Source organism: Streptomyces sp. NPDC001339, assembly GCF_042895955.1.
Classification (GTDB): Bacteria; Actinomycetota; Actinomycetes; order Streptomycetales; family Streptomycetaceae; genus Streptomyces.
On record NZ_JBIAWT010000001.1, the window covers coordinates 348,319 to 404,971 of the forward strand.

The window sequence follows — 56,653 nt, forward strand, 5'->3', positions numbered from 1 at the left end:
GGTCCGTACTGGCCGTGATCGCCGCCATCTCCGCCCGGATACCCTCCACCGGCCGCAGCGCCCGCCGGGTCACCAGCCAGGTCACCGCGGCCACCACCACAAGCAGCAGCGGCAGCCCGATCAGCATCGCGTCGCGGACCGACCCGACGGCCGCGCGCTCCGGCGCCAGCGGCGAACCCGCCCGTACCGTGACCTTCTCCCCCTGGCCGTCCTTCGCCTCGACCAGCGCGAACCGGTAGTCGGCGACCTTGCCGTCGACGTCCGCGGTCCCGTCCCGGTGCCGCACGTCGTCGTCGACCTCGCCGGGCAGCGGCTCACCGCTCCCGTCCCCGTCCTCGTCGTCATCCGACGGCGTCGGCGTCGGCCCGACGGCCCCCGGCGTCGGCTTCGCCGGCTTCGCCGACCGCACCGACTTCGCGTCGACGGCCCGTACGTCCTCGCTCACCGCCAGCACCCGGCCGCCCTCACCGGTGACCACCACCGGATGGTCATCGCCGTCCGGCAGATCCAGCCGGTCGTACGCCGTTCCCGTGGCGATCTGCGTGGCGACCTCGCGGGCCCTGACCTCCGCCTGGAGCCCGGCCTGGCCCTGGAGATTGCTGCGCAGCACCAGCAGCACCGCGGTGCCCGCCGCGATCAGCGCCAGCGCCACCACCACGGTCGCCCCGGCGGCCGCCCTGGCCCGTACCGAACCCGGCATTCCGCGGCGTGCCCTACCCACCGGCCACCAGCCGGTATCCCGCGCCGCGCACCGTCACGATGTGGCCCGCGCCGAGCTTGCGCCGCAGCGCGCTCACATAGACCTCGATGATGTTGACGTCGCCCTCGTAGGCGAAGTCCCAGACGTGCTCCAGGATCTCCGCCTTGGAGACCACCTCGCCCGGCCGCACCGCCAACTGCTCCAGCACGGCGAACTCCTTGGCGGTCAGCGGCACTTCGGTGCCGTCCTTCTCCACCCGCCGCGCCCCCTGGTCGACGGCCAGCGGCCCCACCCGCAGCACCGGCTGTGCGCTCCGCCCACGCCGCCGGAGCAGCGCCTTCACCCGCGCCACCAGCACCACGTACGAGAACGGTTTGGTCAGATAGTCGTCGGCGCCGGTGTCCAGCCCCTCGGCCTCGTCGTACTCGCCGTCCTTGGCGGTCAGCATCAGGACCGGTACGTCGCTGCCGGCCGCCCGCAGCGCGGCGCAGACGTGGTAGCCGTTCATGCCCGGCAGCATGATGTCCAGCACGATCAGGTCGTACGCGCCCTCGGTCGCCCGGTGCAGCCCTTCCCGGCCGTCGTGCACCACGTCGACCGCGTACCCCTCGGCCGTCAGGCCCTTGGCCAGCGACAGGGCCAGCCGCTTCTCGTCCTCCACGATCAACAGGCGCATGCGGTAAGGGTGCCACTGCGAAGCTGAAGCGCTCTTCAGGTGGCTTCAGGTTCCCTTCAGCTTCGGTCGGCCACTGTGGCGGCACAGCGTACGAACCGCGCTGTCACCGCCGATCAGGGGAGAGCATCATGAAGCGCCACATCGTCATCGCCACCGCCGCCGCTGCCGCGTTGATCGTGGGCGGTACGGTCACCGCCGTCGCGGTCAGCGGCGACGGCAGCGCGGGGGCCGGCGTGCAGACCACGGCGCAGGGTGTGGCCGCCCGGGGCGCGTACGACCAGGAGGACGTCCGCGAGGCCGCCGCCGCGAAGGTGACCGCACCGGAGGCCGCGGCCGCCGCGCTGCAGGCCGTACCCGGCGCCGTGGCCGGACTCGACCTGGACCAGGACCGGCCGGGGCTCGTCTGGGACGCCGATGTCCTCGGCAAGGACGGCCGCTGGCACGAGATCACCCTCGACGCCCGCACCGGCCGCGTGCTGAACCAGCGCCTCGACCACGGGGACGACGACGATCACGCCCGCGCCGCGGCCGCCCTCAAGGACGCGCGGACCGACGCCGCGGCCGCCGTCCGCACGGCCGCCCGGGCGCACGGCACGGTGACCTCGATCGAGCTGGACGGGGACCACCGCGCGAAGGCCGTCTGGGAGGTCGAGACCATCACCCAGGACGGCCGGGAGCACAAGCTGCTGGTCGACCCGCAGTCCGGCAAGCTGACCGCGGCACCGGCGCACCGCGCCGACGGTGACACGAATGGCGACGACAACGACGGCGCGGACGACTGACGGACGGCTGAGCGACGGCTGGCGGTAACCCCTAGGGGGCGTTCGAACAGATCCCCTAAGGGTCGCGAGCGCCCCCTCGGGGCCACAACGGGGCGGGGTGGGGCGGGTATTCCCGAGGAAGAGCGGGGCGGGTATTCCCAGCGGGGCACCCGCGGCGAGGCACCCCCGGCGGGGCCCTGGCGAGGCGCGCCCGGCAACGCACCCCCTGCGAGGCGCGCCCTCGCCCTCCGGGCGGGCGAAGGGACTCCCAGCACAGGCAGAACTTCCGGCACAGGCAGAACTTCCGGCACAGGCTGGACTTGCAGCACAGGCGGGACTTCCGGCACAGGCCCTACGCCCCGTCGTCGCGCCCTACGCCCTGTCGTCGCGAGGCGGGCAGGAGTTCGACGACAGGACGACAGGACGACAGGCGACAGGACGACCGGGGCTCAGCCGCGGAGACCCGTCAGAAGCGGCTAAGCGCCCTGACCCCCGTTGCCGTTCGTCAGGCCCTCCACGAGTTCGTCGGCCGCCCGGTACGGGTCCGTCTCGCCGGCCACGATGCGTTCGGCCAGGGCGGCCAGGCTCAGGCGGCGGTCGCCGCTCAGGTCTCCGATGCGCTCGCGGAGCGCGGTGACCGCGATCGTCTCGATCTCGTGGGCCGCGCGGGCGAGGCGCCGCTCGGCGAGCACGCCGCGCTCCTCCATCCAGGCCCGGTGCTTCTCCAGGGCCTCGACGACCTCGTCGACGCCCTCGCAGCGCGACGCCACGGTTTTGACGATCGGCGGGCGCCAGTCCCCGGGGGCCCGTGCCTCGCCCAGGCCGAGCATGTGGTTCAGCTCCCGGGCGGTGGCGTCGGCGCCGTCCCGGTCGGCCTTGTTCACGACGTAGACGTCGCCGATCTCCAGGATGCCGGCCTTGGCGGCCTGGATGCCGTCGCCCATCCCGGGGGCGAGCAGCACCACGCTGGTGTCGGCCTGCGAGGCGATCTCCACCTCGGACTGGCCGACACCGACCGTCTCGACGAGGATCACCTCGCAGCCGGCCCCGTCCAGGACGCGGATCGCCTGCGGTGCCGCCCAGGCCAGCCCGCCCAGGTGGCCCCGGGTGGCCATGGAGCGGATGTAGACGCCGGGGTCGGAGGCGTGCTCCGACATGCGGACGCGGTCACCGAGCAGGGCACCGCCCGAGAACGGCGAGGACGGGTCGACGGCGAGGACGCCGACCCGTTTGCCGGTCCTGCGGTACGCGGTCACCAGGGCGGAGGTGGTGGTGGACTTCCCGACGCCGGGCGAGCCGGTCAGGCCGACCACGTAGGCGTTGCCGGTGAGCGGGGCCAGCGCCGCCATCACCTCACGCAGCTCCGGCGCCGCCCCCTCCACGAGGGAGATCAGCCGCGCCACCGCCCTCGGCCGGCCCTCCCGGGCCTGCTGCACCAGCTGGGGGACGTCCACCATCGCCGCCGACTCCTTCGGTTCGCTGCTCCGCGTCCGGCCCGGCCGGACCCGCTTACTTGCCCGGTACGCGAATGATCAGCGCGTCGCCCTGGCCGCCGCCACCGCAGAGCGCGGCGGCCCCCACGCCGCCGCCGCGCCGGCGCAGCTCCAGGGCGAGGTGCAGCACGATGCGGGCGCCGGACATGCCGATCGGGTGGCCCAGCGCGATCGCGCCGCCGTTGACATTCACCTTTTCCGGGGATACCCCGAGATCCTTCATTGACTGCACGGCGACCGCCGCGAACGCCTCGTTGATCTCGATCAGGTCAAGATCGCCGACGGTCAGGCCCTCCTTGCCCAGTGCGTGGTTGATCGCGTTGGACGGCTGGGACTGGAGCGAGTTGTCCGGGCCCGCGACGTTGCCGTGCGCGCCGATCTCGGCGATCCACTCCAGGCCGAGCTCCTCGGCCTTGGCCTTGCTCATGACGACGACGGCGGCCGCGCCGTCGGAGATCTGCGAGGACGTGCCGGCGGTGATCGTGCCGTCCTTGGCGAACGCGGGGCGCAGCTTGGCCAGCGACTCGGCCGTGGTCTCCGCGCGGATGCCCTCGTCCTTGCTGAAGACGACCGGCTCGCCCTTGCGCTGCGGGATCTCCACCGGGGTGATCTCGGCCTCGAAGATCCCGTTCTTCTGGGCGGCTGCGGCGCGCTGGTGCGATCCGGCGGCCACCGCGTCCTGCTCCTCGCGGCCGATGCCGAGGCGGGTGTTGTGCTTCTCGGTGGACTCGCCCATGGCGATGCCCTCGAAGGAGTCGGTGAGGCCGTCGTGGGCCATCGCGTCGAGCATCTCGACGGCGCCGTACTTGTAGCCCTCCCGCGACTTGGGGAGCAGGTGCGGGGCGTTGGTCATGGACTCCTGGCCGCCGGCGACGACGATGTCGAACTCGCCGGCGCGGATGAGCTGGTCGGCCAGCGCGATGGCGTCCAGGCCGGAGAGGCAGACCTTGTTGACGGTCAGCGCGGGGACGCTCATGGGGATGCCGGCCTTGACGGCAGCCTGGCGTGCCGGGATCTGCCCCGCCCCGGCCTGGAGCACCTGGCCCATGATCACGTACTGCACCTGGTCGCCGCCGATGCCCGCCCGGTCGAGCGCCGCCTTGATGGCGAAGCTGCCCAGGTCGGCGCCGGAGAAGGTCCGCAGGGAGCCCAGGAGCCGCCCCATCGGGGTGCGGGCACCCGCCACGATCACTGACGTCGTGCCGTTCGTGCCGTTGGTTGCAGACATGCGATGCGGCCTTCCTTTGCCGGGAAGTTAACGAGGGTTCCCGTCAATGTACTGAGCGGTACGCGCGGGGTCACCGGCCTTTCGGTGTGATCGCGCGCACGTTGCGTAACCAGCCATGCGGGCGGTGCACTGGAGCCATGCTGACGCGCATCGACCACATCGGGATCGCCTGTTTCGACCTCGACACAACTGTCGAGTTCTACCGTGCCACGTACGGCTTCGAGGTGTTCCACACCGAGGTCAACGAGGAGCAGGGCGTCCGGGAAGCCATGCTCAGGATCAACGGGACCTCGGACGGCGGCGCCTCGTACCTCCAGCTCCTGGAGCCCGTCCGGGAGGACTCCACGGTGGCCAAGTGGCTGGCCAAGAACGGTGAGGGGGTGCACCACATCGCCTTCGGGACGGCCGACGTCGACGGGGACGCGGAGGCCATCCGCGGCAAGGGCGTCCGGGTCCTCTACGACGAGCCCAGGAGGGGTTCGATGGACTCCCGGATCACCTTCCTGCACCCCAAGGACTGCCACGGCGTACTCACCGAACTCGTCACCGCCGCGTCGCCCGCCGCGACGGAGCACTGACCTTCACCCTTCCCCGGCCGGTAGAGTGCAGCCTCGGCCGGGGTACGGGAATGGGGCTCGGTCCAGGACTCCGCCGATGATCTGACACCATTTCTTCGGAAGGGTCGGCTCCAAGAGAGTGTGAGACCGGTACGACACGACGTGTACGGGACGAACGCCGCAGCACCGGAGCCGGCCGCCACCATGACCAGGGGACGGATGGGACCGCGCAGTGCGGGGCAACGAACGCCAGGAGCGTAAGTGGGCTGAGGCCGACCACCTCTCGCAGTTCGAAGCCGAGATGGAGCGGCTGAAGACCGAGCGGGACAAGGCCGTCCAGCACGCAGACGACCTCGGCTACCAGGTGGAGGTGCTGCGCGCCAAGCTGCACGAGGCGCGCCGCAACCTCGCGTCCCGCCCTGCCTACGACAACCTCAGCCACCAGGCCGAACAGCTGCTGCGCAATGCGCAGATCCAGGCCGACCAGCTGCGTTCGGACGCCGAACGGGAGCTGCGGGAGGCGCGGGCGCAGACCCAGCGGCTGCTCCAGGAGCAGGCCGAGCGGCAGTCCCGGCTGGAAGCCGAGCTGCACGCCGAGGCGGTCGCCCGCCGCCAGCGCCTCGACGAGGAGCTCAACGAGCGCCGGCAGACCGTCGAATCACACGTCAACGAGAACGTCGCCTGGGCCGAACAGCTGCGCGCCCGTACGGAGTCGCAGGCCCGCCGGCTGATGGAGGAGTCCCGGGCGGAGGCCGAGCAGGCGCTGGCGTCCGCGCGGGCCGAGGCCCAGCGGCTGGCCGAGCGGGCCCGTGAGCGGCTCGGCGCGGAGGCCGAAGAGGCCCGCGCCGAAGCCGAATCCATCCTGCGCCGGGCGCGTACGGACGCCGAGCGGCTGCTGACCGCCGCGTCCGACCAGGCCCAGGAGGCCACCGACCAGGCCGAACAGCTGCGTACCGCGACCGGTGCCGAGTCCGAGGAGGCGCGCCGGCAGGCGGCGGAGCTGACCCGCACCGCCGAGGCCCGCGTCCAGGAGGCGGACGCGGCGCTGCGCGAGGCGCGTGCCGAGGCGGAGAAGCTGGTCGAGGAAGCGCAGCAGAACGCCACCAAGCGGCTGACCGCGGCCGAGACGGAGAACGAGCAGCGCACCCGTACCGCCAAGGCGGAGGTCGCCCGGCTGGTCGCCGAGGCCACCAAGGAGACCGAGGCGCTCAAGGCGGAGGCCGAGCAGCTGCGGGACGACGCCCGCCAGGAGACCGAACGGCTGGTCGCCGAGGCCCAGGAGGGTGCGCGGGCGAAGGCCGCTGAGGACTCGGCCGCGCAGCTGGCGAAGGCGGCCCGTACCGCCGAGGAGGTGCTGACCAAGGCGTCGAAGGACGCCGAGGCCACCACCAAGGCGGCCGCCGAGGAGGCCGAACGGGTCCGCCGGGAGGCCGAGGCCGAGGCGGACCGGCTGCGCGAGGAGGCGCACGACACCGCGGCCCAGCTGAAGGGCGCGGCGAAGGACGACACCAAGGAGTACCGCGCCAAGACCGTCGAACTCCAGGAGGAGGCGCGGCGGCTGCGCGGCGAGGCCGAGCAGTTGCGGGCGGAGGCGGTCGCCGAGGGCGAGCGGATCCGTGCCGAGGCCCGCCGGGAGGCGGTGCAGCAGATCGAGGAGGCGGCCGGGACCGCCGAGGAGCTGCTGTCCAAGGCCAAGTCCGATGCCGAGGAGACCCGTTCGGGCGCGGTCTCGGAGAGCGAGCGGGTCCGCACCGAGGCCATCGAGCGGGCCACCGGGCTGCGCCGGCAGGCCGAGGAGGCGCTGGAGCGGGCCCGTCAGGAAGCCGAACAGCTGCTGACCGAGGGCGCCGAGGCCGCCGAACTGGTCGGCACCGAGGCCGAGAAGGCCGCCGCACGGCTGCGCACCGAGGCCGAGGAGGCCATGGCGGAGCGCCGGGCCGAGGCGGCGGCGGAGCTGGACCGGCTGCGCGACGAGGCGGAGAGCAAGGTCGCCGCGGCCGAGGAGGCGCTGCGCGACGCCCGCGCGGAGGCGGAGCGGCTGCGCCGGGAGACCCAGGAGGAGGCGGCCCGGCTCAAGGCGGAGGCCGCCGAGCGGCGCCGGTCGCTCCAGCAGGAGGCCGAGGAGGCGGCCGAACGGCTCCGTACGGAGGCCTCGGAGGACGCCTCGGCGGCGCGCTCGGAGGCCGAGTCGGTCGCCGTGCGGCTGCGCGAAGAGGCGGCGTCCGAGGCGGAGCGGCTGAAGGAGGAGGCGCAGGAGACCGCCGACCGGGTGCGCGCGGAGGCGGCGGCCGCCGCGGAGCGTACGGGTACGGAGGCGGCGGAGGCGCTGGCCGAGGCCCAGGAGGAGGCGGCGCGGCGGCGCCGCGAGGCCGAGCAGCTGCTGGGCGAGGCCCGCGAGGAGGCCCACCAGGAGCGCACCGCGGCCCGCGAGCAGAGCGAGGAGCTGCTGGCGTCGGCCCGTAAGCGGGTGAGCGAGGCGCAGGCGGAGGCCGAGCGGCTGGTCGAGGAGGCGGACCGGCGCGCGGATGGGCTGGTGTCGGCGGCCGAGCAGACCGCTCAGCAGGTGCGGGACTCGGTCGCGGGGCTGCGCGAGCAGGCCGACGAGGAGATCGCCGGGCTCCGGTCGGCGGCCGAGCACGCCGCGGAGCGGACGACGTCGGAGGCCCAGCAGGAGGCGGACCGGGTCCGCACGGACGCCTACGAGGAGCGGGAGCGCGCCTCGGAGGACGCGACACGTATCCGGCGCGAGGCGCAGGAGTCGTCGGACGCCGCCAAGTCCCTTGCCGAGCGGACGGTTTCGGAGGCCATCGAGGAGGCCGAGCGGCTGCGCACGGAGGCGGCCGGGGTGGTCGACGAGGCGCGCCGGGACGCCGACACGGCGCGGGCGGAGGCCGCCGAGCAGGCCGAGGAGCTGGTGGCGGAGGCGACCGCGCGGGCCGGGAAGCTGGTCGCGGACGCCACGGCGAAGGCACAGCAGCTGCGTACCGACGCCTCGGACGCACTGGCGTCGGCCGAGCAGGACGCGGCGCGGGCCCGGGCCGAGGCGCGCAACGACGCGAACCGGATGCGCGCGGAGGCCGCCGAGCAGACCGACGAGCTGCTCTCCGAGGCCCGCGAGGAGGCCGAGCGGATCGTCAACGAGGCCACCGAGCTGACGTCTTCGGCGCAGGACGACGCGGACCGTGCGGTCGCGGAGGGCCGGGAGGCCGCCGAGCGGCTGCGCGCGGAGGGCGAGGAGCAGGCCCGGGCGCTGGTGGCGGAGGCCACCGAGACGGCCGAGCGGCTGCGGGCCGAGGCGGACGGGGTGCTGGAGAGCGCGCGCCAGGACGCCGAGCGGACCGGCGACGAGGCACGCGAGGCGGCCAACAAGACGCGTGCGGACGCCGCGCAGCAGGCCGACGAGCTGGTCTCGGAGGCCACGGCCGAGGCGGACCGGCTGCGGGCCGAGGCCGCCGGGACGGTCACCGACGCGCAGGAGCACGCGAGCCGCACCCGTGCCGAGTCCGCGAAGGTCAAGGAGGACGCCGAGGCGGCCGCCGAGCGGATCCGTACGGACGCCCAGCAGGAGGCGGACCGGCTGCTGGACGAGGCCCGCAAGGACGCCGCCAAGCGCCGCGGGGACGCCGCGGAGCAGGCCGACCAGCTCATCGCCAAGGCCCAGGAGGAGGCGCTCAAGGCGGCCACCAGCGCCGAGGAGCAGGCCGACACGATGGTCGGGGCGGCCCGCAAGGAGGCCGAACGGATCGTCGCGGAGGCCACCGCCGAGGGCAACGCCCACGTCGAGAAGGCCCGTACGGACGCCAACTCGCTGCTGGAGGAGGCCCGTGGGGACGCCACCGCCATCCGGGAGCGCACCGAGGAGCTGCGCCGGCGGACCGAGTCCGAGGTCGAGGAGCTGCACGAGCGGGCCCGCCGGGAGTCGGCGGAGGCGATGAAGAACGCCGGTGAGCGGGTCGACAAGCTCGTCGCGCAGGCCACCGCCCAGCAGATCGAGGCCGAGGAGAAGGCCGACCGGATGGTGGCGGACGCCAACAGCGAGGCGAGCAAGGTCCGGATCGCGGCGGTCAAGAAGGCCGAGGGCCTGATCAAGGAGGCCGAGAACAAGAAGGCCGCGGCGGTGCGCGACGCGGAGCGGATGCGCGGCGAGGCCGAGGCGGAGGCCGCCCGGATCGTGGACGAGGGCAAGCGGGAACTGGAGGTCCTGGTGCGCCGGCGCGAGGACATCAACGCCGAGATCTCCCGCGTGCAGGACGTCCTGGAGGCCTTGGAGTCGTTCGAGGGACCCGGTGGGGGCGCGGAAGGCAAGACCAACGGGGTGAAAGCGGGCGCGGGAGCCGGTGCAACTCGTTCGAGTGGCAAGTCCTCTGAGGGGTAGCCACTCGAACGAGGGGTCATTCTCCAGATCAAACCTGGAATGGCTCGATGACACGCCGTTGTGGCCCCTAGGATTCTCCTTATCACCTCACCGGTCTCTTCGACAGGAACCCCATGAGCGACACTTCCTCCCCCTTCGGCTTCGAGCTCGTGCGGCGTGGGTACGACCGCGGTCAGGTGGATGACCGCATCACGAAGCTCGTCGCCGACCGCGACAGCGCGCTGGCCCGCATCACTTCGCTGGAAAAGCGGATCGAGGAACTGCACCTCGAGACGCAGAACGCCCAGGCGCAGGTCAATGACGCCGAACCGTCCTACGCGGGCCTGGGTGCGCGCGTCGAGAAGATCCTCCGTCTCGCCGAGGAGGAGGCCAAGGACCTGCGCGAGGAGGCCCGCCGGGCCGCCGAACAGCACCGCGAGCTGGCCGAGTCGGCCGCCCAGCAGGTCCGTAACGACGCCGAGCAGTTCGCCGCCGAGCGGAAGGCGAAGGCGGAGGACGAGGGCGCCCGGATCGTCGAGAAGGCCAAGGGCGAGGCGTCCTCGCTGCGGGCCGAGGCCCAGAAGGACGCGCAGTCCAAGCGCGAGGAGGCGGACTCCCTCTTCGAGGAGACCCGGGCGAAGGCCGCCCAGGCCGCTGCCGACTTCGAGACCAACCTCGCCAAGCGCCGCGAGCAGTCCGAGCGTGACCTCGCCTCCCGCCAGGCCAAGGCCGAGAAGCGGCTCGCGGAGATCGAGCACCGCGCCGAGCAGCTCCGCCTGGAGGCCGAGAAGCTGCGTACGGACGCCGAGCGGCGGGCCCGCCAGACGGTGGAGACCGCGCAGCGCCAGGCGGAGGACATCGTGGCGGACGCCAACGCCAAGGCGGATCGTATCCGCAGCGAATCCGAGCGCGAGCTGGCGGCCCTGACCAACCGTCGCGACTCCATCAACGCCCAGCTGACCAACGTCCGCGAGATGCTGGCGACGCTGACCGGTGCGGCGGTGGCCGCGGCCGGCGCCCCCGGCGACGAGGAGGCCATCTCCCGCGGCGTCCCGGCCCAGCAGACCCGCTGAAGGACTCCGCTTCCCGCGACCACGTCTCCTTCGCACGGCACGCCCCCGTAGCGCCCTCCGCGGTGAAACGGGGGCGCTGTCGTGATGGGGGGGCGCCGCCCTCGAGAGCAGGACGGATCAGCCGGGCAGCCCCACCCCGGTGGCAGGGCCCCAGGGCCCCCCTTAGCGTGCTGCACATGATCGAGCTCGACGGGCTGACCAAGCACTATGGCGCCACGGTGGCCGTCGACCACCTCAGTTTCACGGTGCGGCCCGGCATCGTCACCGGCTTCCTCGGCCCCAACGGCGCGGGCAAGTCCACGACGATGCGCATGATGCTCGGCCTCGACAACCCGACCTCCGGCACGGTCCTGATCGACGGCGAGCACTACCGCCGGCTCCGGGACCCGCTCACCGACGTCGGCGCGCTGCTGGAGGCGAAGGCGGCGCACGGCGGACGGCGCGCCGCCCACCACCTCCTCTGCCTGGCCCAGAGCAACGGCATCCCGCGCAGCCGGGTCGACGAGGTCCTCGACACCGTCGGACTCACCTCGGTCGCCGGGAAACGCACCAAGGGCTTCTCCCTCGGTATGAGCCAGCGGCTCGGTATCGCCGCCGCCCTCCTCGGCGACCCCCGGATCCTCCTCTTCGACGAGCCGGTCAACGGCCTCGACCCCGAAGGCATCCACTGGATCCGCAACCTGATGAAGAACCTCGCCGCCCAGGGACGTACGGTCTTCGTCTCCTCCCACCTGATGAGCGAGATGGCGCTGACCGCCGACCACCTGGTGGTGATCGGCCAGGGCCGGCTGCTGGCGGACACCTCCATGAAGGACTTCATCCGCCAGAACTCGCGCTCGTACGTCCGGATGCGCTCACCGGACCGGGAGAAGCTGCTGGACCTCCTGATCCGCGAGGGCATCCACGCGGTGGCGGCCGACGACGGCGCGCTGGAGGTCGACGGGGTGCCCGCGGAACGCCTGGGCGACCTGGCCGCCGGCCATCAGCTGGTCCTGCACGAGCTGAGCCCCCGGCAGGCGTCCCTGGAAGAGGCGTTCATGCGGCTGACGGCGGGTGCGGTGGAGTACCACGCCCACGACGGCGAGCCGCCACCGGCGGAGCGGGCCGGCTGGGGCGCGGACTGGCAGCGGGAGAGGAGCTGACGGTGGCGGTGGTCGGGCAGGTCATCCGGTCGGAGTGGACCAAGATCAGGTCGGTGCGGTCGACGGTGTGGACCCTGGGCACCGCCCTCGTGGTCACCGTCGGGCTGGGCGTGTTGATCTGCACCCTCGTCAGCCGTGACATCGAGGTGGGGCCGGACCGGGACCGGCCGCCGTTCGACGCCACGAACCTCAGCTTCGCCGGGATGGGCCTGGGCCAGCTCGCGATGATCGTCTTCGGGGTGCTGGTGGTCTCCAACGAGTACAGCACCGGCATGATCCGCGCCTCGCTCGCCGCCGTCCCGCAGCGCGGCACCTTCCTCTTCTGCAAACTGGCGGTGGCCACCGCCCTGGTCTTCGCCGTCGGCCTGGCGACCAGCTTCGCGACGTTCTTCGCGGGCCAGACGGCCCTCGGTGACGACCTCCGCGCCCGCCTCGGCGACCCGGGCGTCCTGCGTGCGGTGATCGGCGGTGCCCTCTACATGGCCCTGATCGGGCTGTTCTCGATGGCGGTCGCCACGATGCTGCGCGGCCCGATGCTCTCGCTGGGCATCCTGATGCCGTTCTTCTTCCTGATCTCCAACGTCCTCAGCAATGTGTCCGCCACGCGGAAGATCGGCCACTACCTCCCGGACCAGGCCGGCCAGAAGATCACCCAGGTCATTCCCCGAACCGCCGACGACGTGCCGTACGGCCCGTGGGGCGGACTGGGGATCCTGATCGCCTGGACGGTGGCGGCGCTGGCCGGGGGGTACGTGGTCCTGAAGCGGAAGGACGCCTGAAGCGGAAGGACGCCTAGACGCCGGGGCCTGCCCCCATCGGACAGGCCCCGGCGGGTGACGCCGACTTACCGCCTCGGACGGCGTTACATGGTGCCTTTGGAGCGGCCGACGGCATTGAGGAAGCCGCCGACGTTGATCGTGCTGCAGCAGTCATTGAAAGGGATGTCCAGCGGCAGCTGCACGGTGTTGGCTGACCCCTGCCCCCGCGAGCGCGTCGCCTTTCCCTGCCCGCTGCTATCGGCGGCCGCGGTGCCGACTCCCATCAGGAGCGCGGCGGTTGCCAGGGCAGCGGCAAGGGTTCGAATGGGCACAACAGACCTCCTGGGAACGGACATCACGGATATCACGGACATCTGAGACGTGCCCCAGGCTGCCCGGTCCCGCGGCGGAGCGGGAATCAGCCACACGCAATTCCCCCAAAAGAGATGGCCGCCGACACCACCGGACCATCAACGCCAAACTCGAGCCCGCCGACGAGGGGTTCGGCCCTCAGGTCTCGCACAGCGCGTACACGGTTCCGCGCACCGTCGCATCGGAGTGGGCCGGGGCCGCGATGCGACCGAACCAGGCGAGGCCGTCACCGCTGGGACGGGAGGCCGTCACCCAGTGGTCCCGTCTTTCGGCGGTGGCGACTCCGCCTCCCGTGACGTGCATACCTTCCGGGCATCTGGCGTGCGCGTGCGCGACCCCGTATCCCTGAAACTTCCTCGTGACGGTGGTGTGTTCCACGGCCTCGGCAGATGTCCCGGTACCGGCCAAGGTCAGCACAAGGCTGGCAAAACCGACAACCACCGTGGCGCGACGCATAGTCATATGGACTCCCGGCTTTCAGTGAACCTTCCAGTGAACCTTCGAGTCGACTTGTACACCCTGAGCGGAACCGACTCCAGGAAGCCGGGGGACGGATTCCGGGAAGCCGAAAGGGCCGGGAGGCGGGGCGGGACGGCCCCCACGCGGCGGAACCGTCAAGAGACGATTAACCTCCTCATACTTACGGGGGTACGACGGCGGCGCCTCTGCCCCGAACCATTTTCGCGAGGGGCGGAGAATGATCGAGGCAGTCGGCCTGACGAAGCGCTACGGCGCCAAGACGGCCGTGTACAACCTGTCGTTCCAAGTGCGGCCGGGGACGGTGACGGGGTTCCTGGGGCCCAACGGCTCCGGCAAGTCGACGACCATGCGCATGATCCTGGGCCTGGACACACCGACGTCGGGGCACGCGACCATCGCCGGGCGGCCGTTCCGCAGCACCCCCAACGCGCCCCGCCAGGTCGGTGCGCTGCTCGACGCCAAGGCCGTGCACGGCGGGCGCAGCGCGCGCAACCACCTGCTGAGCCTGGCGCAGCTGTCCGGTATACCGGCCCGCCGGGTCGACGAGGTGCTCGGCGTGGTCGGCCTGCAGGACGTGGCGAGCAAGCGCTCCAACGGCTTCTCGCTCGGCATGGGGCAGCGGCTCGGCATCGCCGCGGCGCTGCTCGGCGATCCGCAGGTGCTGCTCTTCGACGAGCCGGTGAACGGCCTCGACCCCGAGGGCATCCTGTGGGTGCGCAACCTGATGAAGCAGCTGGCGGCCGAGGGCCGTACGGTCTTCGTCTCGTCGCACCTGATGAGTGAAATGGCGCTCACCGCCGAGCACTTGATCGTGATCGGCCGCGGCCAGCTGCTGGCGGACATGCCGGTCAAGGACTTCATCTCGGCCCACTCCGCCGACTTCGCCCGGGTCCGTACGCCGGACACCGAGCCGGAGCGGCGGGAGAAGCTGTCCGCTGCGCTCGCCGAGGCAGGCGGCCAGGTGGCACCGGAGGAGGACGGTGCGCTGCGGGTGACCGGACTGCCGCTCCCCCGCATCAGCGAGGTGGCGCACCAGGCCGATGTCCGGCTGTGGGAGCTGTCGCCGCACCAGGCCTCCCTGGAAGAGGCCTATATGCGGATGACGCAGGCGGCCGTGGACTACCGCTCGACGGCCGACCAGCGGGCCGGTCTGCAGCAGCCCCCGGCCGGGTACGCCCCTCAGGGTGTGCCGCAGGGCGTGGCGCAGGGCATGGCGCAGGGGTACGCGGGCGATCCGCGGCAGCCAGGTGTTCCCGGGCAGGTTCCGGCCGGTGTTCCCGGGCAGGTGCCGGCCGGTGTGCCCGCCCAGGCACCGCCGAATCCGTATGCGCAGCAGGCAACCGCCCGTATGGGAAGCGCAGTGGCTCCGGGGGCGGGGGCGGGCTGTCCGCCGCCCGGGCAGCCGCAGGGGAATCCGTACGGGATGCCCCAGCCGTACGGGCAGCAGCCCGGCGCGCCGATGCCGCCCGCGCCCGCCGCCGCCCAGCCCGCGCCCGGCGCCCCGGTCGCGCCCGCCGCACCCGCAACTCGGCCCGCACCTGCGGGCACCACTGCCGACCTTCCCACGCCGCAGAACGAGGACGCCCGATGACCAGCCCTCAGCAGCCGCAGCCCCAGCCGCAGCCTGAGCGCGGACCGCACGACACCGGTGCGCAGGCCCAGCCGATGCCGCCGACCGCCCCGCCCATGCCGCAGTCGCCGCAGTCGCCGCAGTCGCCGCAGCCTGAAGCCGATCAGCCGGCGCCCGCCGGACAGGCCGGCACGATGATGCTCAAGGCCCAGGCGGCGCCGGCCCCCGCCCCGGCCCGCGAAGCCGGCACGATGATGCTGCAGGCCCAGCCGATGCCCGAGCCACAGCCGCTCGCGGCGCACGGCCCGGGCAAGGACGCGGGCACGATGATGCTCCAGACCCCTCAGTCTCCTCAGGCCCCGCAGGCCCCTCAGTCCCAGCCGCCGGCCCCGGCCCCGCAGCCGCAGGCGCCTCAGCCGCACGCCCCGGCGCCGCAGCCGCAGGCCCAGGCGCCCGCTCCCGGGTACCCCGGCCCCGTCGGTTACGTCTCGCCCATCCCGGTACGTCCCGCCCACCTCGGCCATGCGCTGGCCTCCGAGTGGACGAAGATCCGCTCGGTGCGCTCGACGATCTGGACGCTGGGCATCATGGCCGTGCTGATCCTCGGCATCAGCCTGATGGCCGCCGTCGCGCTCGGCACCCCGGACCGCGAGGTGGACCCCAAGCTCGGATTCTCGTTCCTCGGCATCCTGTTGGGCACCCTGTGCCTCATCCCGCTGGGTGTCCTGGTGATCTCCTCCGAGTACGGGACGGGGATGATCCGCACCACCATGACCGCCTGCCCCAGCCGGGCGCGGGTGCTCGCTGCCAAGGCGCTGGTCTTCTTCGGCCTCGCCTTCGTCATCACGACCCTCACCACGACCCTGGTCGCGCTGATCTTCAACGGCATGGTCAACGGCCCGGACCCCACCGCCGATCAGTGGCTCCGAGCCACCGTGGGCGTCGGTCTGTACGTGTCGCTGCTCGGGCTGCTCGCCCTGGCGGTGGGCTCGTTGCTGCGGCACTCCGCGGGCGCCATCAGCGCCATGCTCGGCGTGGTGCTGCTGCCGATGCTGCTCGCGGTCTTCATGATCGGCTCGGAGAGCCTCCAGGAGATCAGCAAGGCGCTGATCAGCTACTCGGTGCCCAACTCGCTGGCGACGCTCTACGACAACCCGTTCCTGGGCACGGAGTCGGGCCCGCAGGGCTGGACCCCGCTGTGGATCATGGCCGGCCTGACCGCCGTCGTCCTGGGCGGCGCCTTCGCGGCCCAGGCCAAGCGCGACGTGTAAGCCGCGCAGAGAGCAGAGAGCTGAGAGGTACAGATCAGTACGAGGTGCGGATCAGTACCTCGGCGCGTTACGGGACCGCTGGAGCCGCGCGCTCCGGCGGTCCCGTGCGTTCCAGCACGCCTTGTGCCAGTGCCGACGGTCGTCGGCGCCGCCGTGCTGCGGCCAGGCGACGACGTGCGGGACCCCGGGCGGGATCTCCTGGTCGCAGCCGGGGCAGCGGTAGTGCTTGGCCGCGCCACCGCCCCCGACCTGCCGTACCACCCAGTCCTCGCCGCGCCACTCAGCGGTCTGTTCCAGTCCGTAGCGGCTGATGCCCGTGCTGTCTACGGGCTTCGCACCGCGCTGGCGGTTTCGACGCGGGGACACACAACACCTCGGATGCGTACGGGGTCACGGGCTGTCACCAGCGTACGCGGCACGCGGGAGGGCGGTCACCGCCCGGGGGTTCCTGCTTTCCCCGGGGGTTCCTGCGATCATCGGGAAATTTCGCGACAGGCCGTGCCCTTGGCACGTGTCGGCCGTTGTTGCGTGTGAGGGGGAACCGCGTCGGCTGCGAGGAGGCAGAGAGCGATGCGCGTTGGGGCTTTCATCCTGGCCGCTCAGTTCCCCGGTCAGGGACAGGGGGAGGCGCTGCACCGCGCGGTGCGCGCCGCCGAGGTGGCGGAGGAGGCCGGGCTCGCCGATGTCTGGCTCGCGGAGCACCATTTCGTACCGTACGGCGTCTGCCCGAACGCGGCGACGCTGGCCGCGCTGCTGTTGGGGCGCACCCGCCGGATCGGCGTCGGTACGGCGGTGAGTGTCCTGCCCACCCAGCATCCGGTGACGCTCGGTGAGCAGGCCGCACTGCTGCACCTCACCTCCGGAGGGCGGTTCACGCTGGGCGTCGGCCGCGGCGGCCCGTGGGTGGATCTGGAGGTCTTCGGCTCCGGTCTCGCCGCGTACGAGCAGGGCTTCCCCGAATCGCTGGATCTGCTGCTGCGCTGGCTGCGTGAGCCGCGGGTCGGCGCGCGGGGCGAGCGCTATACGTTCCGCGAGGTGGCGGTGGTGCCACGGCCGGACCAGGCGCTGGGCGATCCGGACGATCCGTGCGCCAGGCCCCCGGGTCCGCCGGTGGTGGTGGCCTGTACGTCCCCCTCGTCCGTGCGGACGGCCGCCGAGCGCGGGCTCCCGATGCTGCTGGGCATGCACTGCGGCGACGAGGAGAAGGCGGAGATGGTCGCGCTGTGGCGGAAGCTCGCGCGGCAGGCCGGCCGGGACGGCGACGAGATCGCCTCCGCCGGGCACGTCTCGGCGGGTGTGGTGCAGATCGCGGACGACCGCGCGGCGGCGACGGAGACCCTGACGAAGGCGATGCCCGGCTGGCTGCGGCAGGGCCTGGGCGCGCATGTGACGGTCGACGGCCGCTATCGCGCCATGCGTGATCCGGTGGCGTACACGGAGCTGTTGTGCGGGCTGCATCCCGTCGGCCCGCCGCGGCTGTGTGCGGACCGGCTGGCCGCCAGCGCGGAACGTACCGGCATCACCCGCTTCGCGCTGCTGGTCGAGGGCTCCGGTGATCTCGCGGCGACGGAGGAGAACGTCCGCCGGTTGGGCACCGAGGTCCTGCCGCGGCTGGGGTGACGCCCCGTACGGAGGCGGATGCCCGGCCGGGTGGGTGGGTGGCGTCGGTGGCACGGTGTCACGGTGTGCTGCCGCTGGGGGTACTTCCCGCGCCCTTGGGACCTTCGGGCAGCGGGGGGAGCCCCGCGGAGGAGCGCGCCCTACTCCTCGTACGCAGCGGCAGCAACCCCCCTCAGCAGTCGCGGAGTTCGGGCGACTGGTTCAGCAGCTGGCCCCGGATCGAGGTGAACTTGGCCAGGCGGTCGTCCACCGCCGGGTCGAGCGGGAAGACCGCGACCCGGTGACAGTTCTGGAAGGCGAGCCGCACACCGAAGTGACGCTCCAGCGCACCACGGATCGCGTTACTCGCCAGCGCACGCAGCAGCTGGCCGCGCGCCTGCTCGTCCGGCGGCGGCGTCTGATTGTCGGCGAAGTCTCCGCCGTCCACCTTCAGCTGTGCCACCAGAGAGCTGATCATCCCCCATGCGTAGGGCAGGGAGTTCCGGACGCAGTCGACAAAAGCGGCTTCGTCGACCTCGCCTCGCTCGGCCTGTTCGAGGAGGGCCGGTGAGACGTCGAGCGACATGAGGTTCTCCTCTCGCGGCCCCGTCGGGACGGACAGGGCCTAGGGACGGGACTGGGGAGTCCGCGACGCAGCGTGTTCGCCTCACAACCCCCCGCGTCAACGGTATGCCGCGCAAGAGGCCCGCACCAGGAGATTGCACATACAACCGGCCAATGGCGAACGCCTGGGCTGCGGCGATTTCGGTCGTTAGGCCCCTGGGAACCGGCCGAATCGCGCGGCGGGCCCCCGGTCGAGTAGCGTGGCGCACCATGCGTCTCGTCATCGCCCGCTGCTCCGTGGACTACGCCGGCCGGCTCACCGCCCACCTGCCGTCCGCCCTCCGTCTCATCCTGGTGAAGGCGGATGGCTCCGTCTCCGTCCACGCCGACGACCGGGCCTACAAACCCCTGAATTGGATGTCCCCGCCCTGCACCCTCAAGGAGGGCGACGGCAGCGTGTGGACGGTGGAGAACAAGGGCGGCGAGAAGCTCATCATCACCCTGGAGGAGGTCATGCACGACTCGTCGCACGAGCTCGGCGTGGACCCGGGGCTGATCAAGGACGGCGTGGAGGCCCACCTTCAGGAGCTGCTCGCCGACCGGATCGAGACCCTCGGCGAGGGCTACTCCCTGATTCGGCGTGAATACCCCACTGCCATTGGCCCGGTGGATATCTTGTGCCGGGACGCCGACAGCCAGACCGTCGCGGTCGAGATCAAGCGCCGTGGTGAGATCGACGGGGTCGAGCAGCTCACCCGCTATCTCGAACTCCTCAACCGCGACCCGCACTTGGCCCCGGTCAAGGGCGTCTTCGCGGCACAGGAGATCAAGCCGCAGGCCCGGGTGCTGGCCACCGACCGGGGCATCGGCTGTGTCGTCCTGGACTACGACGCGCTGCGCGGCATCGAGGACGACAAGCTCCGGTTGTTCTGATCCGCCGGCTGTCGGGACGGCGCGCGGCGGCTCCGCGACAACGGCATACACAGCGCGACGGCCCGGTCTCTCCATGACCGGGCCGTCGCGCTGTGCTGTGCCGTGGTGTCGCCGTGCCGGGGCGTCAGGCCGCCGGGGCGCTCTCCTGCGTACCCGAGGCCGTTCCCGTGCCGTCCGGGGAGCCGCTGACCGGGGAGCCGTCGCCGGAGGGGCTGCCGGCCGAGGACGCGACGGCGCTCTCCGAGGGGGGCTGCGTCGTCGGCTTGTCCGTGGGCTTGTCGGTCGGCGTCGGGTCCGTGGGCTTGTCCGTCGGCGCGGTGGGCGTCGGATCGGTCGGCTCGTCGGTCGGCGACTGGGTGGGGCGGGTCGGCCGGTCGGTGGGCCGGGTGGGCTCGTCGGTCGGCTCGGTCGGGCGGGCCGTGGGGCTCGTCGGCCGGGTGCTCGGGTCGGTCGGCGCGTCGCTGGTCGCGGGGGCGCTGGTGGACGGGGACGGGCCGCTGGTGCGGGCCGGGCTGCCGGGGCGGGTGGTGCCGGGGCTGGAGGGCCGGTCGGTGCCGTCGCCGGGCTTTCCGGTCGACGGGTCCGGGGTGGCGCTGTCCTCCGTGGTCTGTTCGGTGGTGACCTTGTTGTCGGAGGTGGCGTCGTCTCCGTCGGAGGTGAGGCCGAGGGTGACGACGGTGCCGAGGACGGCCACCAGCAGCGCGCCTGCGCCCACGGCCACGAGATTGCGGCGGGCGGTACCGCCGAAAGCCCGCTTTCCGGCCTTGTGGTGACCGCCGTGACCGCCGTGACCGCCCTTGCCGGTGCCGCCGGCGACCGGGACGGCCGTGGTGGCGTCGGCGGCTCGGCCGGTGTCCCTGGTGACGGCCAGTTCCGTGGTGTCCGCCGCGCTCGCGGCCCGCAGCTTGGTGGTCGGCACCGCGTCGGGCGAGGCGGTGTCCGGGGCCGTCAGCGCGTCCAGGGCCTTGGGGACGTCCGGCTGCCGGGCGCCGGCGGCCGCCGTGCTGACCTGCGGAACGGCCGTGGTGACCGCCGAGGCGGCCCGCGCGCGGTCGGTGACCAGCGCCAGCGCCCGCCGCCCGGCCACCGCGCCGTCGCGGTCGGAGAGCACTCCGCGCAGCCCGATGGACGCCTCCAGCTCGGCCCGGGCCCGGTCGAGGCTGCCGGTGCACAGCGCCAGCACTCCCAGCTCGTGGTGGAAGTAGGCCTCCTCGGCGACCTCACCGGCCAGCCGCGCGGCCTCCTGGCCGTACCGGAGGGCGCGCTCCCAGGCGCTCCAGTGCAGCGCTGCGGCGAACGCGGGAGCGGCCGTACGGGCGAGCAGTACGGCCGCGCTGGCGTGCCCGCCCTCCCGGCTGCCGGTCAGCACGCCCATCGCGGCCAGCGCCACATCGGCCTCGGCGGCGGCCCGCTCCGGGGTGACCGAGGGGTGGCCGGCCCACCAGGCGTAGTGCTGGGCGGCGGTGTGCGCCCGGGCGCCGGCGCCCTCGGCGTAGCCGGCGCCGGTCAGCTGGTCCTGGACGGTGGCGGCGAGCCGGTAATGGCCGCCCACGGGGGTGATCAGGCCGCAGGCCAGCAGCTCGCCGAGGGCGGCGTCGGCGTGGGTGTCCTGGGTGAGGGCCGGCAGGTGCGCCTGGTGGGGCAGGTCACCGCCGAGCGCGACGGCGAAGCGCAGGGTCTCCCGGGCGGCGTCGCTCAGCCGGGAGGCGAGCAGCGCGGCGGGCGCGGCGGCCTCTCCGAGGGACGGCAGCGGCGGCTCGTCGTCCCCGTCCGGCGTGGTGCCCTGCGGGCCGTCCGCCGTCCGCTGTTCCGCCTCCCGCGTCTCCTCGGGGAACAGGCCGTAGCCGTCGTCGAGGGCGCCGGACCCGCCGCGCAGCCGCTCGCGCTGCCGCAGCAGGGCGGCGGCCTGCACGAACCGCAGCGGCAGCCCCTCGGACTCGAACCAGAGGTCGGCGGCCCAGGCCTCCTCGTCGTCGGTGAGCGGCCGGTCCACGGCCCGCTCCAGCAGCCGGGTGCAGCCGGCCCGGCCGATACCGCCGAGGAAGACCTCTTCGAGGTGCGAGCCGGGGCTGGGGGCCGCGACGTCGGGGGTGGCGGCGATCAGGAAGGCGCACTCGGGCGTGGCGTCGAGCAGCTCGTCCAGCGCGGCGCCGCCGAACTCCAGGTCGTCCAGGACGACGATCGCGCCGATCTCGGCGACCAGGCGCAGCAGCTCGGGCCGTTCCGGGCGGTGCTGCGGAGCGCGGTACACCGCGGTGAACAGCGCGTACAGCAGGTCGGTGGCGGTGCGGTGAGAGCCGGAGAGCCGGACCACCCCGTCGGGGGCGACGTCGGCGCAGGCGGTGGCGACGGCGTCCAGCAGCCGGGTACGGCCGGAGCCGGACGGGCCGGTGAGGCGTACGGAGCGGCCGCGGGAGAGCAGCCGGACCAGGCGCTCGGTGTCCTCGGTGCGCTCCTCGAGCGGGGCGTCGTACGGGGCGGATCCGGGCGGTCCCGGGGGCAGCGGGGGCGCCACGGCGCGGGCGGCCGCGGCGCGCTCCTGCGGACCGAGCTTGGCGGGGAGGGTGGGGCGCTCTCCGGGCGGGCAGGGTTCTATCTCGCTGCCGTCGACGGGGTTGACGGTGACGAGGTAGTTCCCGGAGACGAGCCGGACGACGCGGGCGGGCCCGCCGGAGCCGCCCTGCGCGCCGCCGAACGCGGAGACCGGGGGCTCGGCGGGGTCGCCCTGCTCGCCGTACTCCTCGGGTCCCCGGTGGGTGTTCGGGTCCATGCTGCAAGCTCCCAGAGATGTGCTGTGCCGAATGCGCTCCGGCCGTCCGCACTCCGCCGGCTGGGGCGCCCTCAGCCGTCGCGTCTGGTCCGGTGCCCGCCGCGGATGATGGCATACGGGCGGGAACCGCACCCTAGCCCCGGGAGCGGGGCGGTGCACCACCGGGGGTGGGTACTGACCGGAACGCCCCGGATTGGCCGCAATCACGTGGTTTGCGGCAGGTCCTCCGGTTACGGCTCCGGTTACGGCCTGCCCTCCGGCAGGTGACCCCCGCCACCTTCACCGCCACCTTCACCGCGGCGTTCACCACCGGTCACACCCGAATTCACGCCCGAGGAAGCGATTCAGCTTCGATGCCGCCCTCGATGGCGAGGATGCGGTGCAGCCGGGTGGCGACCAGCAGCCGCTGCATCTGGGGCGGCACACCGCGCAGCACCAGCCTGCGGTTGACCCGGCCGGCCCGGCGGTGTGCCCCCATGATCACACCGAGGCCGGTGGCGTCCCAGGAATGCAGCTCGGTGAGGTCCAGCACCAGATCGCCCCGGCCGGAGTCGACGGCGGTGTGCAGGGCCGTGCGGGCGTCCGCCGCGCTGCGGACGTCGAGGCGGCCCTCGACGACCAGCTCGGCGTGGTCGCCCCTGATGTGCATATGCGCTCCCCTGTGTCATGGGTTCGTGCATGGACGTCTACAGATCTGACTGCCTCTCATGCGGCGAAGTTGCCGCCTGTAAGCGAACCGGTACCGCAATTCACCCCACCGGGTGATCCGATCGGGCCCGTCCACCCTGACGTGGCGTCAGCGCCGGCCCCGGCGGCCGGGTCAGTGCTCGTAGAAGCCCTGCCCACTCTTGCGCCCGATGTCACCCGCGTCGACCATCCGCCGCATGATCTCCGGCGGGGCGAACTTCTCGTCCTGGGACTCGGTGTAGATGTTGTCGGTGGCGTGCAGCAGGATGTCAATGCCCGTCAGATCGGCGGTGGCCAGCGGCCCCATCGCGTGGCCGAAGCCCAACTTGCAGGCGGTGTCGATGTCCTCGGCGCTGGCGACACCGGATTCGTAGAGCTTGGCGGCCTCGACGACCAGCGCCGAGATCAGCCGGGTGGTGACGAAGCCGGCCACGTCGCGGTTGACGACGACACAGGTCTTGCCGGTGCTCTCGGCGAACGACCGTGCCGCCGCCAGGGTTTCGTCGCTGGTCTTGTAGCCCCGTACCAGCTCGCACAGCTGCATCATCGGCACCGGCGAGAAGAAGTGCGTCCCCACGACCCGCTCCGGGCGGGAGGTGGCCGCGGCGATCTTGGTGATCGGGATGGCGGACGTGTTGGAGGCCAGCACGGCCTCGTCCTTGACCAGCTTGTCCAGCGCCTGGAAGATCTCCCGCTTGATCTCGATCCGCTCGAAGACCGCCTCGACGACGATATCGGCGTCCGCCACGGCCTCCAGGTCGGTCGTGGTGGTGATCCGGGCCAGCGCCTGCTCGGCGTCGGCCGCCGCCAGCTTCCCCTTGGAGACGAACTTCTCGTACGAGGCCTCGATGCCGCCCTTCCCACGGGCCAGCGCCTCGTCCGTCACATCGCGGAGGACCACGTCCCAGCCCGCCTGGGCGGAGACCTGCGCGATACCGGACCCCATCAGTCCGGCCCCGATGACGGCGAGCTTCTTTGCCACTGCTGTCCCCTCACACCCTGTGCATTTGAAAGCCTGTTGGTCTGTCGGTCTCCGGGTGACGTTAGCGCTCGCGGGCGGCACTTGGGCGGGTTAGAGATGCGCGTCACTGCTTCCTGTCGCCGTACCGGGCGTGGGCTTCGACACCCGGGCCTTTCGGCGGAGCGCGGCGTAGGCTCGCTCATATGGTGAATCTGACGCGTATCTACACCCGCACGGGCGACAAGGGCACCACGGCCCTGGGGGATATGAGCCGTACCGCCAAGACCGATGCGCGGATCGCGGCCTACGCGGACGCCAACGAGGCCAACGCGGCGATCGGAGTGGCCCTGGCGCTCGGTTCGCTGCCGGAGGAGGTCGCCGCGGTGCTGCTGCGGGTGCAGAACGACCTCTTCGACGTCGGTGCGGACCTGTCGACGCCGGTGGTGGAGAACCCCAAGTTCCCGCCGCTGCGCGTCGAACAGAGCTATATCGACAAACTGGAGGCCGACTGCGACCGCTTCCTCGCGGACCTGGAGAAGCTGCGCAGCTTCATCCTCCCCGGAGGCACGCCCGGCGCGGCCCTGCTCCACCAGGCCTGTACGGTCGTCCGCCGCGCGGAGCGCTCCACTTGGGCGGCGTTCGACGAACACGGCGAGACCATGAACCCGCTGACCGCCACCTATCTGAACCGCCTCTCCGACCTCCTTTTCATTCTGGCGAGGACCGCCAACAAGGAGGTGGGGGACGTGCTCTGGGTGCCCGGCGGTGAGCGCTGAGGGGCTCGGGGGGTCCCCTCAGCGCAGGGTCTTCCGGGTGGGGCCGGGCTCCGTCTCCGTCGTGGAGGTGGCGGTCCGGCCCTGGTCCGGGTCCTTCCTCGGCCAGAGGAGATAGGACAGGGCGATCACACCGTGGATGAGCAGGATGCGCGCCGCGGCGCCCTGCGTGCCGCGCAGCGAGGCGATGTCGCCGTCCTCGCCGACGTACCAGACGGCGATCTGCAGCAGTGCGGCCGCGACGGCCATCCCCAGGACCGTCCGCAGCCAGAGCTTCAGCTCGTGCCGGGCGCGGGGCATACCGTACTTCGGCGGCCTGACCGGCGGCGGGCCGCCCGCGAAGCGGTGCAGGAAGTGCCCGTCGGCCCACTTGATCATGTAGTGGCCGTAGGCGACGGTGAAGCCGATGTACAGGGCGGCCAGGCCGTGTTTCCAGTCCGCCTGTGCCCCGTTCTTCAGGTCGATCGCGGTGACGATCAGCAGTACCAGCTCCAGCAGCGGCTCCAGCAGCAGCACCGCCGCTCCGGTGCGGGGCATCCGCGCCAGGTACCGGAGCGCCAGGCCGACCGCCAGCAGCACCCAGAAGCCGGCCTCGCAGGCGATGATCAGCGCGACGATCACGGCTGTCTCCTTTCAGGACCCTGCACGAACACCTCAAGGTTTCCAGCGGCTTCCGGCCGGAACGTCGTCACGAGTGACGATCCGGGACTGCATCTTTCGATGTAGCGCGGGAGGTGCGGGGATGACGCGGGCGGGGCCACGGCAGGGCCCGGCACCGTGTTTCATGGAGGGGTGACCGCCCGATCCCCCGCCGCCGGATCCCCCGCCGCCGTGCGCCGGCCGCATCGTCTCGACGTGCTCGTCGCGGGCGGCGGACTGCTGTGCGGGCTGCTCCTGTGGACGCTCGGGGTGCACGGCGGTCCCCCGCGGTTCGGGCTGCCCGTCTGGCTCACCCTGGTCTCGCTCACCGCGATGTCCGGGGCCGAGCTGCTGCGCCGTACGGCCCCGATGGCCGCGCTGGCCGTCGCCGTACCGGCGCTGGTGCTCGACATGTGCACCGGCACGCTGGTCGCCACGGTCGTGATGTTCACCGACGTGATCTACGCGGCGGTGCTCTACGGCCCGGCGAGCGCGGCCCGGCGGATCCCGGTGCACTCGGTCCTGGTGACCGTCGTGGCGGCCGTCGTCCTCACCGCGCTCTGGCCGAACCCGCAGGTGGTGGTGGTCGTCATCGCCGTCGCGCTGATCACCATCGCCCCGGCGTGGACCGGCCTGATCATCCGTAACCACCGCGACGCCGCGCAGTCCGCCCGGCTGCGCGCCGAGCGGATCGCACTGCTGGCCGAGATGGACCGCGCCCAGGCGGTGGCCTGGGAGCGCGCCCGGATGGCCCGTGAGCTGCACGACCTGGTCGCCAACCACCTGTCCGCGATCGCCATCCACGCCACCGCCGCACAGGCCGTCGACGATCCGGCGGCGACCCGGGAGGCGCTCGGGGTGATCCGCGAGAACAGTGTGCAGGGCCTGGCCGAAATGCGGCATCTCATCGGGCTGTTGAGGGACCCGGAGGCGAGCGGGTACGCGGCGGAGCCGGCCGTGGTGCCGTCCCTGGACGGGCTGGCGGCGCTGGTCGCCCAGGCCCGGGCGAACGGCGCGCGCAGTGGGCTGACCTTCGTCCTGGACGACGCGCGCCCTACGGACGGACGGGGGCCGGACGACGGACGGGGGCCGGAGCACAGACAGGGGCCGGAGCACGGACGGGGGCCGGCGTCCCCGGCCGGGCTCGCCGCGTACCGCATCGTCCAGGAATCGCTGACCAACGCGCTCAAACACGCCGCACCGGGCGAGGTACGGGTGCGGATCGCCCAGGAGCGCGGCGGCGCGCTCACCGTCACCGTCCGCAGCCCGTACGCCGACCGGCCCGGCCCCCGCGCCCCCGGCTCCGGCAGCGGCCTGGTCGGGATGCGGGAGCGGATCGCCCTGCTGGGCGGGGAGTTCGGGGCCGGTCCGGAGAACGGTCCGGCCGGCCGAGTCTGGCTGGTGCGGGCGGCGCTGCCCGCCGCCGAGGAGGTAGAGGGACGATGACAGGCGCCGATGCAGGGACGATGACAGGCGCCGAGGCGCGGCCGATCCGGGTTCTCGTCGCCGAGGACCAGTCCGCCGTACGGTCCGGGCTGGTCCTGATCCTGCGCACCGCCCCCGACATCGAGGTCGTCGGGGAGGCGGTGGACGGTGAGGAGGCGGTACGGCTCGCCCGCGAGCTGCGCCCCGATCTCGTCCTCATGGACATCCAGATGCCCCGGCTCGACGGCGTCACCGCGACCCGGCAGGTGGTGTCCGAGCAGCTGGCGGACGTCCTGGTGCTGACCACCTTCGATCTGGACGAGTACGTCTTCGGGGCGCTGCGGGCGGGCGCCGCGGGCTTTCTGCTCAAGGACAGCGACGCGGGCACGCTGCTGTCGGCGGTGCGTACGGTGGCGTCCGGGGAGGGGCTGATCGCGCCGGCGGTGACCCGGCGGCTGATCGCGGAGTTCGCCCGTCCCCTTACGGCGGCGCGGCCGTCGGGTGAGCGTGCCGCACCGGATCCGTCGGTCCTGGACGTGCTGACCCCGCGCGAGCGGGAGGTACTGGGGTGTCTGGGCCGGGGCCTGTCGAACGCCGATGTCGCGCTGCGGCTGGCCATGGCGGAGGCCACCGTGAAGACCCATGTCAGCCGACTGCTGGCGAAGCTGGAGCTGCGCAGCAGAGTGCAGGCGGCGGTACTGGCCCAGGAGTTGGGGGTGGCCGGGCCGTAGGGCCCGTCGTCAGGCCACGTTCACCCTCTGCCCCGGCGGGGCCGCCTCCAGCCAGGCGAGGAAGCCGGTGAGCGCGTCCTCGCTCATCGCCAGCTCCAGACGGGTGCCGCGGTGCCGGCAGGCCAGGACGACGGAGTCGGAGAGCAGCGCCAGCTCCTCCTCGCCCTGGGGGGTGCGCCGCTCCAGGACCTCGATGGCGGAGCGCTCCAGGAGGCGCCGGGGCCGGGGCGCGTACGAGAACACCCGGAACCACTCGATCCGGTCACCGTTGTAGCGCGACACGCCGTAGATCCAGCCCTTGCCGCCGGTCTCGCTCTCCGGCACGTTCCAGCGCAGGCTGCAGTCGAAGGTGCCGCCGGACCGCTGGATGAGCCGCCGTCTCAGCCCGAAGACGAACAGTCCCAGCAGCAACAGCACCACGACCGCGCCGCTCACAAGCAGAGCGAGGACCATCCCGACCGACCTCCTCGCCTCGTTGGGGTACCCCGCGCCGTTCAGGCACGGGGACGGAAAAGCACCTGCATTGCCTCAGCCGCGGGCCGCTCCGGACAATTCCGGGCAGCCCGCGGCTGAGGATCGATCTCGTCGGTGACGGGGCTCAGTGAACGCCCGTCACCGCGCGCAGCCGGACATCGGCGCGACGCTCGGCGGCCGCGTCAGCGTCCGACTTCGCTCGCTCCAGAGCCCGCTCCGCGCGCTGGACATCGATCTCGTCCGACAGCTCGGCCACCTCTGCGAGCAGGGACAGCTTGTTGTCGGCGAACGAGATGAAGCCGCCGTGCACCGCGGCGACGACGGTACCGTCACCGCTCTCGCCGGTCGTACGAATCGTCACCGGGCCCGACTGCAGCACGCCGAGCAGCGGCTGGTGTCCGGGCATGACGCCGATGTCGCCCGACGAGGTGCGCGCGACGACCAGGCTGGCCTCGCCGGACCAGACCTGACGGTCCGCGGCGACCAACTCGACGTGCAGCTCAGCCACGATGGCTCCTCGGGTCTCCACCTGCCTGGCGTGGCAGATGTTGGGTCAAATACTAGTGGTCGTACGGACCGGGGGCGGCCAGGGCCGCCCCCGGGACCGGTGCCGGGGTCAGGAGACGCCCAGCTCCTTGGCGTTGTTCTTCAGGTCCTCGAGGCCACCGCACATGAAGAAGGCCTGCTCGGGGAAGTGGTCGTACTCACCGTCGGCGATCGCGTTGAACGCGGCGATCGACTCGTCCAGCGGCACGTCCGAGCCGTCGACACCGGTGAACTGCTTCGCCACGTGGGTGTTCTGCGACAGGAACCGCTCGATGCGACGGGCGCGGTAGACGGTGAGCTTGTCCTCCTCACCGAGCTCGTCGATACCGAGGATGGAGATGATGTCCTGGAGGTCCTTGTACTTCTGCAGGATCGTCTTGACGCGCGAGGCGCAGTCGTAGTGGTCCTGCGAGATGTAGCGGGGGTCCAGGATCCGGGACGTCGAGTCCAGCGGGTCGACCGCCGGGTAGATGCCCTTCTCCGAGATCGGACGCGAGAGAACGGTGGTCGCGTCCAGGTGGGCGAAGGTGGTCGCCGGCGCCGGGTCGGTCAGGTCGTCCGCGGGGACGTAGATCGCCTGCATCGAGGTGATCGAGTGACCACGGGTCGAGGTGATGCGCTCCTGGAGGAGACCCATCTCGTCGGCCAGGTTCGGCTGGTAACCCACCGCGGACGGCATCCGGCCGAGCAGGGTCGAGACCTCGGAGCCGGCCTGCGTGAAGCGGAAGATGTTGTCGATGAAGAACAGCACGTCCTGCTTCTGGACGTCACGGAAGTACTCGGCCATGGTGAGGCCGGCCAGCGCGACGCGCAGACGGGTGCCCGGGGGCTCGTCCATCTGACCGAAGACCAGCGCGGTCTTGTCGATGACGCCGGAGTCCGTCATCTCCTCGATGAGGTCGTTGCCCTCACGGGTGCGCTCGCCGACACCGGCGAACACCGACACACCGTCGTGGTTGTTGGCCACGCGGTAGATCATTTCCTGGATCAGAACGGTCTTGCCGACACCGGCACCACCGAACAGACCGATCTTGCCGCCCTTGACGTACGGGGTCAGCAGGTCGATGACCTTGACGCCGGTCTCGAACATCTCGGTCTTGGACTCGAGCTGGTCGAAGGACGGGGCCTTGCGGTGGATCGGCCAGCGCTCGGTGACCTCGGCCTCGGCCTCCGGCTTGTTCAGGATCGTGCCAAGGGTGTTGAACACCTTGCCCTTGGTGATGTCACCGACGGGCACGGTGATGCCGGTGCCGGTGTCGGTGACCGGGGCCTGGCGGACCAGGCCGTCGGTGGGCTGCATGGAGATCGCACGGACCAGGCCCTCGCCCAGGTGCTGGGCGACCTCGAGGGTCAGGGTCTTCTTGGCACCGGCCTCGGCCGGGTCCGCGACCTCGACGGTCAGCGCGTTGTAGATGTCCGGCATCGCGTCGACGGGGAACTCCACGTCGACGACCGGGCCGATGACCCGGGCGACGCGGCCCGTGGCAGCGGCCGTCTCAACAGTGGTGGTCATAGTGTTCAGTCACTCCCCGCGGTCGCGTCGGCCAGTGCGGCACTGCCACCGACGATCTCGCTGATTTCCTGGGTGATTTCGGCCTGGCGGGCCGCGTTGGCAAGCCGCGAGAGCGACTTGATGAGCTCTTCCGCGTTGTCGGTCGCCGACTTCATCGCACGCCGGGTGGCGGCGTGCTTGGAGGCGGCGGCCTGCAGAAGCGCGTTGTAGATCCGCGACTCGACGTACCGCGGCAGCAGGGCGTCCAGGACGTCCTCGGCCGACGGCTCGAAGTCGAACAGCGGGAGGAGCTCGCCCTTGGACGTGCCCTCCTCCGACGCGGCCGGCTTCGCGAGGCTGAGCGGCAGCAGGCGGTCGTCGAGTGCGGTCTGCGTCATCATCGAGACGAACTCGGTGTAGACGATGTGGAGTTCGTCCACCCCGCCCTCGGCGGTGTCCCGCTGCACGGCCTCGATCAGCGGTGCGGCGATCGCCTTGGCGTCCCCGTACGTCGGGCTGTCGGTGAAGCCGGTCCACGACTCCGTGACCTTGCGGTCACGGAAGGCGTAGTACGACACACCCTTGCGGCCGACGATGTAGACGTCGACCTCCTTGCCCTCGGCCTTGAGCCGCTCGGTGAGCTGCTCCGCGGCCTTGATCACGTTGGAGGAGTAGCCGCCGGCCAGACCGCGGTCGCTCGTGATGAGCAGCAGCGCGGCCCGGGTCGGGTTCTCCGCCTCGGTCGTCAGGGCGTGCTGGGTGGTCGAGCCCGTGGCAACCGCCGTCACCGCGCGGGTCAGCTCACTCGCGTACGGCGTCGACGCCGCCACCTGGCGCTGCGCCTTGACGACGCGCGAGGCGGCGATCATCTCCATCGCCTTGGTGATCTTCTTGGTCGCGGTGACGGAGCGGATGCGACGCTTGTAGACCCGGAGCGTGGCTCCCATGGATCAGGTCCCTTCCGTCGTCACTTGCTGGTGGCGGGGGTGTCCTCGCCGAGCAGCTTGCCGTCCGAGGTCTCGAACTGCCGCTTGAAGCCTTCGACGGCCTCGGAGATCGCGCCGATGGTGTCGTCCGACATCTTGGCGCCCTCGCGGATGCTGGTCAGCAGGTCCTTCTTCTCCCGGTGGAGGTGGTCGAGGAGCTCGCGCTCGAAGCGGCGGATGTCCTCGACCGGGACGTCGTCCATCTTGCCGTTGGTGCCGGCCCAGATGGAGACGACCTGGTCCTCGACCGCGAACGGGGCGTACTGGCCCTGCTTGAGCAGCTCGGTCATGCGCTTACCGCGCTCCAGCTGCGCCTTGGAGGCCGCGTCCAGGTCGGAACCGAAGGCGGCGAACGCCTCCAGCTCGCGGTACTGGGCGAGGTCCACGCGGAGCCGGCCGGAGACCTGGCGCATGGCCTTGTGCTGGGCGGAACCACCGACACGGGAGACGGAGATACCGACGTTCAGCGCCGGGCGCTGGCCCGCGTTGAACAGGTCCGACTCCAGGAAGCACTGGCCGTCGGTGATGGAGATGACGTTGGTCGGGATGAACGCCGACACGTCGTTCGCCTTGGTCTCGACGATCGGCAGACCGGTCATCGAACCGGCGCCCATGTCGTCGGAGAGCTTGGCGCAGCGCTCCAGCAGACGCGAGTGCAGGTAGAAGACGTCACCCGGGTAGGCCTCACGGCCCGGCGGGCGGCGCAGCAGCAGGGACACGGCGCGGTAGGCGTCGGCCTGCTTCGAGAGGTCGTCGAAGATGATCAGGACGTGCTTGCCCTGGTACATCCAGTGCTGGCCGATGGCCGAGCCGGTGTAGGGCGCCAGGTACTTGAAGCCCGCCGGGTCGGACGCCGGGGCGGCGACGATGGTGGTGTACTCCAGGGCGCCGGCCTCCTCCAGCGCGCCGCGCACGGACGCGATGGTGGAGCCCTTCTGGCCGATGGCGACGTAGATGCAGCGGACCTGCTTCTTCGGGTCGCCCGAGCGCCAGTTGTCGCGCTGGTTGATGATCGTGTCGACGGCCAGGGCGGTCTTGCCGGTCTGGCGGTCACCGATGATCAGCTGACGCTGGCCGCGGCCGATCGGCACCATCGAGTCGACGGCCTTGTAGCCGGTCTCCATCGGCTCGTGCACCGACTTACGGACCATGACGCCCGGGGCCTGCAGCTCCAGGGCGCGGCGGCCCTCGGTCTCGATCTCGCCGAGGCCGTCGATCGGGTTGCCCAGCGGGTCGACGACGCGGCCGAGGTAGCCCTCGCCCACGGCGACCGAGAGCACCTCGCCGGTGCGCTGCACCGACTGGCCCTGCTCGATGCCGCTGAACTCACCGAGGATGACCGCACCGATCTCGCGCTCCTCCAGGTTCAGCGCAAGACCGAGCGTGCCGTCCTCGAACTTCAGCAGCTCGTTCGCCATCGTCGAGGGGAGGCCCTCGACGTGTGCGATGCCGTCACCGGCATCGCTAACCGTGCCGACCTCCTCGCGCGAGGCCGCGTCCGGCTTGTACGCCTGGACGAAGTTCTCCAGCGCGTCCCGGATCTCCTCCGGCCGGATCGTGAGCTCCGCCATCTGGGTTCCCTGCTCTCCTTGTTGGGCCCGAAGTTACGTGCGGGGTCTGGGGGCTGGTCCCCCAGGGTTTCCGCTTACGGCCCAACTCGGGCCGCCGTCATGCTTGTGTTGGTGGCTGGTTCAGCCGGCCATCCGCTGGGACACCTCGTCGAGGCGCTCCGCGATGGTCCCGTTGATGGCCTCGTCGCCGATCCGGACCTGGACGCCGCCGAGGACCTCGGGGTCCACGTCGAGGTTCAGGTGGATCTGCCGCCCGTACAGCGTGGTCAGGGCGGCACCCAGGCGCTGCCGCTGCCCGTCGCTGAGGGGCACCGCGGTGGTGACCACCGCGACCATCCGGTCCCGGCGGCTCGCCGCCAGCTTGGCGAGGGCTTCGAGCCCTGCCTCCAGGCTACGGCCCCGCGGCTGTGCGACAAGACGGGTCACGATCCGCTCGGTGACCGGGTCGGCCCGGCCGCCCAGCAGGGACCGCAGCAGCTCCGTCTTGGCCGCGACCGTCGCGTTCCGGTCGGTCAGCGCGCGACGCAGCTCGCCGTTGGAGGCGATGATCCGGCCGAACCGGAACAGCTCGTCCTCGACGTCGTCGAGCGCGCCGGTCCGCTGGGCCGCGACGAGGTCGGCGCTGTACGCCTGCTCCTCGATCGCGTCCGCCAGGTCACGCGAGCGCGACCAGCGGGAGCGGACCAGGCCGGTCACCAGGTCGACGGCCGGGCCGCCGATCTGGCTGCCGAGCAGCCGCCGGGCCAGCTCGGCGCGGGCCTCGCCGGCCTGCGCCGGGTCGGTGAGGACCCGACGCAGCGACACCTCGCGGTCGAGCAGAGCGGTGACGGCAGCCAGCTCCTCGGCGAGCTTCGCGGCGTCGACGGAGGCGTTGTCCGTCAGCGCGTTGAGAGCCTCGCGTGCGGAGGCGAGTGCCTCGCGGCTCGCTCCGTTCATCGGCCGGCCTCAGCCTTCGTCGCGTCCGTCGCCGCCTTGGCCTCGAGCTCGTCGAGGAAGCGGTCGATGGTCCGGCTCTGCCGGGCGTGGTCCTCGAGGGACTCGCCGACGAGCTTGCCGGCCAGTTCGGTGGCGAGCTTGCCCACGTCCTGGCGCAGCGACTGCGCGGCCGAGTTGCGGTCCGCCTCGATCTGGGCGTGGCCGGCAGCGATGATCTCCTCACGCTGCCGCTGGCCCTCGGCGCGCATCTCAGCGATGAGCGTCGCGCCCTGCTCCTGCGCCTCCTGGCGCAGACGCGCGGCCTCGTGGCGGGCGTCGGCGAGCTGGACCCGGTAGTCCTCGAGGACCTGCTGAGCCTCGGCCTGGGCGGCCTCGGCCTTCTCCATGCCGCCCTCGATCGCCGCACGGCGCTCGTCCAGAACCTTGTTGATGTTCGGGAGGAGCTTCTTGGCGAGGAAACCGAAGACGATGAAGAAGGCAACCAGGCCGATGACCAGCTCTGGAATCGGCGGGAAGAGGGGGTTCTCCGGAACCTCCGCCGCCATGTGCACCAGGGGGTTCACATCAGTGCCTTCCGTCTGAATGGACGTCGTCAGTGCGTGCCGCGATTAGGACGGGTACGCGTAACCCATGACGATGCCGATGAGGGCCAGCGCCTCGCAGAAGGCGAAGCCCATGATCTGGTTGGTACGGATCAGGCCGGCCGCCTCGGGCTGACGGGCCAGGGCCTGGGTGCCGTTACCGAAGATGATGCCGACGCCGACGCCGGGGCCGATGGCGGCGAGACCGTAGCCGATGGAGGCGACGTTGCCCTTGAGGCCGGCAGCGAGTTCAAGAGTCGCGGACATGCCGTGTCTTCCTTCTCTTTCATGGACCGGTGGGGGTTGGCCACCGGACTTCTGTACGGGCTGGTGGAGCGGAACCGGGGGGCTCAGTGGTGCTCGGCGAGCGCGCCCTGGATGTAGTTACAGGCCAGGAGCACGAAGATGTACGCCTGGATGGCCTGGATGAACACCTCGAAGGCGGTCATCACGATGGTCATCACGAACGAGACGCCCGCGTAGGCGATTCCGATGCCGTTCAGCATGTACCAGCTGGCCACGGTGAACATCAGGATCAGCATGTGGCCCGCGAACATGTTCGCGAAGAGCCGGACCGCGTGCGTGAAGGGCCGGATGATCAGGTGCTGGAGGAGCTCCAGGAACATGATCAGCGGGAGAACCCAGCCGAGCGACTTGTCGTAGCCGCTCAGGTTCTTCAGACCGCCGACGAAACCCTGCCGCTTGAACGTCAGGCCGAGCCAGGTGATGTAGACCACCAGGGCGAGGCCGAGGGGGAAGGCGATGATCGACGTCACCGGGAACTGGGCGATCGGGATGATCGACCAGAGGTTCATGATCCACACGAAGAAGAACAGCGAGACCATGAAGGGGACGTACTTCTCGCCCTCCTTCTTCCCCAGGGCGTCGTAGACGAGACCCCGGCGCACGAAGTCGTAACCCGCCTCACCGATCATCTGCAGCTTGCCGGGCACCACCTTGGCGCGGCCGAAGGCGGCCCAGAAGAACCCCACCACGACGACCGTGCTGAGCGCGGCCAGCAGCATCGGCTTGTTGATCTCGTAGCCACCGATGGTGAAAAGGGGCTCGAAGACGAACGAATGAAGGCCCGGGGCCTCGAAGCCACACCCCGGAATAAAGAGATGGCACTCCGTGTCGAAGGCGAGCATCGTTTCAGCACTCACCGCGAGCTCCTTCAGCGTGGCGCATGGGTACGGCAACCTCGTTGTGTCGGCGCGGCGTTGAGCCACGGAGCGGCACTGGACTGGTCTTACGGATTGAGGGGCGGCTGGCCGGCTCGGGGCCGGGCCGGATCACAGGTATCGGCCGGGAGCTTCGCCCGCCCCGTCCCGTGGAAGTCGGGAGCTCAGCCACCTGCGCCGACTGCGCCGCAGTTGGCACCGGACGATAGCAGGCCCTGGCTAGGGCTTTTATCCCGGCCCTACGTGTCACGTCGGCGACCCCGCTGCCTCCGCCTTGCTCGTGTCGGCGGAGTCGGGATTCACATACAGAATCTTTGCCTTCATGTGCCCGTGCGTCTGTGCGGCGATCCACACCAGCACCGTCGCGAGCAACGTGAAAGCGAACGCCCTGGTGTTGAAGAGCGTGGTGTCCTTGAAGATCGCCATGAAGACCACAACAAGCAGGATCTGCACGGCGTACAGCATGAGTCCCATCATCTGGAACAGCTGCGGAAGCGATTTGGCGGTCCGCTGCAGCACCACCAGGCCCGAGCCCATCACCAGCAGCACAAGAGCTGCGCCGACCACGGCGCCGACCACTCCGTGCGCCCCCGCGACCACCGCGCTCACTCCGACCGCGACAACGGCGGCGGCGAGCGTGGGTACAGCGGCGTGAAGGAGTAGTCGGGCGTCATTCGACTGCATGGCGGCGCTCCGGCAAAGGGTGGGGGATGTCGTCAGGGACGAGCGTAGACCCGACGTGAGGCACAGCCTGCGGCCGAGGGCCCGTCGCAGTACGGTCCTTCGGCTCTGTCGCCGGGTTTCGTGAACGGTATCACAAACTATTTGATGAGGTCTTTACCTGCCTGGTGTGGACCCTGTCACACCTGAGCGTGAACGCGCGCGTTGGTGCACTGACGGCCGGAATTTTGTCTGGTATTCGGTCGATCGATCCGGTTTTCGCCCCTCGTTCGAGCGAGCGAAACACGGGCCTCAGCGGTGACTTCCCGCCTTACGCCGGTCCACGAATCGTGACCGGTCGCCGATCGCGGTGGCCCCGTGCACACCCGCGGGAACCGGTTCGCGCTCCCGCTCCCCCTCCGTCGCACCGGCGGAGCCATCCGTCGCCGGCGCCCCCTCCGTACGGACGACCCTGCGGTAGCGGGGCGGCACCATCCGCTCGGCCCAGCGCGGCGCCCGCGGCGTGAAGCGCGGCAGCAGGAGCAGCACCAGGCCCACCGCGCTCAGCAGGACGATGCCCAGCACGATCCACATGCTGGCGTTGTTCGCCGAGTAGGCGACCGCGCCGAACGCGATCAGCGCCGACCAGAAATACATGATCAGCACGGCCCGGCTGTGCGAATGGCCGATTTCCAGCAGCCGGTGGTGCAGATGGCCGCGGTCGGCGGCGAACGGCGACTGGCCCTTCCACGTCCGCCGCACGATCGCCAGGATCAGGTCCGCGACCGGCACCGCGATCACCGTCAGCGGCAGCAGCAGCGGGATGTAGACCGGCACCATCGCGTGCGTGGCCTCGCGCAGACCGCCCGCCTTCAGGTTGAACGCGTCCGGGTCGACCTGGCCGGTCACCGAGACCGCGCCGGCCGCCATCACCAGACCGATCAGCATCGACCCCGAGTCCCCCATGAAGATCCGGGCCGGGTGCATGTTGTGCGGCAGGAAGCCCAGGCACATCCCCATCAGGACGACCGAGAACAGCGTTGCGGGCGCGGCCGCCTCGATGCCGTACCCGAACCACATCCGGTACGCGTACATGAAGAACGCGGCGGCGGCGATGCACACCATGCCGGAGGCCAGCCCGTCGAGGCCGTCCACGAAGTTCACCGCGTTGATCGTGATCACGACCAGCGCGACGGTCAGCAGCGTGCCCTGCATCGGAGTGAGCGAGACGGTGCCGACGCCGGGGACCGGGATCCACAGGATCGTCAGGCCCTGGAGCACCATCACACCCGCGGCGATCATCTGGCCGCCCAGCTTGACCAGCGCGTCCACACCCCACTTGTCGTCCAGGACGCCGAGGATCCAGATCAGTGCGGCACCGGAGAGCAGCGCCCGCGGCTCGTTGGAGTCGAAGACGCTCTTGAGGTTGGCCAGATGCGAGGCGACCAGCAGACCGGCGCACAGCCCGCCGAACATCGCGATCCCGCCGAGCCGTGGTGTCGGCTCGCGGTGCACATCACGCGCACGGATCTCCGGCATCGCACCGGCCGCGATCGCGAACTTCCGCACCGGCCCGGTCAGCAGATAGGTGACCGCGGCCGTGACGCACAGCGTCAGCAGGTATTCACGCACAGGCTGCCCCACAGGTATAGCTGGCCATCACAGCCCCACACCCTATGCGTGTCGGGCCCCTGGCCGTGAACACAGGAGCCGCGGAATGCCGGAACCGCGAATACCGGACAAGACGCGGCCGCGCCGGCGGACGGTTCCCGCCCGTCGTCCGGCGTCGGGTTTCCGCCACTCCCGCGGGGGCCTTCCGCCCCTCCCCCGGGTCCAGGTCCCGGTCCCGCCGCTCACCCGGGGCCGGCTTCCGCCACTCCCCCGGGTCCGGGTCCCGCCGCTCACCCGTGGTCGGGGTACGGCGGGAATCCGTGCACCAGGGCGACGGTCCGGGCGCGGGCCGTGCCGTCCTCCCGCAGCGCCGCCGCCATCAGCTCGGCGACCGTCGCCATCTCCGCCTCGCCCATCCCCTGGGTCGTCACCGCGGCGGTGCCCAGCCGCAGGCCGGTGCGCCGGTCCGTGGCCGCGTCGGCGCCGGGCAGCGCGCAGGTGTCCAGCACGATTCCGGCGGCCGCCAGCCGGCCGCGGGCGGTGCGCGCGTCCAGCCCGAGGGGAGCCGGGTCGGCGGTGATCAGGTGGGTGTCCGTACCGCCGGTGGTGATCGCCAGCCCCTGCCCGGCCAGCGCCTCGGCGAGCGCCCCGGCGTTGACGGTCACCTGATGGGCGTACGTGCGGAAGCCGGGCGCGGCGGCCTCCCGGAAGGCGACGGCCTTGGCGGCGATCGCGTTCATCTGCGCACCCCCTTGGGTGAACGGGAAGACCGCACGGTCGATCCGCTCGGCGAGCCCGCCGCCGCACAGGATCATCCCGCCGCGCGGGCCGCGCAGCACCTTGTGGGTGGTGCCGCACACCACATGCGCGTACGGGACCGGGCTGGGCGCCGCTCCCCCGGCGATCAGCCCGAGCGGGTGCGCGACGTCCGCGATCAGATACGCGCCGGTCTCATCGGCGATATCGCGGAAGGCGGCGTAGTCGATGTGCCGGGGGTAGGAGATCGAGCCGCAGACGATCGCCTTGGGCCGGTGGGTGCGGGCCAGGGCGGCGATCGCGTCGTAGTCCAGCAGCCCGGTCCCGCCGTCGACGCCGTAGCCGACGAAGTGGAACCAGCGGCCGGAGAAGTTGGCGGGCGATCCGTGGGTGAGGTGCCCGCCGTGCGGCAGGGACATCGCCAGGACGGTGTCACCGGGGCGCAGCAGGGCCGCGTAGGCGGCCAGAACGGCCGAAGACCCGGAGTGGGACTGGACGTTGGCGTGTTCGGCGCCGAACAGGGCCTTGGCGCGCTCCACCGCGATCCGCTCGGCGAGGTCGACGATCTCGCAGCCGCCGTGGTGCCGGGCGCCTGGGTATCCCTCCGCGTACTTGTTGCCCAGCGGGGAGCCGAGGGCGGCCATCACGGCCGGTGAGGTGAAGTTCTCCGCGGCGATCAGCTGCAGCCCGTCGCTCTGCCGGGCGCTCTCGCCGAGCAGGACGCCGGCGATCTCCGGGTCCTGGCGCAGCAGGGCGGCGAAGTCCGGCCCGCCGGCCGGCCGGGTGGCGCCGTCGGGGGCGGCCGCCCGGGCCCGTTCCTCGACCGTCCCGGCGGCCGGGCCGCGGCCGGCCGGGGACTCGCTGCGGGGTGACGCGGTGGTGGCGGGCATGGCTGGCTCCGGGCCTCGTACGGGACTCACGTCCCAATGTAGGCGCGGTCCGCCGATCGGGCGCGGCGTACGGCCTCGCGCCGCCGGGGCCGGGTGGGGGAGACGGCCCTTACGGGTTGGTCGAACAGATCCCTTAGGGGACGCGAGCCCCCCTTGCGGGCCACAACCGGCAAGGGCCGGGGCGTATTCCCGTGTCTGCGCCGGGCCCGGGGCGTTTCCCGTTTCTGCGCCTGGGCCTCTGCCGGAAGTCCCCAGGCCCGCGCGTCCGCGTCAGGCCCGCGTGTCCGCGTCAGGCCCGGGCCGGGACGCCCGTGAGGGCGGTGACGACCGGGTCCAGGGCCTGGTTGATCTCGTCGCCGATGGACCGGAAGAAGGTGATGGGGGCGCCGTAGGGGTCGTGGACCTCGTCGGACTCCGGGTTGGGCGCCAGCAGCCAGCCGCGCAGCGCCGCGGCGGCTCCGACCAGCGCACGGGCCCGCTCGACCAGCCCGCCGTCCGGCAGGTCCGGGTCGGGCTCGGGCAGCGTGGCGGGGTCTATGGCCCGCACCAGCCGGTTGAACTCCTTGAGCGTGAACGTGCGCAGCCCGGCGGAGTGGCCCATCGAGATGACCTGCGCCCGGTGGTCGCGGGTCGCGGTGAGCACCAGGTCGGCGCGGATGACGTGCTCGTCGAGCAGCTCGCGGCCGATGAAGCCGGCCGGGTCGGCGCCGTAGTCCCCGAGCACCGTGGCGGCGTGCGCCTCCATCGGGGCACCCTCGTGCCCCCAGGTGCCGGCGCTCTCCACGACCAGCCCACCACTGTGCGCCTCGCCGAGCCGCCGCTCCAGGGCATGGCGGTGCAGCCGCTCGGTGATCGGCGAGCGGCAGACATTGCCGGTGCTGACGTGGAGGATCCGGAAGACGGATGCCGGGGGTACCGGGTGGTGGTCGCCTGGTCCCGCTATGCCACGCCCCAGGGGCGCCATCAATTGGCCACCTCGAGCTCGGGTACCACCGTTCGCAGGTCGTCCGCGCTGACCGCGCCTTCGCGGAGCAGTACGGGCACCTTGCCGGTGACATCGACGATCGAGGACGGCACGGCGGCGGGCGTGGGGCCGCCGTCGAGGTACACGGAGACCGAGTCGCCCAGCATCTCCTGTGCGGCGTCGCAGTCCTGCGGGGCCGGGTGCCCGGTGAGGTTGGCGCTGGAGACGGCCATGGGGCCGAACTCGGTCAGCAGCTCGATGGCGACCGGGTGCAGCGGCATGCGCACGGCGACGGTGCCGCGGGTCTCGCCCAGGTCCCAGGCCAGCGACGGCTGGTGCCGGGCGACGAGGGTGAGGGCGCCGGGCCAGAAGGCGTCGACCAGCTCCCAGGCCTGCTCGGAGAAGTCGGTGACCAGGCCGTGCAGGGTGTTGGGGGATCCGACGAGGACCGGGGAAGGCATCCCGCGGCCGCGGCCCTTGGCCGCCAGCAGGTCGGCGACCGCCTCCGCGCTGAAGGCGTCCGCGCCGATGCCGTAGACGGTGTCGGTGGGCAGCACGACCAGTTCGCCGCGGCGGACGGCCGCGGCGGCCTCGCGCAGACCGGTCGCGCGGTCGGTCGCGTCGCTGCAGTCGTATCGCCGTGCCATCAGCGGTCCTCCTGATACCGAACGGTTGGGGGGTTCATCGGGGTGGTGGGCGTCATGGCGTCACCCGGCGCGCGGTGGCGAAACGGGGCCGGTTGTTGAGGTCGGGGTGGTCGGCCGCGTCGGCCCAGCCCCGCTCCTCGGCGAAGATCCACGGCACCTGTCCGCCCTGGGTGTCGGCGTGCTCGACGACGACCACGCCGCCGGGCCGCAGCAGCCGGTGTGCGGTCCGCTCGATGCCGCGGATGGTGTCCAGGCCGTCCTCGCCCGAGAACAGCGCGAGCTCGGGGTCGTGGTCGCGCGCCTCGGGTGCGACGTACTCCCACTCGGTCAGCGGGATGTACGGCGGGTTGGAGACGACCAGGTCGACCTGGCCGTCCAGTTCGGGGAGCGCGGTCAGCGCGTTGCCCTGATGGAGAACGACGCGGGACCCCTCGACGTTCTTGCGGGCGTACGCCAGGGCCTCGTCGGAGAGCTCCACGGCGTGCACCCGCGCGCGCGGCACCTCCTGCGCCAGCGCCAGCGCGATCGCCCCGGAGCCGGTGCACAGGTCGACGATGAGCGGCTCGACGACGTCCATGGCCCGTACGGCGTCTATCGCCCAGCCGACCACCGACTCGGTCTCCGGCCGGGGCACGAACACGCCCGGCCCGACGTGGAGTTCGAGGTAGCGGAAGAACGCCCGGCCGGTGATGTGCTGGAGCGGCTCCCGTGCCTCGCGGCGGGCGATCGCCTCCCAGTAGCGGGCGTCGAAGTCCGCGTCGGGGACCAGGTGCAGTTCGCCTCGTTTGACGCCGTGCACATGCGCGGCGAGCTCCTCGGCGTCGAAGCGCGGGGAGGGCACGCCGGCGTCGGCCAGCCGCTGGGTGGCCTGGGCCACCTCGGCGAGCAGCAGGTTCACGGGCCCTTCCTCCTAGTGCTGCGTCTTCATCGGCCGGGGTCCGGGGGCTCGCGGCGTCAGCCGCCGGTTTCACAGCCCCGGGGAGATGGTCTCCGGCCGGTACGTACAGGGTCTCTTGCGGGTCTTGCAGGTCTTACGGGGTGGTGCGGGTCCTACAGGTGGTGCGGGTCTTACAGGTCCTGCGGGTCCTGCGGGTCCGAGGGGGTCACTGCGCGGCGGCGAGCTTGGCCGCCGCGTCGGCGTCGACGCACGCCTGGATGACCGGGTCCAGCTCGCCGTCGAGCACCTGGTCCAAGTTGTACGCCTTGAAGCCCACACGGTGGTCCGAAATGCGGTTTTCCGGGAAGTTGTAGGTGCGGATGCGCTCGGAGCGGTCGACCGTGCGGACCTGGCTGCGCCGGGCGTCCGAGGCCTCGCGCTCGGCCTCCTCCTGGGCGGCGGCCAGCAGCCGGGAGCGCAGGATGCGCATCGCCTGCTCCTTGTTCTGCAGCTGGCTCTTCTCGTTCTGGCAGGAGACGACGATGCCGGTGGGCAGGTGGGTGATGCGCACCGCGGAGTCGGTGGTGTTGACGGACTGGCCGCCGGGCCCCGAGGAGCGGTAGACGTCGATCCGCAGGTCGTTGGCGACGATCTCGACCTCGACCTCCTCGGCCTCGGGCGTGACCAGCACACCGGCCGCGGAGGTGTGGATACGGCCCTGCGACTCGGTGGCGGGCACGCGCTGGACGCGGTGGACCCCGCCCTCGTACTTCAGCCGCGCCCAGACGCCCTGGCCGGGCTCGGTGGCGCCGCCCCCGCCCTTGGTCTTCACGGCGACCTGGACGTCCTTGTAGCCGCCGAGGTCGGACTCGTTGGAGTCGAGGATCTCGGTCTTCCAGCCGACCCGCTCGGCGTAGCGCAGGTACATCCGCAGCAGGTCGCCGGCGAACAGTGCGGACTCCTCGCCGCCCTCACCGGCCTTGACCTCGAGGATGACGTCCTTGTCGTCGCTGGGGTCCCGCGGGACGAGCAGCAGCCGCAGCTTCTCGGTGAGCTCCTCGCGGCGGACGTCGAGCTCCTTGACCTCGTCGGCGAAGTCCGGGTCGTCCGCGGCGAGCTCGCGGGCGGTCTCGATGTCCTCGCCGGTCTGCTTCCAGGCGCGGTACGTCGCGATGATCGGGGACAGCTCGGCGTAGCGCTTGTTGAGGCGCATGGCCTCGCGCTGGTCGGCGTGGACCGCGGGGTCGGCCAGCCGCTTTTCGAGATCGGCGTGCTCGCCGATCAGTTCTTCGACCGCCTCGAACATCGTGGGTTCCTCTGCTGGCTGTGGCTGCTGGCTGGCTGACCTGGTGGCTGCTGACGATGGCTACGACGAAACAAAGACGCCGGTCCGGTCGCCCCCGGGCAGGGGCGACCAGGAACCGGCGCCTTGAAAGTCGCTACTTCTTGGCAGTGGCGGCCTTGCCGAAGCGGGCCTCGAAGCGGGCCACGCGGCCGCCCGTGTCCAGGATCTTCTGCTTGCCGGTGTAGAACGGGTGGCACTCGGAGCAGATGTCGGCGCGGATGGTGCCGCCGGCAACGGTGCTACGGGTGGTGAAGGACGCGCCACAGGTGCAGCTGACCTGGGTCTCGACGTACTCCGGGTGGATGTCGCGCTTCAAGGGATTCTCCTAGGTTCGGGAGTGCACCGGGTCGTGTCGCGGGTTGCGTCACGTGAACCGGGGCCGACGGTCCAGTCTGCCAGGACTAGCCGTATCTCCCAAAACCGGGGGACCCGCGCAACTATTCCCGGCCGCTCGCGGGGCCCGCCGGACCCCCGGACGTCACGGTGCGCCGACCGCCCCGCTACTTCACGTAGTTACCGGTGCCGCCCTTGTCGCCGGCCGAGCCCTGGATCGCCGACTTGGGGATGTCCTTGTCCTGCTGCAGCGCCTGCCAGACCTGCTGGGACTGCCGCTCCAGCGGCACCACGCGGTCCGGGTTGGCGGCGTCCCCCGCCACCGGCAGGGTCACCATGTCGACGTTCTCCGAGCCGATGGCGCCCAGGCTCTTGGCCAGGCCGCTGAGCTCACCGATCGAGTTGAGGTCGGTGTCGGTGGTGATGGCCTTGGTGGCGGTTTCCGCGATGTTGTAGAGCTTGGTGGGGCTGGTGAGCAGCCCGATGCTCTTGACCTGGTTCATCAGGGCCTTGATGAACGCCTGCTGGAGCTGGATGCGGCCCAGGTCGCTGCCGTCGCCGCCGGGCACGCCGTGCCGGGTGCGCACGAGGCCGAGGGCCTTCTCGCCGTCGAGGGTGTGCTTGCCCGGCTGCAGGTTCAGGTGGCTGTACTTGTCGTCGATCGGTTTGGTGGTGGTGATGTCCACCCCGCCGAGCGCGTCGATGAGCTTCTTGAAGCCGGTGAAGTCCACCTCGACGAAGTGGTCCATCCGGATCTTGCTCAGGTTCTCGACGGTCTTCACGGCGCAGGGCGCGCCACCGACCTCGAACGCGGTGTTGAACATCGCCCGCCGCTGGCCGGGGACGGTCTTGCCGTTGGCGGTGCAGTCGGGCCGCTCGACGAGGGTGTCGCGCGGGATGCCGACGACGCTGGCCTTCTTGTGGCCCTTGTAGATGTGCACGATCATCGCCGTGTCGGAGCGGGCGCCGCCCTCGTCGCGGCCGTAGTCGCTGTTCTTGCCGGCGCGCGAGTCGGATCCCATGACGAGGATGTCCATCGAGCCGTCGTTGACGTTCTGGGGCCGGTCGGCGCCGAGGGCGGCGTTGATGTCGACGCCCTTCAGGTTGCCGTTGAGCTGGTAGTAGACGAATCCGAGTCCGGCGCCACCCAGCAGTACGACGCCGGCCAGCGCGCACAGGGAGACGGTGACTATTCGGCGGCGCCGGCTCGGTGTCTTGCGCCGGCGGCCGGTGGCACGTATGCCGCGGGAACGGCGTTCGGCCGTCGCGGTCCCGTTGCTGTCCGCCATCTGCTCCTCAGTCCTCGTTCGCTCGCTCGGCCCGGCCCTGGAGACACGGCCCACCCCCGCCGCGTCGTGCTGCGGGCGTCACGGCACGTTGCGCCTTGTCAGACGGGGGGTCGACGGGAAGGGTTGCACAGCGAAAGATGAGCGAACTCTTAGAAAAATCCGCGCCCGGTCGCCGGGCGCGCGCCGGCCGCACCCCGCTCACCTGGCCTTTCGTCCCGTTTTCGGCCATGGCCGAAAGCGTTCGCCGGAAGGGGATCTGTGCGGAACGTCTCAAGCCGGGCAGCACAGCGCCCCCCTCACCCGTAGGCGAGGGGGGCGCTGGTGACGGCGCCGGAGCGCGCGGGGGGCGTCAGTCGTTGCCGTTGCCCGCGGTCGGCGTCGTCTTCTGGATCTGGAGCAGGAACTCCGCGTTGGACTTGGTCTGCTTCATCTTGTCCAGCAGCAGCTCGATGGCCTGCTGCTGGTCCAGGGCGTGCAGCACCCGGCGCAGCTTCCAGACGATGGCCAGCTCGTCGCTGCCCATGAGGATCTCTTCCTTACGGGTGCTGGACGCGTCCACGTCCACCGCCGGGAAGATGCGCTTGTCCGAGAGCTTCCGGTCGAGCTTGAGCTCCATGTTGCCGGTGCCCTTGAACTCCTCGAAGATCACCTCGTCCATCCGCGAGCCGGTCTCGACCAGCGCGGTGGCCAGGATGGTCAGCGAGCCGCCGTCCTCGATGTTGCGCGCCGCGCCGAAGAACTTCTTCGGCGGGTAGAGCGCGGTGGAGTCGACACCACCGGACAGGATGCGGCCCGAGGCCGGGGCGGCGAGGTTGTACGCCCGGCCGAGACGGGTGATCGAGTCCAGCAGGACGACCACGTCGTGGCCCAGCTCCACCAGGCGCTTGGCGCGCTCGATGGCCAGCTCCGCGACCGTGGTGTGGTCCTCGGCGGGGCGGTCGAAGGTCGAGGAGATGACCTCGCCCTTGACCGACCGCTGCATGTCGGTGACCTCTTCCGGACGCTCGTCGACGAGGACGACCATCAGGTGGCACTCGGGGCTGTTGCGGGTGATCGCGTTGGCGATCGCCTGCATGATCATGGTCTTGCCGGTCTTCGGCGGAGCCACGATCAGACCGCGCTGGCCCTTGCCGATCGGCGAGACCAGGTCGATGATCCGGGTCGTCAGCCCGCCGGGCTCACCCTCCAGGCGCAGCCGCTCCTGCGGGTAAAGGGGCGTCAGCTTTCCGAAGTCCGGGCGCGCGCGGCCCTGTTCGGGCGCCATGCTGTTGACCGAGTCGAGCCGGACCAGCGCGTTGAACTTCTCGCGGCGCTCGCCGTCCTTGGGCTGCCGGACCGCGCCGGTGACGTGGTCGCCCTTGCGCAGGCCGTTCTTGCGGACCTGGGCGAGGGAGACGTAGACGTCGTTCGGGCCGGGCAGGTAGCCGGAGGTCCGGATGAACGCGTAGTTGTCGAGAATGTCGAGGATGCCGGCGACCGGGATCAGGACGTCGTCCTCGGCGATCTGCGGCTCGTTGCCGAAGTCGTCACGGCCGCGACGGCCCCGGCGGTCGCGGTAGCGGCCGCGGCGGCCGCGCCGGCCGCCCTCGAAGTCGTCGTCGTCGTCCCGGCGGTCGCGGTCGCGGTCCCGCTGACGCTGGCCGCCCTGGCCCCCCTGGCCACCGTCACCGGCGTCGCCCTTGCGGCGGTCGCGGTCACGGTCACGCCGTCCGCGCTCGCCCTTCGGGCCGCGCTCCTGGCGCTCGGTCTTGCCGGGCCGGCCCTCGCCGGTCTCCTGCGGGGCGGTCTCGGTCCTGGCCTCAGTCCTGGCCTCGGTCTTCACCTCGACCTTGGTGTCGGTCTTGAGGTCGCCCGAGGACTCCGGGCTGCCCGCGGCGGCGGTGGCCCGGCGCCGGCGGCGCTCACCGGCCGGCTGCTCGTCACTCACCGGCTGGCCGGGGATGTCGATCTGCTGCTGGGTGCCGGCCTGGTCCGCGGCCTTCTCGGCCTTGGCGGCCCGTCCGGCCTTCTCCGCCTTGGCGGCGGCCGGCTCCGCGGTGTCGTCACCGGTGCGGGCCTTGGAGGTGGTACGGCGCTTGGGCTTGGTCGCGGTCTCGGCGGGCGCGTCGGCCTTGGCGGCCGTGCCCGAGCCGGCCTGGGGAGTGCCCCCGGCCTGCCTCTCCTTGATGACCTCGATCAGCTGGCTCTTGCGCATCCGCGCGGTGCCCTTGATACCGAGGCCGGAGGCGACCTGCTGCAGCTCTGCCAGGACCATGCCGTCAAGGCCGGTGCCGGAACGGCGGCGACGTGTGGTTGCAGGCGCGGCGGGAGCGTCCGTGGCGGGCGTGGTGGCACTGCCATCGGTGCGCGCGCCCATCAGATCGGTGGTGTCGCTCACGAAGGGTCCTTCCCTGGAGCGGGCGTCGGCCTGTCTGGCTCGGCGACCGGTTGTGCTGTCCGGCCGGGTCCCTGTGGTGCTGCGGACCGGACCGGGGCGGTGGTCCCGCCGGAAGTGGCGGAAAGATCAGTTCATGGCTCCGGCGTGAAGAGATGCAGAGTGGCCCATGTCGTCACGCCGATTCCGGAGCGTGCTCACTTCTGCTCAGGCCATGTGCTCCAAGCAGATGGGGAAGCTCCCGGAAGAAAGTGGTCCCGATGGGGGACACGAAGCACCGCGCCGCTCAGGCGTCGGGTACTGACTTGAGGTTAACACTACCGGATCCAACAAACATTCCCCCTCTCCAAGACCGGCAATCGTCGATCAACCGTGTGATCACCCGGCGAGCGGCAGCACACAGGTGCCTGCCGCGTCGAGGGTCAGCCGGTTGGCCGCCCACCCCTCTCCCGCCAGTGCCGCGACCTTCTCGGCCGCGGCCTCGTCGACCAGCGCGAGCACCGTCGGGCCCGCGCCGGACACGACTGCGGGGACGCCGTCCGCGCGCAGCCGGTTCACCAGGGCCATGCTCTCCGGCATCGCCGGGGTGCGGTAATCCTGGTGAAGTCGGTCCTCGGTCGCGGCGAGCAGCAGCTCGGGGCGCCTGGTCAGGGCCTCGACGAGCAGTGCGGCACGACCTGCGTTGGCCGCCGCGTCCACATGCGGGACGGTGCGCGGCAGCAGTCCGCGGGCGGTCTCGGTGAGCACCGGCTTTCCGGGCACGAAGACCACCGGAACGATGGAATCGACGGGATCCATCCGGATCGCCCGGGCACTCCCGGTGTCCATCCAGGCGAGTGTGAAGCCGCCGAGCAGGCAGGCGGCGACGTTGTCGGGGTGGCCCTCGATCTCGGTGGCCAGCTCCAGCAGCGCGGCGTCGTCGAGCTTCTGCTCGCCGCCTATCGTCACGGCGCGGGCGGCGACGATACCGGCGCAGATGGCGGCCGAGGAGGAGCCCAGGCCACGGCCGTGCGGGATGCGGTTGGCGCAGACGATTTCCAGGCCGCGCGGCTGTCCGCCGAGCACCTCGAACGCGGTACGCATCGACCGTACGAGCAGGTGGTTCTCGTCGCGCGGCAGGGTGTCGGCGCCCTCCCCCGCGATGTCGATGTGCAGCCCGGAGTCGGCGACGCGCACCACGACATCGTCGTACAGGCCCAGGGAAAGTCCCAGGGCATCGAAGCCGGGGCCGAGATTGGCGCTGGTAGCGGGGGTGCGCACCCGGACGGCGGCGGCGCGGAACGCGGGACCGGCCATCGCTCGATGACTCTCCTTGATTGATGCTGCGGTACTGCCCCGGAGCGCCGCGGCACCGAGGTGCCCGGCCGGCTCGTGGGGTCTGTTCTGACCTGCCCTGAACACCACTGCGTTATGCCGTGGGGAGGGGAGTTGACTGCCAGCCTATCGAAGGAAGGTTCTGTCGCGACATAGGGCGCACAGGAGGCGCACGATGCGTGTCGCACACCTTCCCGCGCCCCGAGTTCACCGCGCGCTTCCTTCGCCGGGCTTTGCAGTCTTTGCACAGTTTGCTGTCGCGGGTGGCGGGACCCGCGGCGGCGCCGGGTGCGGAACGCTCACCGTCCCGCACCCGGCGCCCGCGTCTCCGCAGGTCGGACCGTACGGCCGTACCCTGCGCCACGCGGGCCGGAGCCTGTCCGACGGATCCGGCCCGGGCCCGTCGGACAGGCCCTGGACGAGGCCCAGGCCCTAGACGAGACCGAGGCGCTCGGCCGCGATGTCCGCGTCGATCGGCACCGTGACCGGCTGCGGCGCGCCGGCCACCGCCCAGTCCGGGTCCTTGAGGCCGTTGCCGGTGACCGTGCAGACGATGCGCTGGCCCGGGTCGACCTTGCCCTCCTCGGCGGCCTTGAGCAGACCGGCGACCGAGGCGGCCGAGGCGGGCTCCACGAAGACGCCCTCCCGCGCGGCCAACAGCCGGTACGCGGCGAGGATCTGACGATCCGTCACCTCGTCGATGAAGCCGCCGGACTCGTCCCGCGCGCGCTCCGCGTACGCCCACGAGGCGGGGTTGCCGATGCGGATCGCGGTGGCGATGGTGTGCGGGTCCTTGACGACCTCGCCCCGCACGAGCGGCGCGCTGCCGGAGGCCTGGAAACCCCACATCCGCGGGGTGCGGCCGGCGATCCGGTCGGCCGCGTACTCCTGATAGCCCTTCCAGTACGCGGTGATGTTGCCGGCGTTGCCGACGGGCAGCACATGGATGTCCGGCGCGTCGCCGAGCATGTCGACGATTTCGAAGGCGGCGGTCTTCTGGCCCTCGATCCGCACCGGGTTCACGGAGTTCACAAGTGCGACCGGGTAGTTCTCGGACAGGCCCCGGGCCAGCGTCAGACAGTCGTCGAAATTCCCGTCGACCTGGAGAATCTTCGCGCCGTGCACCAGCGCCTGGCCCATCTTGCCGAGCGCGATCTTGCCCCGCGGCACCAGCACGGCGCACACCATGCCGGCCCGGACCGCGTAGGCGGCGGCCGAGGCCGAGGTGTTGCCGGTGGAGGCGCAGATGACGGCCTTGGCGCCGTCCTCCTTGGCGCGGGTGATGGCCATCGTCATGCCCCGGTCCTTGAAGGAGCCGGTGGGGTTGGCGCCCTCGACCTTGAGATGCACCTCACAGCCGGTGCGCTCGGAGAGCACCTGCGCCGGTACGAGCGGCGTGCCGCCCTCCCGGAGGGTGACGACCTCGGTCGTGTCGCTGACCGGAAGCCGGTCACGGTATTCCTCGATGATTCCGCGCCACTGACGGCTTGTCGTGGTCACAGTGGACTTGGCAGACATGGGTTCCTCTACTCCCCTTCAACCCGCATGATGCTGGCGACACCGCGCACGGTGTCCAGCTCGCGCAGCGCCCCGACGGTCGACGACAGCGCCGCGTCGGCCGCCCGGTGGGTGACGACGACGAGGGACGCCTCGCCGTCCTTGCCCGTCTGGCGCACCGTGTCGATCGATACGCCGTGCTCGGCGAAGACCGTCGCGACCTGCGCCAGGACGCCGGGCTTGTCGGCCACGTCGAGACTGATGTGGTACCGCGTGACGACCTCGCCCATGGGGCTGACCGGCAGCCGGGTGTACGCGGACTCACCCGGGCCGGTGGCGCCGGCGAGCTTGTTGCGGCAGACCGCGACCAGGTCGCCGAGGACCGCGGAGGCGGTCGGCGCACCGCCCGCGCCCGGCCCGTAGAACATCAGCCGGCCGGCCGCCTCGGCCTCCACGAAGACCGCGTTGTACGCCTCGCGGACGGAGGCCAGCGGATGCGTCAGCGGGATCATCGCCGGGTGCACCCGCGCGGTGACGGACGCGCCGTCCGCCGCCCGCTCGCAGATCGCCAGCAGCTTGACCGTGCAGCCCATCCGCCGGGCCGAGGCGATGTCGGAAGCGGTGACCTCCGTCAGGCCCTCGCGGTGCACATCGTCGATGGTCACCCGGGTGTGGAAGGCGATACCGGCCAGGATCGCGGCCTTGGCGGCGGCGTCGAACCCCTCGACATCCGCGGTCGGGTCGGCCTCCGCGTACCCCAGTGCGGTCGCCTCGTCCAGCGCCTCGCTGTAGCCGGCACCGGTCGCGTCCATCTTGTCGAGGATGAAGTTGGTGGTGCCGTTGACGATGCCGAGGACCCGGTTGACCTTGTCGCCGGCCAGCGACTCCCGCAGCGGCCGCACCAACGGAATCGCCCCCGCGACGGCGGCCTCGTAGTACAGATCCGCGCCCTTGGCCTCGGCCGCCGCGTGCAGCGCCGCGCCGTCCGCCGCGACCAGCGCCTTGTTCGCCGACACCACGCTCGCCCCGTGCTCGAACGCGGTGGTGATCAGGGTCCGGGCCGGCTCGATACCGCCGATGACCTCGATCACGACGTCGATGTCACCCCGTTTGACGAGCGCGGTCGCGTCGGTGGTGACCAGCTCGGCCGGGACGCCCTCGCGCACCTTGTCGGGGCGGCGCACCGCGATCCCGGCGAGCTCCACGGGCGCGCCGATACGGGCCGCGAGGTCGTCCGCGTGCGTCGTCATGATGCGCGTCACCTCTGAGCCGACTACACCACAGCCCAGGAGCGCCACCTTCAGCGGACGCGTACGCATCATTCGACCTCTGCTTCTCATCGACCAGCGATTTTCGACATGTGCTCTTTTTGACATGTGCTCTTGCACAAGTCTCACGCACCGGACGGCGGATTCCGTCCGCCGTCCAGATGCCGAGACATTTATTTCATCCGGTTCCGGGCGCCGGTGAACCGGCCCCGAGCCTGGGGCGCGTGCCGGGCGATCCGGCCGCGCTACCCGACATCCAACCGCAAAAGATCTTCCTCCGTCTCCCGCCGGACGATCACCCGCGCCTCGCCGTCCTTGACGGCCACGACCGGCGGCCGCAGCGCGTGGTTGTAGTTGCTCGCCATGGACCGGCAGTACGCCCCGGTGGCCGGCACCGCCAGCAGGTCCCCCGGCGCGACATCGCTCGGCAGGAAGGCGTCCCGCACCACGATGTCCCCGCTCTCGCAGTGCTTGCCGACCACCCGCGAGAGCATCGGCTCGGCGTCGGACGTCCGCGACACCAGCGCCACGCTGTACTCCGCGTCGTACAGCGCCGTCCGGATGTTGTCCGACATCCCGCCGTCGACGGACACGTACGTCCGCAGCCCTGCCAGCTCCTTGACCGTCCCCACCTCGTACAGCGTGAACGCGGTCGGCCCCACGATGGCCCGCCCCGGCTCGACCGACAGCCGCGGCACGGCCAGCCCCGCGGCCGCGCACTCCTTGCCGACGATCTCGCGCAGCGCCGCGGCGATCTCCCGCGGCTCACGCGGATCGTCGTCCGGCGTGTACGCGATGCCGAGCCCGCCCCCGAGATCGATCTCCGGCAGCTCGATGCCGTGCTCGTCGCGCACCGCGGCCAGCAGCTGCACCACCCGCCGGGCGGACACCTCGAACCCCGCCATGTCGAAGATCTGCGACCCGATGTGGCTGTGGATCCCGATGAGTTCGAGCCCGTCCAGCTTCAGCGCACGGCGCACCGCCTCCGCGGCCTGCCCGCCCGCAAGCGCGACCCCGAACTTCTGGTCCTCGTGCGCCGTCGCGATGAACTCATGCGTATGCGCCTCGACGCCCACCGTCACCCGGATCTGCACCCGCTGGCGCCTGCCCAGCTTCTCCGCGATCCGCGCGACCCGCACGATCTCCTGGAACGAATCGAGCACGATCCGCCCGACCCCGGCCTCCACGGCCCGGGTGATCTCCTCCGTGCTCTTGTTGTTCCCGTGCAGTGCGATCCGCTCCGCGGGCATCCCGGCGGCCAGCGCGGTCGCCAGCTCACCCCCGGAACACACATCGAGGTTCAGCCCCTCCTCGCTCAGCCACCGCACAATGGCCCGCGACAGAAACGCCTTCCCCGCGTAGAACACATCGGCCTCCGGTCCGAAGGCCTCCTTCCAGTCCCGGCAGCGCGCCCGGAAGTCCGCCTCGTCCAGGAAGTACGCCGGCGTACCGAACTCCTCGGCGAGCCCGACGACATCCCGTCCTCCGACGGTGACCACCCCGCCCTCGTTCCGCCGGACCGTACGGGACCAGACGCGTGGGTCAAGGCTGTTGAGATCGGCGGGCGGCCCGGCGTAGTGCCCCTCGGGCAGTACGTCACCGTGCCGGGGACCGGCGGGATGCGCGGAACGACTCATGGCGTGGAGTTCCCCTCAGGATCTTTCAGAGGTGTTCAGGAGTCTTCGGAGGTGTTCAGAGTCTTCAGAGGTGTTCGGAGTCTTCAGAGATGTTCAGTGTCTTCAGAGGTGTTCAGGGGCGGAGATGCCGAGCAGACGCAGGCCGTTGGCGAGCACCGTTCCGGCGGCATCGGCGAGGGCCAGCCGGGCGCGGTGCACGGCCGAGGGTTTCTCCTCCCCGACGGGCAGCGGCGGACAGACGTCCTGCCACCGGAAGTACGCGTCCGCCGTCGCCTCCAGATGCCGCACCACACGGTCCGGCGCCCTCAGCCGCGCGGCGTCCTCGACGACGGCGGGAAAGGCGGCAAGCAACGCACACAGGGCCCGCGACACGCCCCCGGCGTCCGCCCCCGGGCCGGCCCCCGCCCCCGGCCCCGTTTCCGTCACCGGATCGATTCCCGTTCCCGCCACCGGATCGATTCCTGCTACCGGGCCCGATTCCGTTTCCCCTACCGCTTCCCCTACCGCTCCGGTTTCCGCGACGTCCCCGGGCTCCGCCTCGAAGCCCAGCTCACGCGCGTTGCGCACCATCGCCCGGCTCCGCGCGTACGCGTACTGCACCCGGAAGCGCGGATTGCTCTCCCGCTGCACCGGCCGCTCCGGCACCTGCACATGGTCGTGCGCGGCGGGACGCAACAGCACCCAGCGCGCCTCGTCGGCACCCAGGCGTGCGACCAGCGCGTCGAGCCCGTACGGAGACGGAGCAGGCACAAGGGCGGGCAACCGGCCGCCACCCTGAACACCGGCGCTCCCGGCCGCTGCCGCGTCGATCCGCACCAGCACATCGGCCACCACGGCCTCACGCGCACCGAGCCCACCACCGCCCGCCACCTCACCGGCAACAAGCGCCCCCGCCTCATCCTCGGTCCGAGTCCCGTAGCGCTCCCGCCGCGCCAGCACATCCCGTACGACAGCGGCCTGGGCACCGTCCCCCAGGGTGAAGTTCAAAAATCCCGGCCCCGCGACCTCGACCCGGACGATCCCCGGGCTACCAGCCAGGCGCTTGCGCAGAATCTCGGCGACCTCCCGGGCCGGCCGCCCCGCCGGCCCGGCGAGCCGCAGCGCGACATTCGAGGCATAGTCCCCACAGCCGGGCCGCGGCGGCCGCTCCACCACGATCCGCTCCGGCACAGGCACAGAGAGCTCCTGCTCCGCCACGGCACCACGCACGGAGCGCAGCACGGCACGGGAGAGCTCAGCGGGAGTCACGTGACAAGCGTATGGGAGACCCTCCCCTTTCACGCGACCCGGTTTCGCCCTATGGACACTCCCCGCCCCACATCACCCCCCACCACTACCGCCGCCGGACACGATGGCGGTCCCGGTCCCGTTCCCCCTCCCCGTCCTCCCCTCCCCCGCCGTCCTCCCGCTGCTCCGCCCCACGTGCGCCCCCACGCTCCCGCTGCCGTCCCCCCTGCAGCCCTTGCAGCCCCTGCCGACCCTCCTGCCGCCCCTCACGCACCAGCTTCCCCACCGTCCGCACCAACTCCATCGGCTCGAACGGCTTCGCCAGAAACGCGTCGATCCCCACCGACTCCCCGTTGTCCGCCTCGCCCCGGGTGCACGCGCTGACGATCGCGATCGGGATGTCCCACGTCCGAGGATCGGACCGCAGCCGCGCCGCGGTGTGCAGCCCGTCGAGCCGCGGCATCACCACATCCAGGGTCACGACATCAGGTCTCACGTGGTGCACGACATCCAGACACTCGGCACCGTCAGCCGCGGTCACCACCTCGAAGCCCTCCAGCTCGAGATTGACCCTGATCAACTGCCGGATCACCTTGTTGTCGTCCACCACAAGGATCCGACCGGACAAGCCAGGCACACCACGAGACTAGGGGCCCACCTGCGGCACCGTCCGGGCTTTGCCCACTTCCGCCCCCATGCGAGGGACCTTTCCCCGACCACCGCCACCACACCCCCCACATGCGCTAAAGCCACCCCTCGCGTTCCTCCAACCGCCCCTCTCCCCCACCCCCACACACACCCACACACCCCCTCACCCTTCCCCTCCACCCTCCCCATCCCCCTCCGCCGCCCCCTCCGGCAAAACCCGTTCATGACCACCCCGTCGGAGCTGGTAATGTTCTACCCGTCGCCAAGGAAACGGCGGCAACGCCCCCGTAGCTCAGGGGATAGAGCAACGGCCTCCGGAGCCGTGTGCGCAGGTTCGAATCCTGCCGGGGGCACTCGCCAGTCAGTCAGCCAAAACCAGGCTCTGACCAGCGCGGATGCCGACACGAAAGAGCGGGAGTCAGTCTCACTGACTCCCGCTCTTTTTCGTTGTCTCTCAGTGTCCGCGACACACCTCCGACACACTCGTCAGACCGTGTCCCCCAGCCGACCGGCTTTGCGCATGGTGAGGTGTCGCGTTCGCGTGAGCCACTGGCCGTCGTGGGCGCCGGTTTCGGTGGCGGCTTGCCAGTCGGCATCGACGCCCTCGTCGTCGAGCAGGACGTCGACCAGGACAGGGGCGCCGTCGACCAGGGCAGGGGCGCCGTGGACTCCCTTCCGCCCGGCATCGGCGCGCAAGAGAGCCAGTGCGTTCTTCCGCTCGGCCGGCCAGCAGTCGGCGGCCCGCGCGGCGGCGCGCAGTTGACGGTACGTGAGCAGGGTGCGGCGGGCGGCGAAATGGTCACGGCGCAGGACGACTGCATCGGGGAGCCGGTCCGCCTGCGCGTAGCGGTCGGAGAGATAGTCGACGAGGGCGGTGTCCACAGCGGCGAGGTCCGCCTTCCGCTGCCGTGGCAGGCTCTCCCGCCGGCCGAGCACGGTCAGGCCGAGCGCGACCAGATGCTTGCAGAAGTTCCCCTCCTGACCGTATGGGCAGTCGCACTCGCCGACCAGGCCTCCAGGCCCGTCCAAGGTCAGCCCCACCTCGTACCGTTCCGTGCCGTGGACGGTCGCGCTGACCCAGGCGTCACCGACCTCGACTCCGGACACCGCGTCGAGGTAGCCAAGCCCGCGCTCGAAGGAACGGGCGCCGGCCAGCGCCCTGAGGTTCGCCTCGATAAGGCCGCCCATGGCTCTTCCCACCCTGCGCTCCGGGCCCTGCTCTTGACGGACGTCAGCCTACGACCCCCTGCCGGCCCGGCCCGACGATCCGCCGGGAAAGCAGCCTCATCGGTGACCTGTGCGACGCGCCAACCGCCCGACCTCATGAGGTGACGACCAGGGCATTTCCTTCTCGCGGGACATAGGCATACACGGGACGACGAGGCTGACGAACCGTCAGGCACCCCGCCGGCCTGCAGGCACCCCGCCGACCTGCGGTCCGGTCCCCTACGACGGCCAGCTGGCGGCCTCGTCGCCCGCCGTAGTCGCCCGTGGCCCGCCGCAGTCGCCCGTGCTTCTGTGCACGTGACTGGCACCGTCGTGTGGTCAATTCCCGGCAGCTGTCGGCGAGTTGGGTAGTGGGCAGTACCAGATGGCGGGTCAGTACCAGATGGCGATCGGGCGGCCGTGCGTATCGTGCTCGGGTGGATCCGGGAGGGAGTGCGCACGGCCGCGGGCGATCCGGTGGGCCGTCCACGCGGCGGCGGCCGCGTCGAGCACGTCGTCCGGTGGGGAGCTCCCGGCGCCCCCGTCCCCCAGGTCGTCCGGAAGGACGATGCCGGCCGCGGCGAGAAGTGAGCGCCGTGCCATCTGCCCTGCCCAGCTCTTCTTGCGGACGAGGAGTGGTGTCCCGCCAGCGAGGGCCCGGAAGGACACCTCGGGGTGTGCTTCGAAGAGACGGTCGCCCCCGGGCTCGGCGAGGCAGGCGTTCGCCTCACGGAGTTTGGGCGCGAGCGCCCAGGTCTGGCGGCTCAGCCCGGCACCGGTGAGTTCGCGGCACCGGCGCCGCGCCTCGTCGTACTCCGCCTCCTGC

51 protein-coding genes, 1 tRNA gene and 1 pseudogene (2 of these 53 running past the window's edge) are annotated in these 56,653 nt (G+C 71.5%); 14 read left to right on the forward strand and 39 right to left on the reverse strand.

The features are described from left to right. Both ACFY12_RS01455 and ACFY12_RS01460 read right to left on the reverse strand, forming a co-directional pair. Window positions 1-700 carry the start of a sensor histidine kinase gene (locus ACFY12_RS01455; protein ID WP_390713649.1) on the reverse strand. It extends 740 nt beyond the left edge of the window, so the window shows 700 of its 1,440 coding nt (coding positions 1-700); its start codon is at window positions 698-700; its stop codon lies beyond the left edge, outside the window. Window positions 701-713: 13 nt separating this feature from the next. After that, window positions 714-1,376 carry a response regulator transcription factor gene (locus tag ACFY12_RS01460; RefSeq protein ID WP_390713650.1) on the reverse strand — a complete coding sequence of 221 codons (663 nt, stop codon included), beginning with the start codon at window positions 1,374-1,376 and terminating at the stop codon, window positions 714-716. 128 nt (window positions 1,377-1,504) lie between these two features. Here ACFY12_RS01460 and ACFY12_RS01465 point away from each other — a divergent pair, with 128 nt between their 5' ends. Then, window positions 1,505-2,158: a PepSY domain-containing protein gene (locus ACFY12_RS01465; RefSeq protein ID WP_390713651.1), complete on the forward strand. Its 654-nt coding sequence runs from the start codon at window positions 1,505-1,507 to the stop codon at window positions 2,156-2,158. A 455-nt stretch (window positions 2,159-2,613) separates the two neighbouring features. On the opposite strand, the gene meaB is transcribed toward ACFY12_RS01465, so the two are convergent. Next, window positions 2,614-3,594: a methylmalonyl Co-A mutase-associated GTPase MeaB gene (gene meaB, locus ACFY12_RS01470; protein WP_390713652.1), complete on the reverse strand. Its 981-nt coding sequence runs from the start codon at window positions 3,592-3,594 to the stop codon at window positions 2,614-2,616. A 52-nt stretch (window positions 3,595-3,646) separates the two neighbouring features. Continuing rightward, window positions 3,647-4,858 (reverse strand): acetyl-CoA C-acetyltransferase, encoded by a 1,212-nt coding sequence (locus tag ACFY12_RS01475; protein ID WP_390713653.1) that lies wholly within the window; start codon window positions 4,856-4,858, stop codon window positions 3,647-3,649. Window positions 4,859-4,995: 137 nt separating this feature from the next. Here ACFY12_RS01475 and mce point away from each other — a divergent pair, with 137 nt between their 5' ends. The 5 genes from mce (at window position 4,996) to ACFY12_RS01500 (ending at window position 12,763) form a co-directional block, all read left to right on the forward strand. Further along, the gene (mce, locus tag ACFY12_RS01480) at window positions 4,996-5,436 is read left to right on the forward strand and encodes a methylmalonyl-CoA epimerase (RefSeq protein ID WP_390713654.1); all 441 of its coding nucleotides are present in this window, start codon (window positions 4,996-4,998) and stop codon (window positions 5,434-5,436) included. A gap of 211 nt (window positions 5,437-5,647) precedes the next feature. Next, entirely contained in the window at window positions 5,648-9,790 is a 4,143-nt protein-coding gene (gene scy / locus ACFY12_RS01485; protein ID WP_390713655.1) for a polarized growth protein Scy, read from the forward strand. 113 nt (window positions 9,791-9,903) lie between these two features. After that, on the forward strand, window positions 9,904-10,842 hold the full coding sequence (locus tag ACFY12_RS01490) for a cellulose-binding protein (protein WP_390713656.1): 939 nt from the start codon (window positions 9,904-9,906) through the stop codon (window positions 10,840-10,842). A 176-nt stretch (window positions 10,843-11,018) separates the two neighbouring features. Further along, on the forward strand, window positions 11,019-11,984 hold the full coding sequence (locus ACFY12_RS01495) for an ABC transporter ATP-binding protein (RefSeq protein WP_390713657.1): 966 nt from the start codon (window positions 11,019-11,021) through the stop codon (window positions 11,982-11,984). Window positions 11,985-11,986: 2 nt separating this feature from the next. Then, window positions 11,987-12,763, forward strand: coding sequence for an ABC transporter permease (locus ACFY12_RS01500; RefSeq protein ID WP_390713658.1), 777 nt, complete (start codon window positions 11,987-11,989; stop codon window positions 12,761-12,763). Between the two features lie 83 nt (window positions 12,764-12,846). On the opposite strand, the gene ACFY12_RS01505 is transcribed toward ACFY12_RS01500, so the two are convergent. Beyond that, entirely contained in the window at window positions 12,847-13,074 is a 228-nt protein-coding gene (locus ACFY12_RS01505) for a chaplin (RefSeq protein ID WP_390713659.1), read from the reverse strand. A gap of 178 nt (window positions 13,075-13,252) precedes the next feature. Then, complete coding sequence (locus ACFY12_RS01510; RefSeq protein WP_390713660.1) at window positions 13,253-13,417, reverse strand: hypothetical protein; 165 nt, start codon at window positions 13,415-13,417, stop codon at window positions 13,253-13,255. 394 nt (window positions 13,418-13,811) lie between these two features. Here ACFY12_RS01510 and ACFY12_RS01515 point away from each other — a divergent pair, with 394 nt between their 5' ends. Further along, complete coding sequence (locus ACFY12_RS01515) at window positions 13,812-15,185, forward strand: ATP-binding cassette domain-containing protein (RefSeq protein ID WP_390713661.1); 1,374 nt, start codon at window positions 13,812-13,814, stop codon at window positions 15,183-15,185. After that, on the forward strand, window positions 15,182-16,435 hold the full coding sequence (locus tag ACFY12_RS01520; protein WP_390713662.1) for an ABC transporter permease: 1,254 nt from the start codon (window positions 15,182-15,184) through the stop codon (window positions 16,433-16,435). Before ACFY12_RS01515 ends, ACFY12_RS01520 begins: the two co-directional genes overlap by 4 nt. A 51-nt stretch (window positions 16,436-16,486) precedes the next feature. Here ACFY12_RS01520 and ACFY12_RS01525 read toward each other — a convergent pair whose 3' ends face one another. Next, complete coding sequence (locus tag ACFY12_RS01525; RefSeq protein ID WP_390713663.1) at window positions 16,487-16,801, reverse strand: ATP/GTP-binding protein; 315 nt, start codon at window positions 16,799-16,801, stop codon at window positions 16,487-16,489. Window positions 16,802-17,005: 204 nt separating this feature from the next. Between ACFY12_RS01525 and ACFY12_RS01530 the strand changes: the two genes are divergently transcribed. Next, on the forward strand, window positions 17,006-18,055 hold the full coding sequence (locus ACFY12_RS01530; protein ID WP_390713664.1) for an LLM class flavin-dependent oxidoreductase: 1,050 nt from the start codon (window positions 17,006-17,008) through the stop codon (window positions 18,053-18,055). 172 nt (window positions 18,056-18,227) lie between these two features. On the opposite strand, the gene ACFY12_RS01535 is transcribed toward ACFY12_RS01530, so the two are convergent. Then, window positions 18,228-18,620, reverse strand: coding sequence for an SCO5389 family protein (locus ACFY12_RS01535; protein WP_390713665.1), 393 nt, complete (start codon window positions 18,618-18,620; stop codon window positions 18,228-18,230). Window positions 18,621-18,868: 248 nt separating this feature from the next. On the opposite strand from ACFY12_RS01535, the gene nucS reads away from it, so the two are divergent. Further along, window positions 18,869-19,531 carry an endonuclease NucS gene (gene nucS, locus ACFY12_RS01540; protein WP_390713666.1) on the forward strand — a complete coding sequence of 221 codons (663 nt, stop codon included), beginning with the start codon at window positions 18,869-18,871 and terminating at the stop codon, window positions 19,529-19,531. A 124-nt stretch (window positions 19,532-19,655) separates the two neighbouring features. On the opposite strand, the gene ACFY12_RS01545 is transcribed toward nucS, so the two are convergent. The 3 genes from ACFY12_RS01545 to ACFY12_RS01555 form a co-directional block, all read right to left on the reverse strand. After that, window positions 19,656-22,301: an ATP-binding protein gene (locus ACFY12_RS01545; RefSeq protein WP_390713667.1), complete on the reverse strand. Its 2,646-nt coding sequence runs from the start codon at window positions 22,299-22,301 to the stop codon at window positions 19,656-19,658. Between the two features lie 325 nt (window positions 22,302-22,626). Then, on the reverse strand, window positions 22,627-22,950 hold the full coding sequence (locus ACFY12_RS01550; RefSeq protein WP_390713668.1) for an STAS domain-containing protein: 324 nt from the start codon (window positions 22,948-22,950) through the stop codon (window positions 22,627-22,629). A 171-nt stretch (window positions 22,951-23,121) separates the two neighbouring features. Continuing rightward, window positions 23,122-23,970: a 3-hydroxyacyl-CoA dehydrogenase family protein gene (locus ACFY12_RS01555; RefSeq protein ID WP_390713669.1), complete on the reverse strand. Its 849-nt coding sequence runs from the start codon at window positions 23,968-23,970 to the stop codon at window positions 23,122-23,124. A gap of 182 nt (window positions 23,971-24,152) precedes the next feature. Here ACFY12_RS01555 and ACFY12_RS01560 point away from each other — a divergent pair, with 182 nt between their 5' ends. Next, window positions 24,153-24,725 (forward strand): cob(I)yrinic acid a,c-diamide adenosyltransferase, encoded by a 573-nt coding sequence (locus tag ACFY12_RS01560; protein ID WP_390713670.1) that lies wholly within the window; start codon window positions 24,153-24,155, stop codon window positions 24,723-24,725. An 18-nt stretch (window positions 24,726-24,743) separates the two neighbouring features. Here the strand turns inward: ACFY12_RS01560 and ACFY12_RS01565 are convergent, their stop codons facing one another. Further along, window positions 24,744-25,343 (reverse strand): hypothetical protein, encoded by a 600-nt coding sequence (locus ACFY12_RS01565; RefSeq protein WP_390713671.1) that lies wholly within the window; start codon window positions 25,341-25,343, stop codon window positions 24,744-24,746. Window positions 25,344-25,514: 171 nt separating this feature from the next. On the opposite strand from ACFY12_RS01565, the gene ACFY12_RS01570 reads away from it, so the two are divergent. Beyond that, window positions 25,515-26,807, forward strand: a complete 1,293-nt coding sequence (locus ACFY12_RS01570; RefSeq protein WP_390713672.1) for a sensor histidine kinase — start codon at window positions 25,515-25,517, stop codon at window positions 26,805-26,807. A 20-nt stretch (window positions 26,808-26,827) separates the two neighbouring features. Beyond that, window positions 26,828-27,517: a response regulator gene (locus tag ACFY12_RS01575; protein WP_390714338.1), complete on the forward strand. Its 690-nt coding sequence runs from the start codon at window positions 26,828-26,830 to the stop codon at window positions 27,515-27,517. 9 nt (window positions 27,518-27,526) lie between these two features. Here the strand turns inward: ACFY12_RS01575 and ACFY12_RS01580 are convergent, their stop codons facing one another. From ACFY12_RS01580 to ACFY12_RS01700, 25 genes are all read right to left on the reverse strand, one after another. Continuing rightward, window positions 27,527-27,970, reverse strand: coding sequence for a DUF2550 domain-containing protein (locus tag ACFY12_RS01580; protein WP_066926741.1), 444 nt, complete (start codon window positions 27,968-27,970; stop codon window positions 27,527-27,529). Between the two features lie 145 nt (window positions 27,971-28,115). Beyond that, a complete protein-coding gene (locus tag ACFY12_RS01585) occupies window positions 28,116-28,499 on the reverse strand; it encodes a F0F1 ATP synthase subunit epsilon (RefSeq protein WP_030981912.1) in 384 nt (127 codons plus the stop codon). 108 nt (window positions 28,500-28,607) lie between these two features. Beyond that, window positions 28,608-30,050, reverse strand: coding sequence for a F0F1 ATP synthase subunit beta (gene atpD / locus ACFY12_RS01590; protein WP_390713673.1), 1,443 nt, complete (start codon window positions 30,048-30,050; stop codon window positions 28,608-28,610). 5 nt (window positions 30,051-30,055) lie between these two features. Next, window positions 30,056-30,976, reverse strand: coding sequence for a F0F1 ATP synthase subunit gamma (locus ACFY12_RS01595; RefSeq protein ID WP_390713674.1), 921 nt, complete (start codon window positions 30,974-30,976; stop codon window positions 30,056-30,058). Window positions 30,977-30,996: 20 nt separating this feature from the next. Continuing rightward, window positions 30,997-32,586, reverse strand: coding sequence for a F0F1 ATP synthase subunit alpha (gene atpA, locus ACFY12_RS01600; RefSeq protein ID WP_390713675.1), 1,590 nt, complete (start codon window positions 32,584-32,586; stop codon window positions 30,997-30,999). Between the two features lie 120 nt (window positions 32,587-32,706). After that, a complete protein-coding gene (locus ACFY12_RS01605; protein ID WP_390713676.1) occupies window positions 32,707-33,522 on the reverse strand; it encodes a F0F1 ATP synthase subunit delta in 816 nt (271 codons plus the stop codon). Continuing rightward, window positions 33,519-34,067 carry a F0F1 ATP synthase subunit B gene (locus tag ACFY12_RS01610; protein WP_390714339.1) on the reverse strand — a complete coding sequence of 183 codons (549 nt, stop codon included), beginning with the start codon at window positions 34,065-34,067 and terminating at the stop codon, window positions 33,519-33,521. Before ACFY12_RS01610 ends, ACFY12_RS01605 begins: the two co-directional genes overlap by 4 nt. Window positions 34,068-34,130: 63 nt before the next feature. Further along, window positions 34,131-34,370: an ATP synthase F0 subunit C gene (gene atpE, locus ACFY12_RS01615; protein WP_003981314.1), complete on the reverse strand. Its 240-nt coding sequence runs from the start codon at window positions 34,368-34,370 to the stop codon at window positions 34,131-34,133. Window positions 34,371-34,453: 83 nt separating this feature from the next. Continuing rightward, window positions 34,454-35,251 (reverse strand): F0F1 ATP synthase subunit A, encoded by a 798-nt coding sequence (gene atpB, locus ACFY12_RS01620; protein ID WP_390714340.1) that lies wholly within the window; start codon window positions 35,249-35,251, stop codon window positions 34,454-34,456. Window positions 35,252-35,530: 279 nt separating this feature from the next. Further along, the gene (locus ACFY12_RS01625; RefSeq protein ID WP_390713677.1) at window positions 35,531-35,968 is read right to left on the reverse strand and encodes a hypothetical protein; all 438 of its coding nucleotides are present in this window, start codon (window positions 35,966-35,968) and stop codon (window positions 35,531-35,533) included. A gap of 288 nt (window positions 35,969-36,256) precedes the next feature. Then, on the reverse strand, window positions 36,257-37,588 hold the full coding sequence (locus tag ACFY12_RS01630) for an MraY family glycosyltransferase (protein WP_390713678.1): 1,332 nt from the start codon (window positions 37,586-37,588) through the stop codon (window positions 36,257-36,259). Window positions 37,589-37,845: 257 nt separating this feature from the next. After that, complete coding sequence (glyA, locus tag ACFY12_RS01635; RefSeq protein ID WP_390713679.1) at window positions 37,846-39,201, reverse strand: serine hydroxymethyltransferase; 1,356 nt, start codon at window positions 39,199-39,201, stop codon at window positions 37,846-37,848. A gap of 289 nt (window positions 39,202-39,490) precedes the next feature. After that, on the reverse strand, window positions 39,491-40,168 hold the full coding sequence (locus ACFY12_RS01640; RefSeq protein ID WP_390713680.1) for a protein-tyrosine-phosphatase: 678 nt from the start codon (window positions 40,166-40,168) through the stop codon (window positions 39,491-39,493). Continuing rightward, window positions 40,165-40,812, reverse strand: coding sequence for an L-threonylcarbamoyladenylate synthase (locus tag ACFY12_RS01645; RefSeq protein WP_390713681.1), 648 nt, complete (start codon window positions 40,810-40,812; stop codon window positions 40,165-40,167). The genes ACFY12_RS01640 and ACFY12_RS01645 overlap by 4 nt, the downstream gene beginning before the upstream one ends. A 52-nt stretch (window positions 40,813-40,864) precedes the next feature. After that, complete coding sequence (prmC, locus tag ACFY12_RS01650; protein ID WP_390713682.1) at window positions 40,865-41,710, reverse strand: peptide chain release factor N(5)-glutamine methyltransferase; 846 nt, start codon at window positions 41,708-41,710, stop codon at window positions 40,865-40,867. A 205-nt stretch (window positions 41,711-41,915) separates the two neighbouring features. Further along, on the reverse strand, window positions 41,916-42,995 hold the full coding sequence (prfA, locus tag ACFY12_RS01655) for a peptide chain release factor 1 (protein ID WP_390713683.1): 1,080 nt from the start codon (window positions 42,993-42,995) through the stop codon (window positions 41,916-41,918). A gap of 133 nt (window positions 42,996-43,128) precedes the next feature. Beyond that, window positions 43,129-43,350: a 50S ribosomal protein L31 gene (gene rpmE / locus ACFY12_RS01660; RefSeq protein WP_390713684.1), complete on the reverse strand. Its 222-nt coding sequence runs from the start codon at window positions 43,348-43,350 to the stop codon at window positions 43,129-43,131. Between the two features lie 184 nt (window positions 43,351-43,534). Next, the gene (locus tag ACFY12_RS01665) at window positions 43,535-44,656 is read right to left on the reverse strand and encodes an LCP family protein (protein WP_390713685.1); all 1,122 of its coding nucleotides are present in this window, start codon (window positions 44,654-44,656) and stop codon (window positions 43,535-43,537) included. Between the two features lie 349 nt (window positions 44,657-45,005). Next, window positions 45,006-47,033: a transcription termination factor Rho gene (gene rho, locus ACFY12_RS01670; protein WP_390713686.1), complete on the reverse strand. Its 2,028-nt coding sequence runs from the start codon at window positions 47,031-47,033 to the stop codon at window positions 45,006-45,008. Between the two features lie 375 nt (window positions 47,034-47,408). Then, window positions 47,409-48,326 (reverse strand): homoserine kinase, encoded by a 918-nt coding sequence (thrB, locus tag ACFY12_RS01675; protein WP_390713687.1) that lies wholly within the window; start codon window positions 48,324-48,326, stop codon window positions 47,409-47,411. A gap of 450 nt (window positions 48,327-48,776) precedes the next feature. After that, on the reverse strand, window positions 48,777-49,862 hold the full coding sequence (thrC, locus tag ACFY12_RS01680; RefSeq protein WP_390713688.1) for a threonine synthase: 1,086 nt from the start codon (window positions 49,860-49,862) through the stop codon (window positions 48,777-48,779). Window positions 49,863-49,870: 8 nt separating this feature from the next. Further along, a complete protein-coding gene (locus tag ACFY12_RS01685; RefSeq protein WP_390713689.1) occupies window positions 49,871-51,163 on the reverse strand; it encodes a homoserine dehydrogenase in 1,293 nt (430 codons plus the stop codon). A 191-nt stretch (window positions 51,164-51,354) separates the two neighbouring features. Then, window positions 51,355-52,746 (reverse strand): diaminopimelate decarboxylase, encoded by a 1,392-nt coding sequence (gene lysA / locus ACFY12_RS01690; RefSeq protein ID WP_390713690.1) that lies wholly within the window; start codon window positions 52,744-52,746, stop codon window positions 51,355-51,357. Window positions 52,747-52,848: 102 nt separating this feature from the next. Beyond that, on the reverse strand, window positions 52,849-53,994 hold the full coding sequence (gene nrtL, locus ACFY12_RS01695) for an ArgS-related anticodon-binding protein NrtL (RefSeq protein WP_390713691.1): 1,146 nt from the start codon (window positions 53,992-53,994) through the stop codon (window positions 52,849-52,851). 85 nt (window positions 53,995-54,079) lie between these two features. Next, the gene (locus ACFY12_RS01700; RefSeq protein WP_390713692.1) at window positions 54,080-54,610 is read right to left on the reverse strand and encodes a response regulator; all 531 of its coding nucleotides are present in this window, start codon (window positions 54,608-54,610) and stop codon (window positions 54,080-54,082) included. Window positions 54,611-54,902: 292 nt separating this feature from the next. On the opposite strand from ACFY12_RS01700, the gene ACFY12_RS01705 reads away from it, so the two are divergent. Further along, window positions 54,903-54,974 (forward strand) — tRNA-Arg (locus ACFY12_RS01705). A gap of 187 nt (window positions 54,975-55,161) precedes the next feature. On the opposite strand, the pseudogene ACFY12_RS01710 reads toward ACFY12_RS01705, so the two are convergent. Both ACFY12_RS01710 and ACFY12_RS01715 read right to left on the reverse strand, forming a co-directional pair. After that, window positions 55,162-55,809 (reverse strand): annotated as a pseudogene (locus ACFY12_RS01710) (SWIM zinc finger domain-containing protein); the annotation flags it as partial. Between the two features lie 411 nt (window positions 55,810-56,220). Beyond that, window positions 56,221-56,653, reverse strand: partial view of a DUF429 domain-containing protein gene (locus tag ACFY12_RS01715; RefSeq protein WP_390713693.1) — the 3' portion only. It continues 263 nt past the right edge of the window; 433 of the gene's 696 nt are visible here — the last part of the coding sequence; the start codon falls outside the window, past its right edge — the gene reads right to left on this strand; its stop codon occupies window positions 56,221-56,223.

Coding starts and splice junctions, on each gene's coding strand:
- ACFY12_RS01460 (WP_390713650.1), bottom strand. CDS start 1,376: ATGCGCCTGTTGATCGTGGAGGACGAGAAGCGGCTGGCCCTGTCGCTG.
- ACFY12_RS01465 (WP_390713651.1), top strand. CDS start 1,505: ATGAAGCGCCACATCGTCATCGCCACCGCCGCCGCTGCCGCGTTGATC.
- meaB (WP_390713652.1), bottom strand. CDS start 3,594: ATGGTGGACGTCCCCCAGCTGGTGCAGCAGGCCCGGGAGGGCCGGCCG.
- ACFY12_RS01475 (WP_390713653.1), bottom strand. CDS start 4,858: ATGTCTGCAACCAACGGCACGAACGGCACGACGTCAGTGATCGTGGCG.
- mce (WP_390713654.1), top strand. CDS start 4,996: ATGCTGACGCGCATCGACCACATCGGGATCGCCTGTTTCGACCTCGAC.
- ACFY12_RS01490 (WP_390713656.1), top strand. CDS start 9,904: ATGAGCGACACTTCCTCCCCCTTCGGCTTCGAGCTCGTGCGGCGTGGG.
- ACFY12_RS01495 (WP_390713657.1), top strand. CDS start 11,019: ATGATCGAGCTCGACGGGCTGACCAAGCACTATGGCGCCACGGTGGCC.
- ACFY12_RS01510 (WP_390713660.1), bottom strand. CDS start 13,417: ATGCACGTCACGGGAGGCGGAGTCGCCACCGCCGAAAGACGGGACCAC.
- ACFY12_RS01515 (WP_390713661.1), top strand. CDS start 13,812: ATGATCGAGGCAGTCGGCCTGACGAAGCGCTACGGCGCCAAGACGGCC.
- ACFY12_RS01520 (WP_390713662.1), top strand. CDS start 15,182: ATGACCAGCCCTCAGCAGCCGCAGCCCCAGCCGCAGCCTGAGCGCGGA.
- ACFY12_RS01530 (WP_390713664.1), top strand. CDS start 17,006: ATGCGCGTTGGGGCTTTCATCCTGGCCGCTCAGTTCCCCGGTCAGGGA.
- ACFY12_RS01535 (WP_390713665.1), bottom strand. CDS start 18,620: ATGTCGCTCGACGTCTCACCGGCCCTCCTCGAACAGGCCGAGCGAGGC.
- nucS (WP_390713666.1), top strand. CDS start 18,869: ATGCGTCTCGTCATCGCCCGCTGCTCCGTGGACTACGCCGGCCGGCTC.
- ACFY12_RS01545 (WP_390713667.1), bottom strand. CDS start 22,301: ATGGACCCGAACACCCACCGGGGACCCGAGGAGTACGGCGAGCAGGGC.
- ACFY12_RS01550 (WP_390713668.1), bottom strand. CDS start 22,950: ATGCACATCAGGGGCGACCACGCCGAGCTGGTCGTCGAGGGCCGCCTC.
- ACFY12_RS01560 (WP_390713670.1), top strand. CDS start 24,153: ATGGTGAATCTGACGCGTATCTACACCCGCACGGGCGACAAGGGCACC.
- ACFY12_RS01575 (WP_390714338.1), top strand. CDS start 26,828: ATGACAGGCGCCGAGGCGCGGCCGATCCGGGTTCTCGTCGCCGAGGAC.
- ACFY12_RS01580 (WP_066926741.1), bottom strand. CDS start 27,970: ATGGTCCTCGCTCTGCTTGTGAGCGGCGCGGTCGTGGTGCTGTTGCTG.
- atpD (WP_390713673.1), bottom strand. CDS start 30,050: ATGACCACCACTGTTGAGACGGCCGCTGCCACGGGCCGCGTCGCCCGG.
- ACFY12_RS01595 (WP_390713674.1), bottom strand. CDS start 30,976: ATGGGAGCCACGCTCCGGGTCTACAAGCGTCGCATCCGCTCCGTCACC.
- atpA (WP_390713675.1), bottom strand. CDS start 32,586: ATGGCGGAGCTCACGATCCGGCCGGAGGAGATCCGGGACGCGCTGGAG.
- ACFY12_RS01605 (WP_390713676.1), bottom strand. CDS start 33,522: ATGAACGGAGCGAGCCGCGAGGCACTCGCCTCCGCACGCGAGGCTCTC.
- ACFY12_RS01610 (WP_390714339.1), bottom strand. CDS start 34,067: ATGGCGGCGGAGGTTCCGGAGAACCCCCTCTTCCCGCCGATTCCAGAG.
- atpE (WP_003981314.1), bottom strand. CDS start 34,370: ATGTCCGCGACTCTTGAACTCGCTGCCGGCCTCAAGGGCAACGTCGCC.
- atpB (WP_390714340.1), bottom strand. CDS start 35,251: ATGCTCGCCTTCGACACGGAGTGCCATCTCTTTATTCCGGGGTGTGGC.
- ACFY12_RS01625 (WP_390713677.1), bottom strand. CDS start 35,968: ATGCAGTCGAATGACGCCCGACTACTCCTTCACGCCGCTGTACCCACG.
- glyA (WP_390713679.1), bottom strand. CDS start 39,201: ATGCCCGCCACCACCGCGTCACCCCGCAGCGAGTCCCCGGCCGGCCGC.
- ACFY12_RS01645 (WP_390713681.1), bottom strand. CDS start 40,812: ATGGCACGGCGATACGACTGCAGCGACGCGACCGACCGCGCGACCGGT.
- prfA (WP_390713683.1), bottom strand. CDS start 42,995: ATGTTCGAGGCGGTCGAAGAACTGATCGGCGAGCACGCCGATCTCGAA.
- ACFY12_RS01665 (WP_390713685.1), bottom strand. CDS start 44,656: ATGGCGGACAGCAACGGGACCGCGACGGCCGAACGCCGTTCCCGCGGC.
- thrB (WP_390713687.1), bottom strand. CDS start 48,326: ATGGCCGGTCCCGCGTTCCGCGCCGCCGCCGTCCGGGTGCGCACCCCC.
- thrC (WP_390713688.1), bottom strand. CDS start 49,862: ATGTCTGCCAAGTCCACTGTGACCACGACAAGCCGTCAGTGGCGCGGA.
- ACFY12_RS01685 (WP_390713689.1), bottom strand. CDS start 51,163: ATGATGCGTACGCGTCCGCTGAAGGTGGCGCTCCTGGGCTGTGGTGTA.
- lysA (WP_390713690.1), bottom strand. CDS start 52,746: ATGAGTCGTTCCGCGCATCCCGCCGGTCCCCGGCACGGTGACGTACTG.